Annotated in this window: 51 protein-coding genes; 34 read left to right on the top strand and 17 right to left on the bottom strand. The window is 51.2% G+C overall.

All coding sequences use genetic code 11. From position 1 onward, the window contains the following. The first annotated feature begins 140 nt into the window (after positions 1–140). Together parC and ypfJ are read left to right on the top strand one after the other, a co-directional pair. Positions 141–2,516 (top strand): DNA topoisomerase IV subunit A, encoded by a 2,376-nt coding sequence (parC, locus tag NFR90_RS05275; protein ID WP_370267717.1) that lies wholly within the window; start codon positions 141–143, stop codon positions 2,514–2,516. Between the two features lie 115 nt (positions 2,517–2,631). Then, positions 2,632–3,504 (top strand): KPN_02809 family neutral zinc metallopeptidase, encoded by an 873-nt coding sequence (gene ypfJ / locus NFR90_RS05270; protein ID WP_251451204.1) that lies wholly within the window; start codon positions 2,632–2,634, stop codon positions 3,502–3,504. Positions 3,505–3,561: 57 nt separating this feature from the next. Here ypfJ and NFR90_RS05265 read toward each other — a convergent pair whose 3' ends face one another. Beyond that, complete coding sequence (locus NFR90_RS05265) at positions 3,562–4,770, bottom strand: aminotransferase-like domain-containing protein (RefSeq protein WP_160335105.1); 1,209 nt, start codon at positions 4,768–4,770, stop codon at positions 3,562–3,564. Positions 4,771–5,000: 230 nt separating this feature from the next. Here NFR90_RS05265 and htpG point away from each other — a divergent pair, with 230 nt between their 5' ends. Then, entirely contained in the window at positions 5,001–6,908 is a 1,908-nt protein-coding gene (gene htpG, locus NFR90_RS05260; RefSeq protein ID WP_251451202.1) for a molecular chaperone HtpG, read from the top strand. 129 nt (positions 6,909–7,037) lie between these two features. Further along, on the top strand, positions 7,038–7,790 hold the full coding sequence (locus NFR90_RS05255) for a spermine/spermidine synthase domain-containing protein (protein ID WP_251451193.1): 753 nt from the start codon (positions 7,038–7,040) through the stop codon (positions 7,788–7,790). A 50-nt stretch (positions 7,791–7,840) separates the two neighbouring features. Here the strand turns inward: NFR90_RS05255 and nth are convergent, their stop codons facing one another. Genes nth through fdxA form a run of 4 tightly spaced genes read right to left on the bottom strand, consistent with a single transcriptional unit; the run spans position 7,841 to position 10,179 of the window. Then, positions 7,841–8,518 (bottom strand): endonuclease III, encoded by a 678-nt coding sequence (gene nth / locus NFR90_RS05250; protein ID WP_160335108.1) that lies wholly within the window; start codon positions 8,516–8,518, stop codon positions 7,841–7,843. Next, positions 8,515–9,081, bottom strand: a complete 567-nt coding sequence (locus tag NFR90_RS05245; RefSeq protein WP_251451191.1) for an RnfABCDGE type electron transport complex subunit B — start codon at positions 9,079–9,081, stop codon at positions 8,515–8,517. Before NFR90_RS05245 ends, nth begins: the two co-directional genes overlap by 4 nt. Next, positions 9,074–9,847: a ferredoxin--NADP reductase gene (locus NFR90_RS05240; protein ID WP_160335110.1), complete on the bottom strand. Its 774-nt coding sequence runs from the start codon at positions 9,845–9,847 to the stop codon at positions 9,074–9,076. Before NFR90_RS05240 ends, NFR90_RS05245 begins: the two co-directional genes overlap by 8 nt. Then, on the bottom strand, positions 9,844–10,179 hold the full coding sequence (fdxA, locus tag NFR90_RS05235; protein ID WP_160335111.1) for a ferredoxin FdxA: 336 nt from the start codon (positions 10,177–10,179) through the stop codon (positions 9,844–9,846). The genes NFR90_RS05240 and fdxA overlap by 4 nt, the downstream gene beginning before the upstream one ends. 184 nt (positions 10,180–10,363) lie before the next feature. On the opposite strand from fdxA, the gene pncB reads away from it, so the two are divergent. The 10 genes from pncB to alr all read left to right on the top strand — a co-directional run bounded on the left by pncB (position 10,364) and on the right by alr (position 21,382). Beyond that, positions 10,364–11,527, top strand: coding sequence for a nicotinate phosphoribosyltransferase (pncB, locus tag NFR90_RS05230; protein WP_160335112.1), 1,164 nt, complete (start codon positions 10,364–10,366; stop codon positions 11,525–11,527). Between the two features lie 194 nt (positions 11,528–11,721). Beyond that, the gene (locus NFR90_RS05225; RefSeq protein ID WP_251451189.1) at positions 11,722–13,140 is read left to right on the top strand and encodes a sodium:proton antiporter; all 1,419 of its coding nucleotides are present in this window, start codon (positions 11,722–11,724) and stop codon (positions 13,138–13,140) included. Between the two features lie 156 nt (positions 13,141–13,296). Further along, the gene (locus tag NFR90_RS05220; protein WP_160335114.1) at positions 13,297–13,992 is read left to right on the top strand and encodes a hypothetical protein; all 696 of its coding nucleotides are present in this window, start codon (positions 13,297–13,299) and stop codon (positions 13,990–13,992) included. Continuing rightward, positions 13,989–14,906, top strand: coding sequence for a cation diffusion facilitator family transporter (locus tag NFR90_RS05215; protein ID WP_160335115.1), 918 nt, complete (start codon positions 13,989–13,991; stop codon positions 14,904–14,906). Before NFR90_RS05220 ends, NFR90_RS05215 begins: the two co-directional genes overlap by 4 nt. A 165-nt stretch (positions 14,907–15,071) precedes the next feature. Next, complete coding sequence (gene pyrG, locus NFR90_RS05210; protein WP_160335116.1) at positions 15,072–16,721, top strand: CTP synthase; 1,650 nt, start codon at positions 15,072–15,074, stop codon at positions 16,719–16,721. A gap of 3 nt (positions 16,722–16,724) precedes the next feature. Further along, positions 16,725–17,582: a 3-deoxy-8-phosphooctulonate synthase gene (gene kdsA / locus NFR90_RS05205; RefSeq protein WP_251451187.1), complete on the top strand. Its 858-nt coding sequence runs from the start codon at positions 16,725–16,727 to the stop codon at positions 17,580–17,582. Between the two features lie 21 nt (positions 17,583–17,603). After that, positions 17,604–18,893 (top strand): phosphopyruvate hydratase, encoded by a 1,290-nt coding sequence (gene eno, locus NFR90_RS05200; protein WP_160335118.1) that lies wholly within the window; start codon positions 17,604–17,606, stop codon positions 18,891–18,893. A 5-nt stretch (positions 18,894–18,898) separates the two neighbouring features. Further along, positions 18,899–19,204 carry a septum formation initiator family protein gene (locus NFR90_RS05195; RefSeq protein WP_160335119.1) on the top strand — a complete coding sequence of 102 codons (306 nt, stop codon included), beginning with the start codon at positions 18,899–18,901 and terminating at the stop codon, positions 19,202–19,204. Between the two features lie 132 nt (positions 19,205–19,336). Then, the gene (locus NFR90_RS05190; RefSeq protein ID WP_251451185.1) at positions 19,337–20,239 is read left to right on the top strand and encodes a ZIP family metal transporter; all 903 of its coding nucleotides are present in this window, start codon (positions 19,337–19,339) and stop codon (positions 20,237–20,239) included. Between the two features lie 60 nt (positions 20,240–20,299). Then, positions 20,300–21,382, top strand: a complete 1,083-nt coding sequence (gene alr, locus NFR90_RS05185) for an alanine racemase (protein ID WP_251451183.1) — start codon at positions 20,300–20,302, stop codon at positions 21,380–21,382. 112 nt (positions 21,383–21,494) lie between these two features. Here alr and NFR90_RS05180 read toward each other — a convergent pair whose 3' ends face one another. Next, positions 21,495–22,256 carry a sulfite exporter TauE/SafE family protein gene (locus NFR90_RS05180; protein WP_160335122.1) on the bottom strand — a complete coding sequence of 254 codons (762 nt, stop codon included), beginning with the start codon at positions 22,254–22,256 and terminating at the stop codon, positions 21,495–21,497. A gap of 144 nt (positions 22,257–22,400) precedes the next feature. On the opposite strand from NFR90_RS05180, the gene NFR90_RS05175 reads away from it, so the two are divergent. From NFR90_RS05175 to NFR90_RS05160, 4 genes are all read left to right on the top strand, one after another. Beyond that, entirely contained in the window at positions 22,401–24,452 is a 2,052-nt protein-coding gene (locus tag NFR90_RS05175; protein ID WP_251451181.1) for a sensor histidine kinase, read from the top strand. Positions 24,453–24,470: 18 nt separating this feature from the next. Further along, positions 24,471–25,184: a response regulator transcription factor gene (locus NFR90_RS05170; RefSeq protein WP_160335124.1), complete on the top strand. Its 714-nt coding sequence runs from the start codon at positions 24,471–24,473 to the stop codon at positions 25,182–25,184. Between the two features lie 102 nt (positions 25,185–25,286). Continuing rightward, complete coding sequence (locus tag NFR90_RS05165; protein ID WP_251451179.1) at positions 25,287–26,810, top strand: FAD-dependent oxidoreductase; 1,524 nt, start codon at positions 25,287–25,289, stop codon at positions 26,808–26,810. A gap of 10 nt (positions 26,811–26,820) precedes the next feature. Further along, a complete protein-coding gene (locus NFR90_RS05160; protein WP_160335126.1) occupies positions 26,821–27,225 on the top strand; it encodes a cytochrome c3 family protein in 405 nt (134 codons plus the stop codon). Between the two features lie 66 nt (positions 27,226–27,291). On the opposite strand, the gene hslO is transcribed toward NFR90_RS05160, so the two are convergent. Beyond that, on the bottom strand, positions 27,292–28,242 hold the full coding sequence (gene hslO, locus NFR90_RS05155) for an Hsp33 family molecular chaperone HslO (protein WP_251451177.1): 951 nt from the start codon (positions 28,240–28,242) through the stop codon (positions 27,292–27,294). Positions 28,243–28,734: 492 nt separating this feature from the next. On the opposite strand from hslO, the gene NFR90_RS05150 reads away from it, so the two are divergent. The 8 genes from NFR90_RS05150 to NFR90_RS05115 all read left to right on the top strand — a co-directional run bounded on the left by NFR90_RS05150 (position 28,735) and on the right by NFR90_RS05115 (position 35,227). Further along, entirely contained in the window at positions 28,735–29,574 is an 840-nt protein-coding gene (locus tag NFR90_RS05150) for a PHP domain-containing protein (protein ID WP_251451175.1), read from the top strand. A 325-nt stretch (positions 29,575–29,899) separates the two neighbouring features. Further along, on the top strand, positions 29,900–30,523 hold the full coding sequence (locus tag NFR90_RS05145) for an L-threonylcarbamoyladenylate synthase (protein WP_251451173.1): 624 nt from the start codon (positions 29,900–29,902) through the stop codon (positions 30,521–30,523). Between the two features lie 92 nt (positions 30,524–30,615). Then, positions 30,616–31,269, top strand: a complete 654-nt coding sequence (locus NFR90_RS05140; RefSeq protein WP_202074556.1) for a site-2 protease family protein — start codon at positions 30,616–30,618, stop codon at positions 31,267–31,269. 10 nt (positions 31,270–31,279) lie between these two features. Continuing rightward, complete coding sequence (locus NFR90_RS05135; RefSeq protein WP_251451171.1) at positions 31,280–31,840, top strand: class I SAM-dependent methyltransferase; 561 nt, start codon at positions 31,280–31,282, stop codon at positions 31,838–31,840. A 94-nt stretch (positions 31,841–31,934) separates the two neighbouring features. Next, positions 31,935–32,816: a 4-hydroxy-tetrahydrodipicolinate synthase gene (dapA, locus tag NFR90_RS05130; RefSeq protein ID WP_160335131.1), complete on the top strand. Its 882-nt coding sequence runs from the start codon at positions 31,935–31,937 to the stop codon at positions 32,814–32,816. Between the two features lie 92 nt (positions 32,817–32,908). Further along, entirely contained in the window at positions 32,909–34,084 is a 1,176-nt protein-coding gene (gene bamC / locus NFR90_RS05125) for an NlpB/DapX family lipoprotein (RefSeq protein ID WP_251451169.1), read from the top strand. A 58-nt stretch (positions 34,085–34,142) separates the two neighbouring features. Then, on the top strand, positions 34,143–34,622 hold the full coding sequence (locus NFR90_RS05120) for a pyridoxamine 5'-phosphate oxidase family protein (RefSeq protein WP_251451167.1): 480 nt from the start codon (positions 34,143–34,145) through the stop codon (positions 34,620–34,622). Between the two features lie 83 nt (positions 34,623–34,705). Then, positions 34,706–35,227 carry an FKBP-type peptidyl-prolyl cis-trans isomerase gene (locus NFR90_RS05115; RefSeq protein ID WP_160335134.1) on the top strand — a complete coding sequence of 174 codons (522 nt, stop codon included), beginning with the start codon at positions 34,706–34,708 and terminating at the stop codon, positions 35,225–35,227. A 9-nt stretch (positions 35,228–35,236) separates the two neighbouring features. On the opposite strand, the gene mutS is transcribed toward NFR90_RS05115, so the two are convergent. Beyond that, the gene (gene mutS, locus NFR90_RS05110) at positions 35,237–37,867 is read right to left on the bottom strand and encodes a DNA mismatch repair protein MutS (RefSeq protein WP_251451165.1); all 2,631 of its coding nucleotides are present in this window, start codon (positions 37,865–37,867) and stop codon (positions 35,237–35,239) included. Between the two features lie 74 nt (positions 37,868–37,941). Then, on the bottom strand, positions 37,942–38,721 hold the full coding sequence (locus NFR90_RS05105; protein ID WP_202074560.1) for an inositol monophosphatase family protein: 780 nt from the start codon (positions 38,719–38,721) through the stop codon (positions 37,942–37,944). Positions 38,722–38,948: 227 nt separating this feature from the next. On the opposite strand from NFR90_RS05105, the gene NFR90_RS05100 reads away from it, so the two are divergent. Both NFR90_RS05100 and cysE read left to right on the top strand, forming a co-directional pair. After that, a complete protein-coding gene (locus NFR90_RS05100; RefSeq protein ID WP_160335137.1) occupies positions 38,949–39,740 on the top strand; it encodes an RNA methyltransferase in 792 nt (263 codons plus the stop codon). A gap of 8 nt (positions 39,741–39,748) precedes the next feature. After that, positions 39,749–40,438, top strand: a complete 690-nt coding sequence (gene cysE / locus NFR90_RS05095; RefSeq protein WP_160335138.1) for a serine O-acetyltransferase — start codon at positions 39,749–39,751, stop codon at positions 40,436–40,438. A 105-nt stretch (positions 40,439–40,543) separates the two neighbouring features. Here cysE and NFR90_RS05090 read toward each other — a convergent pair whose 3' ends face one another. The 4 genes from NFR90_RS05090 to NFR90_RS05075 form a co-directional block, all read right to left on the bottom strand. After that, positions 40,544–42,376 (bottom strand): AMP-dependent synthetase/ligase, encoded by a 1,833-nt coding sequence (locus tag NFR90_RS05090; protein WP_160335139.1) that lies wholly within the window; start codon positions 42,374–42,376, stop codon positions 40,544–40,546. Beyond that, positions 42,377–44,224, bottom strand: coding sequence for an AMP-dependent synthetase/ligase (locus NFR90_RS05085; protein WP_251451163.1), 1,848 nt, complete (start codon positions 44,222–44,224; stop codon positions 42,377–42,379). A 2-nt stretch (positions 44,225–44,226) separates the two neighbouring features. Next, the gene (locus tag NFR90_RS05080) at positions 44,227–44,517 is read right to left on the bottom strand and encodes an addiction module antidote protein (RefSeq protein ID WP_160335141.1); all 291 of its coding nucleotides are present in this window, start codon (positions 44,515–44,517) and stop codon (positions 44,227–44,229) included. A gap of 107 nt (positions 44,518–44,624) precedes the next feature. Continuing rightward, complete coding sequence (locus NFR90_RS05075) at positions 44,625–45,446, bottom strand: hypothetical protein (protein ID WP_160335142.1); 822 nt, start codon at positions 45,444–45,446, stop codon at positions 44,625–44,627. Positions 45,447–46,702: 1,256 nt separating this feature from the next. On the opposite strand from NFR90_RS05075, the gene NFR90_RS05070 reads away from it, so the two are divergent. From NFR90_RS05070 to NFR90_RS05055, 4 genes are all read left to right on the top strand, one after another. Continuing rightward, positions 46,703–48,709, top strand: a complete 2,007-nt coding sequence (locus tag NFR90_RS05070; protein ID WP_251451160.1) for a ribonucleoside triphosphate reductase — start codon at positions 46,703–46,705, stop codon at positions 48,707–48,709. 44 nt (positions 48,710–48,753) lie between these two features. Further along, the gene (nrdD, locus tag NFR90_RS05065; RefSeq protein WP_251451158.1) at positions 48,754–48,933 is read left to right on the top strand and encodes an anaerobic ribonucleoside-triphosphate reductase; all 180 of its coding nucleotides are present in this window, start codon (positions 48,754–48,756) and stop codon (positions 48,931–48,933) included. A 66-nt stretch (positions 48,934–48,999) separates the two neighbouring features. Beyond that, on the top strand, positions 49,000–49,773 hold the full coding sequence (locus NFR90_RS05060) for an anaerobic ribonucleoside-triphosphate reductase activating protein (protein WP_160335145.1): 774 nt from the start codon (positions 49,000–49,002) through the stop codon (positions 49,771–49,773). Between the two features lie 134 nt (positions 49,774–49,907). Continuing rightward, the gene (locus tag NFR90_RS05055) at positions 49,908–50,519 is read left to right on the top strand and encodes a thermonuclease family protein (RefSeq protein WP_251451156.1); all 612 of its coding nucleotides are present in this window, start codon (positions 49,908–49,910) and stop codon (positions 50,517–50,519) included. Between the two features lie 11 nt (positions 50,520–50,530). On the opposite strand, the gene NFR90_RS05050 is transcribed toward NFR90_RS05055, so the two are convergent. The 4 genes from NFR90_RS05050 to earP all read right to left on the bottom strand — a co-directional run bounded on the left by NFR90_RS05050 (position 50,531) and on the right by earP (position 54,485). Then, positions 50,531–50,968 carry a hypothetical protein gene (locus NFR90_RS05050; protein ID WP_160335147.1) on the bottom strand — a complete coding sequence of 146 codons (438 nt, stop codon included), beginning with the start codon at positions 50,966–50,968 and terminating at the stop codon, positions 50,531–50,533. A 93-nt stretch (positions 50,969–51,061) separates the two neighbouring features. Next, the gene (locus tag NFR90_RS05045) at positions 51,062–52,636 is read right to left on the bottom strand and encodes a Na+/H+ antiporter NhaC family protein (RefSeq protein ID WP_160335148.1); all 1,575 of its coding nucleotides are present in this window, start codon (positions 52,634–52,636) and stop codon (positions 51,062–51,064) included. Between the two features lie 122 nt (positions 52,637–52,758). Next, positions 52,759–53,316, bottom strand: a complete 558-nt coding sequence (gene efp, locus NFR90_RS05040) for an elongation factor P (protein ID WP_160335149.1) — start codon at positions 53,314–53,316, stop codon at positions 52,759–52,761. A 74-nt stretch (positions 53,317–53,390) separates the two neighbouring features. Further along, the gene (earP, locus tag NFR90_RS05035; protein ID WP_251451153.1) at positions 53,391–54,485 is read right to left on the bottom strand and encodes an elongation factor P maturation arginine rhamnosyltransferase EarP; all 1,095 of its coding nucleotides are present in this window, start codon (positions 54,483–54,485) and stop codon (positions 53,391–53,393) included. 178 nt (positions 54,486–54,663) lie between these two features. Between earP and uvrC the strand changes: the two genes are divergently transcribed. Together uvrC and pgsA are read left to right on the top strand one after the other, a co-directional pair. Beyond that, positions 54,664–56,565 (top strand): excinuclease ABC subunit UvrC, encoded by a 1,902-nt coding sequence (uvrC, locus tag NFR90_RS05030; RefSeq protein WP_160335150.1) that lies wholly within the window; start codon positions 54,664–54,666, stop codon positions 56,563–56,565. Next, positions 56,549–57,145 (top strand): CDP-diacylglycerol--glycerol-3-phosphate 3-phosphatidyltransferase, encoded by a 597-nt coding sequence (pgsA, locus tag NFR90_RS05025; protein ID WP_160335151.1) that lies wholly within the window; start codon positions 56,549–56,551, stop codon positions 57,143–57,145. Before uvrC ends, pgsA begins: the two co-directional genes overlap by 17 nt. Positions 57,146–57,671 lie beyond the last annotated feature (526 nt).

The following is a 57,671-nucleotide window of genomic DNA, read 5'->3' as shown; positions in this document are numbered from 1 at the left end:
CCGATTTGGCGGAGACTTTAGTCGCGCAGGCAGAAAGCGCCGCGGCTGAGCTGATTGAGCAGGACGCCAAAGACGAAGAAGCCGTAGTTGAAAAAGTTGAAGCGGAAATCGTTGACGCGGAAATGGTCCCTCAGCCTGCGATGCTCAGCGGAACAGACATCGTTGAAGAGGCGATGAAGAACGCCGAAACGGATGTTGATGAACTGACATTGGCTTATTTCGCAAGCCGCGCCTATCTGGAGTATGCGATTTCCGTCGTTAAGGGGCGCGCGCTTCCGGATGTCTGCGACGGCATGAAACCTGTTCAGCGCCGTATTCTCTACGCGATGAAGCGCTTGGGGCTGTCCCCGGACGCTAAAACCGTCAAGAGTGCGCGTGTCGTCGGTGACGTGCTCGGTAAATACCATCCGCACGGTGACTCGGCGGCCTATGACGCAATGGTGCGCTTGGCTCAGGACTTCACGATGCGCTACCCGCTGGTGCACGGTCAGGGCAACTTCGGTTCGGCCGACGGTGACGGCGCGGCCGCAATGCGTTATACCGAAGTAAAACTGTCTAAGTATTCGGAACTTCTGCTGAGCGAAATTGACGAAGGAACCGTTAAATTTGTCCCGAACTACGACGGCGCATTCAAAGAACCGACGCTTCTGCCGGCTCGCCTTCCGATGCTCCTTTTAAACGGCTCAAGCGGTATCGCGGTGGGTATGGCCACTGAGATTCCGTCTCATAACCTTAAAGAGGTCGCGGCCGCTACTGTCAAACTAATTGATCAGCCGGAAACGACAACGGAAGAACTTTTGGAAATTATTCCCGGTCCGGATTTTCCGGGCGGGGCCCAGATCATCTCGCCGCAGTCCGATATCCTTTCGGCTTATCAGTCCGGCTACGGTTCGCTTCAGCTTCGCGCGGTTTATCACTTCGAGGATTTGAGCCGAGGTCTCTGGCAGCTGGTGATTGATCAGCTTCCTTATAAAGTATCCGCGCAGAAAGTACTGTCGGAAATTGACTCTCTGACCAATCCGAAAGCATCATCCGGTAAAAAGACGCTGAGCGCCAAACAGCAGCAGGACAAGCAGCTTCTCATGAACGTGATCTCTTCTGTCAGAGACGAATCAAACGGAGAGGCCGCGATTCGAATTGTTATTGATCCGAAGAGCAAAACGGTTGACCGGGATGAACTGCTGAATGTTTTATTCAGCAAGACCAGCCTTGAAGTCAGCTGTAAATTTAATCTCGTTCTTATCGGTGTTGACGGCAAGCCGAAGCAGAAAGGGCTCAGAGAAATCCTGAACGAATGGATTTCTTTCCGAATCAGAACAGTTCTTGCGCGATGCGGCTTCCGCCGAGAGGAAATCCGCGCGCGTATTCATGTTTTGGAAGGTCGTCTCACGATCATTATCGATATTGATGAGGCAATCCGAATTATCCGTACAGCGGACGATCCTAAGGTCGGACTTATGGATCATTTCCATTTAACGGATAAACAGGCGGAAGACATTTTGGAAATCCGTCTGCGTCAGCTCTCCGGCATGGATCCGATCAAGATGCAGAAAGAGCTAGATAAGCTTCGCAAAGAAGAAGAGAGACTGACGGAGCTGATTGATAATGACCGCAAGCTCAGAAAACAGATTATTAAAGAGATTGAGGAAGATTCCGAAACGTTCGGAGATGAAAGAAGAACGTTAATTGAGGAAGCGCAGACCGCGGCTCTGACCAAGCGTGTTGTGGACGAACCCGTCACTGTCATTATCAGTGAAAAGGGTTTTGTGCGCAGCAGAGGCGGTCATTCTATCGACTGCAAATCGATGAACTATAAGCTCGGAGACGCCTATCGCATGTCGTTTGAGTGCCGCAGTGTCGACAACTTATATGTCCTCTCTGACAGCGGAAGAATTTACTGTGTTCCGGTTTCGCAGCTGCCGAGCGGACGCGGAGACGGAACACATATCAGCGCATTTGTTCAGCTTCAGGACGGCGACAGGCCGCTAGATTACTTTGCAGGTTCGGACGATACAAAGCTTTTATTCTCTTCGGACAGCGGTGTGGGCTTTTTCTGCAAGGCGGGCGACCTTGCGGTTCGTCAAAAAGCCGGTAAAGCATTCTTTACGTTGGAAAAAGGCGCGAAGCCGCTTCCGATCCGTACGGTTTCTCCGATTACCGGATGGATCGCCGCGCTCTCAAGTTCAGGCAGACTGGTTGTCTTCTCCGTCGACGAGCTGAGCGCACGATCGAGCGGAGGCAAAGGCGTTTCGCTGATGATGATCAGCGAGGGAGAAAAGCTTGTTTCTGCGATCCCGATTGCGCCCAACGGCGTTATTGTTGTCGGTAAGGGCAGAGGCGGAAAGATTCAGGAACTGGTGGTTGGTCCGCGTTCCGTTGAAGATTTCCGCACCAGAAGAGGCCGCAAAGGAAGATTTGTTGAAGCTCGCTGGACATTCCTGGAACTCAGACAGAACAAGCCTGAAAAAGAAATGTCGCCGGAAGAAAGAGCTCAGACAGAGTCAACCATTATTTAGCGAAATTCGGCAGCTGCAGCAACGCCCCGTTGATATCCTCAATTGGGGCGTTTCTTCTTTTGCCGCAGACGCTCAAATCTACAATGTAGACGTGCATTTTTATAAAGGTGCTGTGATGCTGTGGAAAGACAGAGAAGGCAGTCAGAACGTTGAAGACCGAAGAGGTCAGGGCGGCGGAATGCCGGGCGGAAGATTTCCTATGCCGCGAGGGAAATTCGGGCTTGCGGTCTTAGCGGTTGTGCTTGTCGCCGGTTATTACGGCATCGATCTCACACCGCTGCTGGGTCTGGACTCCTCGATGCAGACGCAGACCACTCAGTCCGTTCCCTACAAGCCGACGGCTCAGGAGGAAGAACTTGCGAAGTTCTCTTCTGTTGCGCTGAAATCCACAGAGGACACCTGGGGAAAAATTTTCAGAAATTCCGGAAAGGCGTATACGCCACCGAAGATGGTTCTTTATACCGGTTCCACAAAGACGGCCTGCGGTTACGGTCAGGCGGCTATGGGCCCGTTCTACTGTCCGCAGGATCAGAAGCTTTATGTGGATTTGTCCTTCTATAAGGATATGCAGAAGAGGCTTGGCGGCGGAGGAGATTTCGCGTTAGGTTATGTGCTGGCGCACGAAGTCGGACACCATGTCCAGAATTTGCTCGGCATCGCGCCTCAGGTTCAGAAACTGCAGTCGCAGGTGAGTCCGAAGGAAGCCAATCAGCTCTCTGTCCGTCTTGAACTTCAGGCCGACTGCCTCGCGGGTGTCTGGGGCCATCAAATGAATAAAGAAGGTATCCTTGAAAAGGGCGACTTGGAAGAAGCGCTTAAGACAGCGACTGCGATCGGAGATGACCGCCTGCAGAAACAAGCGCAGGGCAGAGTGGTTCCGGACAGTTTCACGCACGGCTCGTCCGAGCAGCGCTATTACTGGTTTAAGACCGGGTTTGACAGCGGAAATCCGGAAGCATGCAATACGTTTGCGGCGGGCGCTAAATAAAAAAAACGCTGCGGACAGCGGCTTTCGGCGGGGCGTCTTTCGGACGCCCTTAATTATTTATTTGGCCTCGCGGGCGTCGATTCTTTCTTTGACGAGCTGAGCGAGGATCTTAATACCGGCGTCAATCTTTTCCGGAGGAACGGTGACAAAAGACAGACGCATCTTATTGAGTTCCGGTTCATTAGCATAGAAAGCAGAACCCGGAACATAGGCGACCTTACGATCGAGTGCTTCTTTCATCATCTCATCGGTATTGATGTATTCGGGCAGAGTGACCCAAATAAACATTCCGCCGTCGGGTTTAGTCCAGCTTGTTCCCTGCGGGAAGTATTTCTCGAGCGCTTCGAGCATACAGCTGCACTGTGTTTTGTAGAGTTCGCGAACGGCCGGCATATGCGCATTCATCAGGCCGGTATCCAGGCAACGAGCGGAAATCAGCTGCGTGAATGTGGAAGTGTGCAGATCAACCGCCTGTTTGAGTACGATAAGCGGATCAAGAGCGGTTTTGGGGCCGACGACATAACCGAGTCGGAATCCGGGGGAGAGGACCTTTGAGAAGGTACCCAAAGTTAACGTTCTTTCCGGAGCGTAGCAGCGGATCGGTTTCGGCGGCTGATGATCATACCAGAGCTCACCGTAGGGGTTGTCTTCAATAATCCAGAAATCGTATTCGCGGGCTTTTTCCGCAAGTTTCTTTCTTCTTTCTTCGGAAAGCGTAATGCCGGTCGGATTCTGGAATGTCGGAATCACGTAGGCGAAGCGGATGCCGCGGAATTCCGGACCGATTTTATCGGGGTTGAGGCCGTATTCGTCAGTTGGGATGGTTAAGAAAGTCGGTCTCTGCAGTTTGAAAGCGGAGAGCGCGCCGAGGTAAGTCGGATTTTCCACCGCGATGACGGAACCCTCATCAACATAGGCCGAGCCGATGAGGTCCAGCGCCTGCTGAGAGCCGGAGACAATCTGAATATTGTCCGCTTCAACCGGAGCGCTCAATTCTGTTTCGCGTTCGGCGATTGCTTTTCTCAGAGCCGGTTCGCCTTCCGTGCTTGAGTACTGAAGCGCCTGAGCGCCGTGGTGTTCCAAAACCCAGTCAGTCGCTTTTTCAATGGCTTCAACCGGAAAGCTTTTCGGTGAAGGCAGACCACCCGCGAAAGAAATAACGTCCGGTTTGGAAGCGAGCTTTAAAAGCTCGCGAATAATAGATCGTTGAGACCCGCGCGTGCGAACGGATTTCGGCGGGGTCGCGGAAAGTTCAAATTCTGACATTGATAGGCCTTTAATTATTGAATGCCTCGACGAACGCGAGGATAACTGAAATTTTTTAGCTGCTTTTGACAGTTCTACGTACAGGCATTGAACCAAAACGGGTAAGGGAAGAGGGTGAGTTCCCCTATTTGCCTATGCGCAGAAGATATTACAACAAAAGGTGTTTGAAAATTAGAAAATTGACACCAAATAGAGTGTTAGATAGGTAATTAATTTCTGTGAGGTTATTAATGTCAGAAAACAAAAAAGAAACTTTGGGCTTCCAGACTGAAGTAAAACAAATGCTTCACCTGATGGTGCATTCGCTGTACTCCAATCGGGAGATTTTTCTGCGTGAATTGGTTTCTAACGCTTCGGATGCTATTGATAAGCTGCGTTTTGCGGCGTTGGACAATCCGGCCTTGTTAAAACAGGATCCGCACCCGTCCATTCGTATTGGAGTGGATGAACAAAAACAGTTAATTACGATTAGCGATGACGGCATTGGCATGACGCGCAGTGAAGTCATTGAACATCTTGGTACGATCGCCAAGAGCGGCACAAAAGAATTTTTTGCGCACCTTTCCGGTGATCAGCAGAAGGATGCTCAGCTGATCGGTCAGTTCGGCGTCGGTTTTTATTCTGCATTCATTGTCGCGGACAAAGTTACCGTGATTACGCGCAAAGCCGGTGATCCGGCTGACGCCGCAACCATGTGGGAGAGCAGCGGAGAGGGCGAGTTCACGGTCGAAAATACAACGCGTGACCACTTCGGCACGGATGTGATTCTTTCTATTAAGAGCGAAGACCGCGATCTGGTCAGCAAATACCGTATCCGCAATATTCTTCAGAAATACTCCGACCATATTTCCACGCCGATCCTGATGGGCAAAGACGAGTATAAGGAAGACAAATTAATTGAGACCGGTGAATGGGAAGCGGTTAACCAGGGCTCGGCCATCTGGGCTCGTCCGAAATCCGAGATTACGGAAGATCAGTACAAAGAATTCTTCCATCACCTTTCCCACGATTCGAGTGATCCGCTTTGCTGGACGCACAACAAGGTGGAGGGCCGCAACGAATATATTCAGCTGTTGTATGTTCCCTCGACCGTTCCCTATGATCTTTGGGACAGAGAGAGCGTGCACGGCTTAAAGCTCTACGTAAAGCGCGTCTTCATTATGGATGACTCGAGCAAGCTTCTGCCGAGATATCTGAGATTTATCCGCGGTGTTATTGATTCGGAAGACCTGCCGCTGAACGTCAGCCGTGAAATTCTTCAGCAGACCCGCGATCTGCGTGTGATCAGAGACGGCACAACAAAGCGTGTGCTTTCCATGCTCGAAGACTTGGCCGCAAACCGTGCCGCTGATTACGACAAGTTCTGGGCGATGTTCGGCAACGTTCTGAAAGAAGGCCTTGGCGAAGATCCGAGCAACAAGGACCGTATCGCCAAACTGCTGAGATTCGTTTCCACGTCAAGCGAAGGCAAACCCTCTGTCACGCTTGAGGGCTATATCAGCCGCATGAAGACCGGTCAGAACTCCGTTTACTACGTCACAGGAGAAACCACCGAAGCCGCTGCCAAGAGCCCGCTTCTGGAACTCTTCAGAAAGAAGGATATTGAAGTGCTTCTTCTGAGCGGCCCGATTGACGAATGGATGACTCAGTTTATGACTGAGTTTGACGGCAAGCAGCTCGTCAATATCGCCAAGGGGGATCTCGATCTTGGAGAGCTTAGCGACGCTGAAGAGAAAGAAGAGAAAGCCAAAGTTCAGACGGAATATCAGCCCTTGGTGGAACGCTTCAAAGAGTCTCTTGGCGACGAGGTTGAAGATGTCCGCATGACGCTTCGTCTGACGGATTCTCCGGCTTGCATCGTGACGGATCCGAACGCACTTAATCCGGCATTTGTTCGCATGATGCGCGCCGCGGGTCAGGATGTTCCCGATCCGAAACCGATTCTTGAGCTCAACCCGAACAATCCGCTGGTTTCCAGACTCAAGGAAAGCGGTGCCTTCTCCGGCGAGTGGGCAAAACTTCTGCTTGAGCAGGCTCAGCTGATGGCAGGCGAGCAGCTGAAGGATCCGGCCGGTTTCGTCAAGAGAATGAATCAGATGCTTCTTGACACGGCAAAGGACGGAGCGACCATCAATTAATGACTGATTGATCGCTGGTATTTATAAGGCGGACAGCTCAGGCGGCTGTCCGTTTTTCATTTATGCTCCTAAAAGAGATTAGGGGCGAGTACTGTTAACATAGCAGACTGTTTTGATGAGAGGTTCGATATGTCCAGACGCAAAAAAACACCGGTTGATTTTTCCGAACTTGGCGGTTTTCGATTCCTGCATTTCGGTACGGAGTGGATTCAGGGCGGCATGCGAATTAATCGTCCGTATCAGCTCGCGCTGGATTATCAGCAGTCGATGATGGCGCTGATGCTGTTTGTGCCGGAACCTAAAGAGATTCTGCAGCTTGGGCTGGGTGCCGGCGGTCTGGCCAAATACACATGGAAGTACTTTCCCGAGGCGAAGACGCGTGTGGTAGAGATCGCTGAAGAGGTCTACATGGCCTCGCGCATGTGGTTCAAGATGCCCGATGACGACGATCATCTGGAGACGATTTTTGAAGACTGCAAAAAGTATCTGGTCGGCGCGCAAAAGAGCGCGGACTGGCTGCTTACGGATATTTACGACGCAGAGGCGTGGGGGCCGGTTTACAACGACGTGCCCTTTTATCGGCTGTGCCGAAAGGCGCTTCGGGACGGAGGCGTTTCCAGCTACAACGTGTTCGGAGGAGAGGATTTCACGAAGAGTCTTGACGCGATCTCTGAAGCGTTTAACGGGCAAGTGCTGGTGATGCCGGAGGTCGCGGAGGGCAACCGCATTATTCTTGCAAAGAACGGTCCTAAAGAGACTTATCCCGCGGAGCTTCTGGATCAGAGGGCGGCTGAGCTGACCGCTTCGCGCAAGATCCCCGCAAAGAAACTTTTAAAGATGCTGCGCAAAGAGAACAATTTCAAAGGCGATATTGTTTTTTAGGGTACGAGACAAAAAAGCCGCCCGTTTAACGGCGGCTTACAGGAACTCATTTAGGTCCCGGGAATCATTTTTTTAACTTTCTTTTTCTCCGGCTTTACCAGAACTTTTTCTTTGTACTCGCAAAGATCATTGATGCAGCATTTCCAGCACTCCGGGCTTCTTGCCTTGCAGATGTAGCGGCCGAGAAGAATAAACCAGTGGTGCGCGTCGACGCGGTACGGCAGCGGGGTGTAGCGCTCCATTTTTTTCTGAATTTCTTCCGGTGTTTTTCCCTTTGCGTAACCGGTGCGGTTGGCGACTCGAAAAACGTGCGTGTCCACGGCGATGAGCGGATGATTAAATGCGACGTTCATCACGACACTGGCGGTTTTGCGGCCCACACCCGGCAGAGCGACCAAGGCTTCGAAGTCTTCCGGCACCCGGCTGTCGTATTTGTCGATCAGTTCCTGACACAGCTGCATGACGTTTTTGGTTTTGCTGCGGAAAAGTCCGATGTGACGGACGATTTCCAGAAAATTATCCGCGCCGAGTTCAAGAATTTTTTCCGGTGTGTTGGCAAGCGGAAACAGTACTCGGGTTGCTTCGTTGACGCTTTTATCGGTTGCCTGCGCGGAAAGAACAACCGCGATCAGCAGTTCAAAGGGAGACGAGTACTCGAGTTCGCTTTTCGGGTTTGGGTTGTCAGCCTGCAGGCGCTGCAGGATTTCCAGTCTTTTTTGCGGGTTCATTTGTTTCGTTTGCGCTTGAGAAGAGCCGCCAGAAAATCCTTTTTATCTTTTTGGCTCTTTGAGTTGAGGCGTTCCTCTTCAAGGCGACGGCGTTCTTCCTTGCGCGCTTTGCCCCTGAGGTAGTTGCTACGGGAGCGCTGAGCAAGATCTTCCGTCCACGCTCTTGGAACCTCAATCATGCGGATACAGTCGACAGGGCAGGCGAGCTGACAGAGGCAGCAACCGTTGCAGCGATCGGCGTCGACCATGTGCAGGTGCTTAGGCGCGCCGATAATCGCTTCGGTCGGGCATGCGGCCACGCACAGCGTGCAGCCGATGCAGCGCTTGAGATCGATCTCGGCGATTTCGGGAGGAACGTGTCGGCCGCAGGTTTCGTCGAGCGGGAGTACTTCCCGGCCGAGCAATTGGGAGAGACGATAAATGACGGCGTCTCCGCCCGCAGGGCAGCGGTTGTGTTTTTCTCCGCCGGCGATCGCGCGGGCGTAATCGGCGCAGTCTTTATAGCCGCACTGACGGCATTGCGTCTGCGGCAGGATCGCTTCGATATCGACAGGATTAGTCATTCCAGAGGTTTTCCGCGAGAAGGCTGCCGGGCTCGGTGCGACGGGGCGCTTTAAAGCCTTTGTCTTTCAGGATGGCTCGGGTTTCTTTGATCATATCGGGGTTGCCGCATAAAAGGACGCGGGCATTCTGAGGATCGAGTTTCAGCGCGGCGGCGTCTTCGAGCTCTCCGCCGACGATAAGTTTCGGGATGCGCTGAGAGAGGAACTGCGTTGCCTCACGCGTGACGATCGGGATATAGATAAGCTCACGCTCGTTAGCGCCGGCCAAAGAAGAGTCGGTCCGGATTTTTTCAATTAGCTGAGTGTAGGCAAGGTCTTCGCTGCAGCGGACTGAGTGCACCAGTACGGTTTTACGCCACTTGAGCCAAGTGCTTTCCTCGCGAAGGATACTGAGAAAAGGCGCCAGACCAGTACCTGAACTCAGGCACCACAGGCTTTCGCCCGCAGGCAGTCTCTCAGGGAGCATGCTCCCGAAGAGGTCGGGTTCAAGCCATACTGAGCTTCCCGCTTTAAGCGAAACAAGAAGCGGGGAGACAGTGCCGCCCTGAACTTCCACGATAAAGAATTCGAGGAAATTATCCTCGGGCAGAGAGACCATGGAATAAGCTCTGGCGCTGTATTGTCCGTCGGCTGTCGTTATGCCGAGGCGTACGAACTGACCGGGCTTAAATGTGAAGTCTCTCGGTTTTTCAAAGCGCAGGGACACAAGGCCCTTGCGCCATTCGCGTCTTTCCAGAAGGCGGATTTGGATGCGTTCTGCGCTCACTCGTCGAGTTCCTTCTTCAGGTACTGACGTTTATCGAGCACGTCTCTCCATTTTTCCGCTTCGTCGGTGTGCGGTTTCATACGAGTAATGGAAGGCCATACTCGGGCAAGTTCCGCGTTCAGGGCGATAAATTCCTGCTGATCTTCAGGAACATCCTCTTCAGCCATAATCGCGTTGGTCGGGCATTCCGGAATGCAGACCGCGCAGTCAATGCATTCATCCGGATCGATTACGAGGAAGTTCGGACCTTCGCGGAAGCAGTCAACCGGGCAGACGTCCACACAGTCGGTGTACTTGCAAAGGATGCAGGGTTCGGTCACAACATGTGCCATTCAGTAACTCCGTTTGTTCTTTGTTCATTAATAGTCAAACCTGGTATTTTAAAACTTTTGAGGGCGTCAAAATCGGAGTATTTCCAATAGTAGGCAACATCTCTTCAGTCAATTAGAAAAAGCCAAGCCTCAGTGTCCTATACTCACTTTAGAAGATTTCAATTCACCTGATTGGAGTGACCTCGTGGTTATTGATTCACTGTTGGACACAGACTTATACAAATTCACCATGATGCAGTGCGTGCTGCATCAGTTTCCTGCGGCTCAGGTTGAATATAAATTCAAATGCCGCAATGAAGGGACGGATCTGCAGGCCGTGATCGGTCCGATCAACGAAGAGCTTGATCATTTATGCGCGCTTCATTTCCGCCGCGAAGAACTGGATTATCTGAGAAGTCTGAGGTTCATCAAAAGTGATTTTGTCGATTTCCTCGAACTCTTTCATTTGAAGCGCAGCGCGGTAAGCGTGACACGCGCCGAGGGCAGCGATACTGATATTGAGATCCGAGTACGAGGCCCGTGGCTGCATACCATCATGTTTGAAATTCCGGTACTGGCGATTGTCTGCGAGTGCTACTACCGCAAATTCTATCCCGATACCGACTTCACGCTGGGTCGCGAGCGTCTTGCGCAGAAGATTGCGGATGTAAAAAAACATCCGGGTTTGGGCATTTCCGAGTACGGAACAAGACGGCGCTTTTCTAAAGAGTGGCAGAAAGAAGTGATCTGTACGATGCGTGATCAGATGGGGCTGCAGTTTACCGGCACAAGCAATGTGTATTTCGCGATGACCGAGGGGCTCACGCCGCTTGGCACGATGGCGCATGAATATTTACAGGCCTGTCAGGCGCTCGGTCCTCGTCTGAGAGACTCTCAGAAGTACGCCTTTGAAATGTGGGCTAAGGAGTACCGGGGAGACTTGGGTATCGCACTTTCCGATGTGTACGGCATTGACGCGTTCCTCTCGGATTTTGATATGTACTTCTGCAAGCTCTTTGACGGAGCGCGCCATGATTCGGGCGATCCTTATCAGTGGGGCGAGCGAATTATTGAGCACTATAAGAAAAATCGCTGTGACCCGCGTACAAAGACCCTGATCTTTTCCGACATGCTGAATATTCCTAAAACGATCAGTCTGTATGAACGCTTTAACGGAAGAATTCGGGTGGGTTTTGGTATTGGAACCAATCTTGTCAATGACGTCGGGGTGCCCGCGCTACAGAATGTGCTGAAACTTGTGCGCTGCAATGATCAGCCGGTGGCGAAAGTTTCAGATTCGCCCGGAAAGAGCATGTGCGAAGACGAGTCGTATTTGAACTATCTGAAAAGCGTTTTCAACATGCGATAAATTAATGCCGCAGAGTAAAATTTGATAGACTTCGTGCTTATTTCTTGAATAAGAAGATTTTTTCTCCCGCGTTTGTGCGACAGACGCGGGGGTTGTCCTTTTTTATTCGATCGTTAAGCTCGACGGGACTTTTCAGTTGGCAAAAGCACGGACCGACTGATGGGATCGTGGGCAGCATTTTTTAAAGGAAAATAATGATCAACAAATCGATAGGGGCTGTGCTCGCGGCTGCTCTGGGCGCGTTTTTGCCGATGACGGCGAATGCGGCGCTTCCGGGCAGTGAGCTTTCCCTTTGCTGGGCAATTCCTTTTGCGGGAATTCTTTTAAGTATCGCCCTCGGACCTTTGCTTTTTGCCCATTTCTGGCATAAGAACTACGGCAAGATCGCGCTTGGCTGGGCCATTCTTTCGGCGGTTCCGCTGTTTGTGTTTTACGGTTCCGACACCAGTATTCACGCATTAGCGCACGCACTGCTCGGCGATTACGTTCCCTTTATTATCTTTGTGGGCTCGCTCTACATTGTTGCGGGCGGTATTCATCTGAAGGGATCTTTTGTCGGCAAACCGAAGCTCAACACAACATTTCTTCTGACGGGCGCGGTTCTCGCAAACTTCATGGGCACAACCGGCGCCGCGATGCTTCTGATTCGTCCGCTGCTCTCTGCCAACCGCATGAGACGCTATCAGATGCATACCTATATTTTCTTTATTTTCATTGTCGCCAATATTGCCGGTTCTCTGACTCCGCTCGGCGATCCTCCGCTTTTCTTAGGCTTCCTGAGAGGCGTCACATTCTTCTGGACCGCTCAGCACTTATGGGAAGTGACCGGACTTGCGGTCGGTATGCTCCTGGTTATTTACTTCCTGCTTGACAGCTACCTGTACCGCAAAGAGCTCAAAGACAACGAAGAGCTGAAGAAGCCCGCCGGCAATATTCCGGTTGGTTTTGAAGGTGTTGTGAACTTTGTTCTTCTGGCTCTGATTATCGGCGCGGTCCTTCTTTCCGGTTTCTGGAAGAGCGGTGTCGAGTATGAATTTCTCGGCAACCACTTCAAGCTTGAGTCTTTAGTACGTGACGGCATTTTTGTGCTCGCCGCGATTCTTTCTCTGGTTTTGACGAAGAAAGAATACAGAGACGCGAACCAGTTCTCATGGGAGCCGATTTTGGAAGTCGGCAAGCTCTTCTTCGGCATTTTCGTGACGATTGTGCCGGTGCTTGAGATGCTGAGAGCGGGTTCTTCCGGCGCGTTTGCTCCGGTTGTTGCTCTAGTTTCCGACGCGAACGGACAGCCCATCAATGCGGCTTACTTCTGGCTCACCGGCATGCTTTCCAGCTTCCTTGATAACGCGCCGACCTATCTCGCGTTCTTCAATCTTGCCGGCAATGATCCGACTTTCCTGATGACCGGCGGAGCGCATACCCTGATGGCGATTTCCATGGGCGCGGTGTTTATGGGCGCGATGACCTACATCGGCAACGCTCCGAACTTCATGGTGGTCAGTATCGTTCAGAACCGGGGTGTCCGTATGCCGAGTTTCTTCGGCTTCGTGGCCTGGTCCTACGGTATTTTGGTACCGATCTTCCTGGTGCTGACTTACATTTTCCTAATGTAATTTCCGCCTGAATTCCAAACGGGTCTGATGCGCTTGTGTCAGACCTGTTTTTTTGCGTGCAAAACGGTGCGGCAAGTCACTGACGGCGCATTCGATTTGTTAAGATTCACGAAGATAAGTACTGCATATGCGGCACACTTCTGTTGACACGCGTTTATGACATACAACCATTATTATCAAGAGGATTCGGATGTCGGATTAAAGCTTGCTGCGCTTTTTCTGCAGCTGAGCCGCAATCCGTCGGCGCTCTCCAAAGCGGAGTGGGATTTTCTGAACATGATTCCGATCGGAACTCTGGTTCGGGAAGCTTCGATTTCCCGCAAAGAAGCGGTTCATGTCCTTAATCAGATTGACCGGCTAGAGGCTGACGTCAGCCGTATGGGTCGGTTTGAGCATTTGACAGACGCGTTTATGATGTGGATTGTGGGCGGAAGCTTTATTTTGGCGGCGGTTCTTCTGGCGGTTTTGTCGATCCCTGAATCGGTTGCGGGACGAGTTTCCATTCCGATCAGCATCGGCGTGGGCCTGTTTTTTATTTTCATTCCGCTGGTGAGCCGTAAGCGAGCGATGTCATACAAGATTGACTGTTTCAGAGAGACCATTATTAACATCTTAGGCACCGGTCTCATGAAACGAAGCGTGCTGACCACGGATGCGGTCATCCGTGAGCTTGACCGGCATGAGCCCGAAAAAACGCTTAAAAAAGTCATTGAGAAATTTTTAGCGGCAGAAGGGCGCCGGTATCCGAAATATGAAGAAAAGTGCCTGATGGAACAGCTCCTTGACGGCTATCGACTGAAACTTAGCGATCTGTCGCTGCTGCAGGCGGTCGGGAACAGTGAACAACCATGAATTTAGAGAGTCAGCTTACCAAGCATTTTCACGGTGACAGCAGCTATACCCATCAGGGCGGCGGAACATCCAAGAAAGTGCTTATTGCCGCGGTGTGTTTAACGCTTGGCTATGCGCTGGTTGAAGCGGTCGGCGGTTTTTTATCCAATTCTCTAGCGCTTATTTCAGACGCCGGTCACATGGTAACGGATTCGGCTTCGCTGCTTTTTGCGCTGGCGGCGAATCTCCTGGCGGCTCGTCCGGCAACTGGAAAGTATTCATTCGGTCTGGCCAAGGTCGAAGTACTGGCCGCGCTCATCAATGCGATTGTGATGTTCGGGGTAGTCGGCTGGATTGTTTTTGAAGCGGTTGAGCGATTTACCGATCCGCAGAGCGTAAACGGCGCGAGTGTGTTTATCGTGGCGACGGTTGGTCTGATTATCAACATTGTGGTCGCCAAGACACTTTCACACGATAAGGACAGTCTGAATACACGGGCGGCGCTTCTTCATGTGCTTGGAGATTTGCTCGGCTCGGTGGCTGCGATTATTGCGGGCGCTGTGATTTATTTCGGCGGTCCGACGGTTGTGGACCCGATTCTGTCGATATTTGTGAGTCTGCTGATTTTGAACTCTTCGTATCACGTGCTTCGTGATTCCGTACATTTGCTTTTAGACGGTGTTCCCGAGGGGATTCCTTACGCGGAGGTCGGATCAGATCTTGAACGGATTCCGAATGTGTATGCCGTGCATGACCTGCACATTTGGGATATGACGCCCAATGAAATAGCGTTGTCGGCGCACGTGCTGATTGAGGATATGAACACTTGGGCGGAAGTACTTGAGCAGTGCCGTCAAATGCTGGAAACGCGGTACGGTATTTCGCACATTACGCTTCAGCCGGAGCCTGCCTCTTCGAAGACTGAGACGCATTAAAGCGCTGAGTAGCTCCGTGTTTGCCCTTTTTGTGTCCGCGTACATGTATCAAACCGTCAGAACGAACCTCGAGCGGGTTACAAATTAGGACACTAAAGTTATAATTAGCGGGATTACGCCAACTCACTTGAAGCGCGTCTCTTTTTTTTTTCTGCTGAGAATAAGATGACGAAATATGTATTTGTTACAGGCGGTGTGGTTTCTTCACTGGGGAAAGGTATTGCAGCCGCTTCCTTAGCCGCCATCCTGGAGTCCAGAGGACTAACCGTCACCATCATTAAGATGGATCCTTATATTAACGTTGACCCGGGCACGATGAGCCCGTTTCAGCACGGCGAAGTCTTCGTAACGGAAGACGGCGCGGAAACCGACCTGGATTTAGGTCACTATGAGCGCTTCATTACTCCGAAGATGCACAAGGCCAATAACTTTACAACCGGTCAGATTTACAGCAACGTGCTGCGCAAGGAGCGCCGCGGAGAGTATTTGGGCAAGACCGTGCAGGTGATTCCGCACATTACAAACGAGATTCAGGACTTCATTGCGCGCGGCGCGCATGCCGCGGGCGACCCAGATATCGCGCTGGTTGAAATCGGCGGAACGGTGGGCGACATTGAATCTCTGCCGTTCCTTGAAGCGGTTCGTCAGCTGTCGCTGCGTGCCGGCAGAAACAATACCTGTTTCATTCATCTGACGCTCGTGCCCTATATCGCAAGCGCCGGAGAACTGAAGACAAAGCCGACTCAGCATTCTGTAGGTGAGCTGCGCAAGATCGGCATCATTCCGAACGTGCTGCTTTGTCGAGCCGATCGCAAGATTCCGGATGATGAGCGCGCCAAGATTTCTCTTTTTGCCAATGTTCCGATGGACGCCGTGATTTCCGTTTGGGACGTGGACACTATTTACAAAGTCCCGATGATGCTGCATGAGCAGGGACTTGACGACATCGTCTGCAAGACGCTTGACATCAACCCGAAGCCGGCGGATCTGTCCGCATGGGACAAGGTTGTAGACCGTCTGGAGCATCCTAAAGATCAAGTCAATCTTGCGATGATCGGAAAGTATGACCTGAAGGATTCCTACAAGTCTCTGAATGAGGCGCTGGTTCACGCCGGTATTCACACCGGTCATAAAGTCAACGTGACCTTTATTGAAGCGGAAATTCTTGAGAAAGACGGTACTGACTGCCTCAAGGGCATGGACGCAATTTTGGTTCCGGGCGGCTTCGGCAAGCGCGGCACTGAAGGCAAGATCAAAGCGATTGAGTATGCTCGTAAAAATGATATTCCGTATCTCGGCATTTGTCTGGGCATGCAGCTTGCTGTGATTGAATTCGCGCGCAATGTCTGCGGTTTAGGCAGGGCCAACTCCACCGAGCTTGACGCCGATACGCCGCATCCTGTGGTCGCGCTGATCACCGAATGGAAGGATCACACCGGTGTTATTGAACGCCGCAGCGAGGACAGCGACCTCGGCGGTACAATGCGTTTAGGCAAGCAGATCGTTCCGGTTAAGCCCGGCACACTGACCGCTTCTATTTACGGCAATGAAGTAGCCGAACGTCATCGTCATCGCTATGAGGTGAACAACGCCTACTGCGATCAGTTTGAAAAGGCCGGCATGGTGATTTCCGCCCGCACTCCGGGAGAAAATCTGCCTGAAATTATGGAACTGCCTGACCACTCTTTCTTTATGGGTGTTCAGTTCCATCCGGAATTTACCTCCACCCCGCGTTTTGGTCATCCGCTGTTTAACGCGTTCATTAACGCGGCAGCCAAGTACCACCACGAACACGAGAAGAAGGATCAGAAATAATTTATGAAGCTTTGCGGTTTTGAAGTCGGTCTGAATCATCCGTTTATTTTGCTGGCTGGCCCCTGTGTCATCGAGAGCGAGCAGTTGGTTCTTGATATTGCCGGCAAGATGAAGGAAGTCACCGATAAACTTGGGATTCCCTATATTTTTAAGGCGAGCTATGACAAAGCGAACCGTTCCTCGGATCTGAGTTTCCGAGGTCCGGGCATGCAGAACGGTCTGCGTATTTTGGAAGAAGTTCGCCGTCAGATTGGAGTTCCCGTCGTCACAGACGTGCATACGGCCGAAGAAGTGCCTGAAGCAGCCGCTGTTGTGGATTTGCTTCAGACTCCAGCGTTTTTATGCCGACAGACTGACTTTATCGTCGCGTGTGCAAGAAGCGGCAAGCCCGTCAATATTAAGAAGGGTCAGTTTCTTGCGCCGCAGGATATGAAGCAGGTTGTTCTGAAGGCGCGTCACGCTGCCAAAGAAGCCGGCCTGGATGAAGACCGTTTTATGGTTTGCGAAAGAGGCGCGAGTTTTGGCTACGGCAATTTAGTCGCGGACATGCGCAGTCTGGTGATTATGCGTGAGTGCAATGCGCCGGTGATTTTTGACGCGACGCATTCCGTGCAGCTTCCCGGCGGACAGGGAACTTCTTCGGGCGGCAAGCGCGAATTTGTTCCGCCGCTTGCGAGAGCGGCCGCCGCGGTCGGTGTTTCCGGTTTCTTTATGGAAACGCATCCGAATCCGTGCTGCGCCAAGAGCGACGGTCCGAACATGGTTCCGCTTGACAAGATGGAAGAGCTTCTGACCACGCTCAAGCAGATCGACACGCTGGTTAAGACCGGTGATCAGTTTTTAGAAAATCAATTACGTTAACCCAACATCAAAGAGGCATCAATGAGTGCAATTGTTGAAGTAATCGGCCGTGAAGTAATGGACTCCCGCGGCAATCCTACCGTTGAAGCGGAAGTTATTCTTGAATCCGGCGCCTTTGGCCGCGTAGCGGTTCCGAGCGGCGCATCCACCGGCAGCCGTGAAGCAATTGAGCTTCGCGACGGAGACAAATCCCGTTTCCTCGGCAAAGGTGTTTTAGCCGCGGTTGACCATGTCAACGGTGAGATTCGTGATGAAATTCTCGGTCTTGAAGTGACCGAGCAGGCGCTCATTGACAAGCTCATGGTTGAGCTTGACGGTACGCCCAACAAAGCCCGTCTCGGCGCCAACGCGATTCTGGCTGTTTCTCTGGCGGTCGCCAGAGCCGCGGCTGATGAGCTCGGCCTGCCGCTTTATCGCTATTTCGGCGGCATTAACGGCTGCAACCTTCCGGTTCCGATGATGAACGTGGTGAACGGCGGCGCGCACGCCAACAACAACCTGGACATCCAAGAATTCATGATTATTCCGGCCGGTCTGCCTTCTTTCCGTGAAGCCCTGCGCTGCGGCGCGGAGATTTTCCACGCGCTCAAGAAGATTATGAACGCCAAGGGCATGTCCACAGCGGTTGGTGACGAAGGCGGTTTTGCACCCAACATTGACAGCCACGAAGCCGCGATTGAATTTATTCTGGAAGCGATCGAAGCGGCCGGTTACAAGCCCGGCAAAGACGTATTCCTCGGCCTTGACTGCGCTTCGAGCGAGTTCTACCACGACGGTATTTATGACCAGAAGGGACAGGGCCTGAAGCTCACAGCTGATGAATGGATTCAGAAGATGACTGAGTGGTGCGACAAGTATCCGATCATCTCGATTGAAGACGGCATGGCTGAAGGCGATTGGGAAGGCTGGGCCAAGCTTACCGAAGCGCTCGGCGACAGAATCCAGCTCGTCGGTGACGATCTTTACGTGACCAACACCAAGATTCTGAAAGAGGGTATTGAACGCGGCATCGCCAACTCGATCCTGATCAAGATTAACCAGATCGGCACGCTGACCGAGACATTTGAAGCGATTGAGATGGCCAAACGCGCTCGCTACACCGCGGTTGTCTCTCATCGTTCCGGTGAAACCGAGGACTCCACGATTGCTGACATCGCCGTCGGCACCAACGCCGGCCAGATCAAGACCGGATCAATGTCCCGCAGCGACCGCATGGCCAAGTACAACCAGCTGCTTCGTATTGAAGAAGAGCTTGGCGAAGTTGCGGTTTATCCGGGCCTTGACGCCTTCTACAACATCAAACGCCGCTAGTATTTATGTCACGCTATAACCGCAAGGTCAATCTGACTGTTCCTCGTCTTCTCGCGATTCTGCTTCTCGGCTTAGTCGCCGCGATTCAGTATCCGCTTTGGAAAGGCAAGGGCAGTGTCGCGAATCTTGCGGAGTTGCGTGCCCAGGTTGATGAGCAGAAGCGCATCAACAAAGCGCTCGAAGAAGAGCTTGATCGACTCTCCGCGGAGGCCGAGAGCCTTCGCGGCGGCGAGCAGGCGATGGAGAGCCGGGCGCGCAGCAGGCTGAACATGATTAAGGAAAACGAAGTGCTGATTCGGTTAAAACCATAGCAGTGCTTTAATGACTCAGCGAGACGGACTGCCTTTGACGACAGTCCGTTTTTTTGTGTACTCAGATTAGCCGATTCGGGATCGAACGGACTCTGAGATTCAATATGCTTGAAGCAACTCGGAGGACAGATTTTGATTCAGTCGCTTACGATTGCAGATTACGCCCGCAGGCATAAACTTTGGGCGTGTTTCTGCGCTTTATTTTTTCTGATTGTTTTCTTTAGCTGCGCGAGTGCCGTCTATGACATTCTCGTTCTCAACGAGAAAGCGCCGCTCTATGCTTTAGGCGCGGGCATGGTCGGGTTTGCGGCCACCGCTGCGGGCTCGATTCCTGGGCTCTTCATGAACAAGCTTTCGGATCGAACTGAGGATCTGATGTTAGGAAGCGCGGCCGGAATGATGATCGCGGCAGCCTTCTTCTCTCTTTTGATGCCGGCGCTGGAAGCGAGCGATAAGCTTTTTGCCAATGAATGGCTTTCAATGGCGTGGGTCATATTCGGCATATTTCTCGGCATTGTGTTTTTGCTGGGCATCAACGCCATTACGCCGCATGAGCATTTTGAGAGCGGCGTGGAAGGGCCGGAAATCCAGGTTCGCGACGGGATTTGGCTGTTTGTGCTTGCAATTATTATTCACAACGTTCCTGAAGGCATGGCGATGGGTATTTCATTTGCCGCAGAAGATATGCAGATTGGCGTTCCGCTGACCGCGGCGATCGCTCTGCAGGATCTGCCTGAGGGGCTAGCGGTTGTTCTTGCGCTCTGTACAACGAGCATTTCACGTGTGAAAGCCGTCATGATCGGCGTGCTCTCCGGGCTCATGGAGCCGATTGGCGCCTTATTCGGAGTCAGTCTTACCGCGCAGCTCGGCTATGCCTACCCGCTCGGTTTAGCGCTGTCAGCGGGCGCGATGTTCTTTGTGGTCTTCCACGAAGTGATTCCGGAGACTCATCGCAGAGGCCATCAGACCGCCGCGACGATGGGTCTGATGTTTGGTTTTTGTCTGCTGATGGTATTGGATCGAGGGCTCGGTTAAATATTTCGTGACGGTAAGTCGCTAGAATGTAGGAATTGCTCAATCCTTGGATTTATCGTCATGACAAGACCTATTCGTGCCGTTATTGATTCTTCTGCGCTTTTAAGAAACATTGAATGTCTTCGAGAAAAAGCCGGAGCGCGTTTTTTTTGGGCGGTTGTTAAGGCGGACGCATACGGGCACGGACTTATCGGTCTTTTGCCGGTCTTTGACAAAGCGGTTGACGGTCTTGCGCTGCTCGATCCCTCCGAAGGCGTGCAGGCGCGCAAAGCGGGCTGGCGCAAGCCCATTCTTCTGATTGAAGGCGTTTTCAGTGAAGCGGATATTCAAACCGCATCCGAGTATGACTTTGAAACATTGATTCATCAGGAGCGGCAGATTGAGTGGCTTGAGCGCGCGCAGCTTAAAAAACCGCTTCGCGTGCATGTGAAATGCAACACCGGCATGAATCGTTTGGGTTTTAGGCCGGATCGGATTCAAGGCGTGCTTGAGCGGCTTCAGGCAATTCCCAATGTGGTAGTCGCGGATATTTTGGCGCATTTTGCGAACGCTGAATTGACCTATCCTCAGGATCGGCCGGTGACGGTTGAGAAGCAGCTTGCGGCCCTTCAGGCGCTCAGAGCGTATGGGAATATGTGTCTGTCCAATACCGGAGCCATTCTTTGGCATCCCGAGGCGCTGGATCATGCGGTGCGCGCAGGCATTGCAATGTACGGTGTAAGCCCTGATGGAAACATCACATCCGAAGCCCTTGGAGTTGAGCCTGTGATGAATTTCGAGAGTGAGATTATGGCGCTGCAGGATCTCGAAGTCGGAGAAGCGGTGGGCTACGGCTCCAAATTCATCGCGCAGCGGCCGACGCGTCTGGCGATTGTCGCCTGCGGCTATGCGGACGGCTATCCGAGGAAATCGGGCAAAGACCGCAAAGTTTTTGTTGAAGGGCGTTTTGCCCCGGTGGTTGGCAATGTTTCGATGGATATGCTGACGATTGATGTGACGGATGTGCCGCAGGCGGGCTTAGGCAGCAGAGTGGTCTTTTGGGGCAGGGAGCTTTCAGTGAACGAAGCGGCCGCGTCATTTGACACCATCGGTTATGAACTACTATGCGCGGTAGCCAAGCGCGTTCCCCGCGTTTTGAAGTAACCGCCCCCGGTATTTTCCCGTCGAACGCTCCTGCCGCTGTGACTTTATTGATATTCAATATTTTCTCAATATTGCGCTGTAACCGTTAGGTTCTGAAGCGCTGAGCATTCTCTTAGATAACAAATTTAACGACCAGCGATACGAGGAGCATGAAGAGCACGACATAAAGCATATTGCGTATCAGACGCGGGCCGACTTTTACCGCATAGGCGGCTCCGAGATGGTTGCCCAGAATGCTGGCAATGGCGCAGGGAACCGCAAGCGCGTATACAACGGTTCCGGCCGATGCAAAGGTTGTGACTGCGCCGAGATTGCCCGCGATATTGAACGCCTTGGCTGTGCCGGAAGATTTCACTAAACCTGCATGGAGCAGCAGATGGATTCCGATCAGAAAGAAACTTCCCGCGCCGGGCCCGAAAAACCCTTCGTAGAAGCCGACGGAAAGACCGATCGCGCTGACTCGCCACCAAAGTCCTTTCTTCGGAAGCGGCTGATCGTCCAGCTTTAGGGCTCCGCAAAAGAGCGAGATCAGAAGCCCGAGCGGCAGCATAAAAATCATGATGATCGTCATCAGTTCATTTGAGAGAAGAAGCGTGACGCCGGAAGCGCCCGCAGCGCCCAAGTAGGACGTGATAACGCCGAGTATGACGACTTCTTTTATGACGGCTCCTTTTCTCCAAAAGGTGATAAGCGCAGTCAGTGAACCGAGACAGGAAGAGAGTTTGGCTGTGCCGAGCGTGTAATGCGCGGGAAGTCCCAGCAGAAGAAGCACGGGCATTGTGATGAGACCGCCTCCGCCGGCGATAGAGTCGACGAATCCTGCAATAAAGAAGGCTGCGCAGCAGATCAGAATGATGGTTAAGGTGATTTCCATGGATTGAGCTTTTTTGTGGTTTACCAACATTATCCTCTTTGCTGTTTGATTTTATGAAAGTCCGTAGTATGGAAAACGCCAAGCGAACGGCCTGCGAAATTAGGAGATAATGAGTCGAGCTTCCTTCTTAAAAAGCGACTGTCCATGCGATTTCGTACGATCCTTTTCTGCATTTCTGCGGCCGCCGCGACCTTCCCGTGTGTTGTGCTCGGGCTGCTTCAGTATTCGTCAGCACAGAATGAGCTCGCAAAGGAAGAAACCAATCGAAAGCAGATTTCGCTGTATGTTTCCGATCGCCTTGATGCAAAGCTCGAGTCTTCTCTAAGACTGATCAGCGTTGCCGCCGAGTACTTTAAGGAGGAGCGTCATCAGCAGGAAAAACTCTCGAGGCATTTAGATGAACTCAGACGAAGCGCGCCCGAAATTCTGAACATCCATTTCGATGATGCTGAGGGCAGAAGCGTCGCCTTTTCTCCGCGGTTCAATGATCGAGGGGAGCCGAACTTCGGAATTTCACATAACGGTCGGGACCATTGGAAAGGAGCGGGAAGCTCCGATGTCACCGTGTCCGGGCTTGTCCATGCGGTTGGTGCGACCCGCAGCGATATTGTCAACATCACTAAGTCTGTGTACGAAGGATCGGAGTTTTTGGGTTTGGCGGTGGCGGCGCTCGATTTGAGGGAGCTTTCCGATTCGGTTTTGAAGGATTTGCCTGATGACAAGTTTCGAATCGCGATTTTTGACCGCAGGGGCAGAGAAATTTTTTCTTCATCCGCAAAAGGAACCGGTGCAGTGAACCTGACTTCTTCGGAACTGAAAGTGGTCACGAAGGGTGCCTCGGCCATATCGATCAACGGTTTTCTCGGCATACTTCAGCCGCTGAGCCGCTCAGACTGGCTGGTTGGCGTGTTCTCAAGCGAGACAGATCGAGCCGGTGTCTATAAGAAACTGCTTTTTAACAATCTAATCGTCTGGCTCTTTACCGCGTGTACGGCAATTTTGTTCGGATATGCCGCTTCCGTATCGGTGGCGCGTGCGGTGGAAAAGCTCTCAAAGCAGATGCAGGCGGGCAGAAGTCTTCCGGATAAATCCGAACGAGTACGCTCTCCTAAAGAAATCGTTCAGCTTCAGGTGCTTTACAGCCGTATGCAGAAGAAATTGAACGAAGCCACCGAGAGGCTCAGTCAGCTGAATCGATCCTTGGAAGATAAAGTGCAGGCTCAGGTGGATGTGATTCATAAACAGGAGTCGATGCTGCGCGTGGTCTTCTCGGATATTAGCGAGGGTGTCGTTCTTCTTAATAGAGAAGGCGGTATTTTGTTTTCCAATAAAGCGGCCCAGGCAGTGCTCTCTGATCGCTCCCTCAAGCTTGATGAGGTTATTGAAGCAGCCATCGCCAACCCGTTTGGGAAAATTTTCCGTGAACACGAGAAAGTTATTTATGAATTACGCGCTCTGAAGATCGATAAAGACGACTTAGTCGTTGTGTTGATGCGGGACGCCACATCCGAGGTTCAGGTCGATAAATTAAAGGATGAGCTGATCGGTGTTGCGGCGCACGAACTCAAAACGCCGCTTTCCTGTATTCGTCTCGAAGCGGAATATCTGCGCAACAACTCCGACCGTGACGCGCTGAAATCTTCAGCTCAGGCGCTGCTTGATGAAGCAGACGAAATGAAGTCTTTAATTTCCCGCTGGCTTGATGTGGCAAGACTTGAGTCCGGCTCCTATATGATTCATCGGGAGCTTTGTCTCATAAAACCGCTTATTTCAAAGGCGCTTAAACGTTTTCTTCGGCAGGATGACTTCAGCTGCGAGGTATCTATCAGCGAAGAGGCTAAAGCCGCGTTTATCGACAAACAGGCGTTTCTGCAAATACTCCTGAATTTGTTTTCCAACGCGGACCGTTACCGCTCGGCGGAAAGGCCTTGTCGGGTGTCACTGCATGCGGAGCGAAGAGAGGACCGTCTTGTCATTACAATTGCTGATAATGGAATCGGGATGGAACGCGCTGATTGCGAAAAGGTTTTTGATCGGTTCTATCAGTGCAGAATGGATTCTGCGCGCAGGATCAGCGGAACAGGGCTCGGGCTCTTTATTACCAAGCGGCTTGCAGAACTTCATGAGGGAACGATTTCGGTGCGAAGTACGCCCGGAGTCGGATCGGTTTTTACAATTGAATTACCCATTTTTTAAAACCCGGCGGAGATAATGATGAACAGCATCAGACCGACAGTCCTGATTATTGATGACGAAAGCAAGATCAGGCGCCTTCTCTCTCGTTCACTCGACGGTTTCGGATTTGATGTTCTCCTGTCTGCGTCGGCCGAAGAAGCAATGTTTCTGCTTGAGAAGAGCAAACCGGACATTATCATTCTTGACTATATGATGCCGGAGGTTGACGGACTGACATTTCTTAGTGAGATGCGTAAAAGGTACTCGATTCCGACGATATTCTTATCGGCTCGTGATGAAGTCCGCATTAAAACAAAGGCTTTGGAGCTCGGAGCCGATGACTACGTCGTCAAACCGTTTTCGATGGAAGAGCTGACGGCGCGTATCAAAGCGGTATTGAGAAGAAGCCGCGTTAATTCGGAAAAGGCACCCGAACAAACTGTGCACAACGGAGACTTGGTGATGTTCCCGGATCGAAGAATGTGCCGCTACAAAGATGCTGATATTAAGTTTGCGGATACCGAATTCCGTCTGCTGCTGGTTTTAAATAAACGTCCTGGAACAATCTTCACGCATGAGGATTTGCTTCGTCAGGTGTGGGGCGCGGAATATATCGGCGAGCTCAATTATCTTCGCGTGTCTTTTTCCCGCATTCGCAAAAAGCTGACGGAGGCGGGCTTGGCCGGAACGGCGATCGCATCCTACTCCGGCATCGGCTACTACATTGAAGATCTTTCGGAAGAAGTTTTGTAGCGTTTTTTTAATCTTTTTGAAAAATTCGTGGCGGCTTGGAAACATCTTTGCGCCACACTGAGGGTCATATAAAACCATTTCTCAACACTAGGAGAAAAATATATGACCTCATCTCTTTGCAGACGCAAGTTCCTTCAGACGGCAGCCGCGGCCGCGGCGGCCGCGGTCTCCGCAGGCGGCGCGCAGGCTCAGGACAAACCGTCCTTTGACGAGACATTCGACATTATTGTGGTTGGCAGCGGTATTGCCGGAACAATGGCCGCGCTGAGCGCAGCTGAGCAGGGCGCCAAAGTGCTCATGATTGAGAAGATGAGCCGTCTTGGGGGTACCTCCCGCATCAGCGGCCTGAATTTTGCCTGTGTCGGATCTCCCGCGCAAAAGGCCAAAGGCATCCAGGATTCTCCGGAGCAGCTTGCCTCTGACATGTACAAAGTGTCCGGCTCTATGGGCGACTATGAGAAAGCCCTGGAAATGGCGAAAAATACCGCCAGAGCAGAAGCGTTTATGACCGCAAGAGGCGTTAAGTGGGACGGACGGCTTCTGAAGCTCGGCGGTCACTCCCAGCCGCGCGTGCTGATTTCCGAGGGCGACGGCGCCGGTCTTCTGAACGCGCTGTGGAAGTACATGGAAGGTCTTAAGAACGTGACCGTTCGAGTGCACTGCAAAGCCGATGAAGTCCTCTTTGATGATAAGAAAGCGGTGGTCGGTCTGAAAGTCAGAGAGAATTATTACTTTGATACGCCTGAGAGCGACGATCTGACCAATCGTACGGGCGTGGAGAAAAAGATCCGCGCCAATCAGGGCGTCATCTTCGCGACCGGCGGTTACGCCAGAGACAAAGCATTTCGTTCTGCGGAAGTTCCGTTTCTTGCCGGCGTGGCGACAACGACAAATCCCGGCGCGACTTCCGGCGCGCTCAAGATTTTAGTGAAAGCGGGCGCTCAGCCGATACATTTGTCCTTATTCCGTTTCGCTTATCCGCTGCCGACTGAAGATATGATCTGGGGCGTTATGATCGATCCGGCGACAAGCCGCAGGTTCCTGAATGAGGGGCTCACGAGAAACGCGCTTGCGCAGTCGGTTCTTCTGAGAAGAATGACTAACGGCGATAAAAAGCCCTTCATTATTTACGACGAAAAAGCGCTCGGCAAATTCCACAACCTTAATCGTGTCCAGCGTTCTCTGAACGGCCTCAACGGTATTGACGGCACGATGTACAAGTACGATTCGCTGAAAGATTTGTGTGCGGCGTACGGCGCTGATCCCAAAGTTGTCGCTGATGAGCTTGAAAAGTACAACAAACTGATTGCAGCCGGCAAAGACTCCGATTTTGATAAGCAGATGGAGCGCTCCGGAAGGAAAGTGCAGACGCTCGACTTAAGCGGTCCGCTTTATGCGATGGTCATCAATCCGCGGTTAAATTACACGCCCGGCGGAATTCGTACGGACCTCAGGGGCCGCGCGATCGCGCTTGCCGACGGCAAACCGATTGAAGGACTTTATGTCGTCGGAGAGGCCTCCGGCGGTCTTCACGGACAGGAACGCATGACGGCCTGCTCAATGCCCGAATGCTGTGTATTTGCCATGCTTGCGGCGGAAAACGCGGCTCAGCGTAAGCGTCAATAGGAGAAAATCAATGAAGACAATACTCAAAACCTCAGTCCTGCTGTGTTCGCTCATTTTTGCCGCTGCCGCTTCCGCTCAGATGCCGCAGATGAGTAAGCATGCACAGAGAAATATTCAATGCACAGGCTGTCATCAGAACGGAACGTTTGCACCGGTACCGACCGCGCAGTGCGTCACCTGCCACAATCAGGATCAGCTTGCGAAAAGTACGGAACGTCTTAACTACACGTCCCGCATGAAAAATCCTAAGACGGGCGAAGTGAAGGAGCATATCGCTTTAGTGAATCCGCACGACAGCTATCATTTCGGCCGTACGGAGGACTGCACCGACTGCCACAGAGAGCATAGGGCAAGCGTTAATGACTGCGCGACGTGCCACGACGTTAAAGCGTGGAATATGAAAGATCCGAAGTAACACGCTATAAACAAAAAGGCCTTCGAGTCCTTGCGGAATCGAAGGCATTTATTTACCTAGAAGCGGTTACTGAGGACGCTTCGGATCAGCGCCCTTGGCGCCGGCGTCCGGATTGGCCTCGATAAAGAGCGCTTCAACTTCTTCAGGTGTGTACGTCTGTGTCTGGTTGCAGAAGCGGCAGGTGACATCGATCTTGCCTTCGGCTTTGATGATATCCATACATTCTTTATAGCCGAGCTGCTGCAGCATGGAAGAAGTTCTTTCGCGTGAGCAGTTGCAGCTGAAGCTGACGTCGTCCTCGGCGATCGGTTTCATTTTTTCCTGCCAGAAGAGGCGATGCAGAAGTTCCGGCGCGGCCAGCTCCAGAAGTTCTTCGTTCTTGACGGTATTGGCGACCTGAATGATTCTGCCCCAGGCGTCAGGGTCATTGGCTTCGGCGGCTGTTCCGCCGGTACCCGGCATCTTCTGAACCAGAAGTCCGCCGATCTTTTGGCCGTTTGCAGCAAGCCAGAGTTTGGTTTCGAGCTGTTCGCTTCGTACCATGTAGCCCTCGAGATTTTCCGCGACGGTGGCGCCGGACAGAGGCACGATGCCCTGATAGGGCTGGACGCCGGCTCTGCGGCCTTTAGGATCAAGAATAATGGCGCACTGGCCTTTGTTGTCCTGATTGATCAGCGCCTGCAGGTCCATATCCGGCGTGATTTCTGCACCCTCGCGAAGCTGAGCCATAGTGCGGACCGAAAGCGGTGTTCTGACTTCGACTACGATCAGCTGAATCGGACCGGAGCCTTTAACCTGAAGGATCAGAGCGCCGTCGAATTTGATAGTGCTTGATAAAAGAAGCGCACCGGCAGCAAACTGTCCGAGCAGCGAAGCGACATTTTCCGGGTATTTATGGAAACGAATCATGTTCTGCCATTCGTCAGAGGACTGAACGACGGCGCCGCGAACCGGAGCTCCTTCAAAGAGGAACTTAATCATGCGGTTCGAAAGGTTTTCTTGTTTATTTTCTGTCATATTCAATTTATCTACAACTAAGTCACTGACCGGTCGGTCATTTTATCGACTGCTCAAATTACTTAGTAACCAAAATGTCCAAAACGGTCTCAATCTTACCAGTCGTGTCCATAGTGCGAAGAAGGCGGAACATGCGGATCCCAGGCAGGTTCTTCGCTCGCAGTGTTTGTAAGCGATTGTTTAGCACGCTTAGTAAAGTCGGATCCGTCTTAAGACTAAGTGAGGCAAAATCGCGGAAGGAAATCTAAGATTCGCTTTCCAAAGAGACAGATCAGTTTTGCAGAAGCGGCCCTCCGCTGATAAAAAATCTAGCGCAGCGGACAGTTTTTTAAGACAAAAACGGTAATCTGTTCGATGAGATATGAAACTGCGCAGCTGCAGGAATCGTCTTTCAATTAACCTGATCTTCCTTCAGCGGCCGCGGAATACATTGATAAAGAGTGCGGCTGGTGTGTCGCTGAAGTCGCGGGCAGCTCAGCAAAAGAGGTAAGTGTGAAAGAGTACAAGAGAGCGGATTTGCATATGCATTCGATTTTTTCTGACGGAGTACTGACTCCGGAGGAATTGGCTAAAAAAGCGTATGACAATGGTGTGGAGCTGATTTCGCTTACCGATCACGACGAAACGGCAGGTTTGGAAAGAATGAAAGACGCGGCTTCAGAGCTTGGTATGGACTTTGTGACCGGCTGTGAAGTCAGTACGGATTTCGCTCACGTGCCGATCCACATTGTGGGTCTGAATTTCGACCAAAAAAATGAAGCACTGCAGAACCTTCTCAAAGATATTCGGGCAAAACGTTTTAATCGCGCCCTCAAAATGGCAGAGAAGTTTGAAGAACTCGGACTGCACGGAGCTCTGGAGGGTGCTCGGGAGCAGGCGGCAAATTCCATGCTGCTCGCACGGCCTCATTTTGCGGATTGGCTGGTAAAAATCGGGAAGGCCGAAGATCGACAGGACGCTTTTCGCAAATGGGTCGGCACCGGCAAACCGGCCTATGTGCCGAGAGAAACTACCCCGATCGCCGCGGCTGTCAGAGCAATATCGGATGCGGGCGGCATCCCTGTCTTAGCGCATCCCGGACGCTACCCGCTCAAGAGGTGGGCATTTGATGAGATGTTTGCGCAGTTCACAGCCGCAGGCGGGAAAGCTTTTGAGGTGACGACAGGAAGTCATAAGCCCGGCCAGGCTGAAATTTACGCCAAGATGGCTGAGAAGCTGGGATTCTGGGTCTCCACGGGAAGTGATTTTCATTTTGAAGGTTCGCCTGCGCAGCTGGGGCTTCAGGGCGATCTCCCGTCCAATCTTGATCCGGTTTGGCGCCATTTCTCGTAGCTTCGAACGGTCAGGGCTGCCTGAACTCGTCCATGCATCAAAAACATAAGATATCTCGGCACAGTCGGCGCCAGAAAGTCTGATCCTATTTCATCGGCTTCGTCTTTTTGTCTGTGAACTTTAGACGACGAAAATGTGCTGAAGAAATCCGCAAAGCAATGCGTCATAACAGGACCTAACGCTCTTGTCAGGGCAATATGAGAAATCTACAATGAACCCGCGTTTTGTCCGGCAGCAGACAAGGCAGGGCAATTATCAGGCAGGCCTCGAAGGATCGGGGATTTATACAAAGATTAATTAATAACGAATTCAATAGGAGTCAATCATGGGATATATTCTTCAGGTTATGCCTGACAGTCCTCAGCCGCACCGAATTAATCAGGCAGCGGAGCTCCTCAGCCGCGGTCAGGTCGCGGCAGTTCCGACAGATACCGGATTTTCTTTGGTGTGTCGTCTCGATGACAAAGAAGCACTGGATAAAATTAGAAAGATTCGTCAGCTTGGTGAAAAAAAACACTTTACGCTTCTGTGCGAATCTCTCTCTCAGATGAGTCATCTCGCCAGAGTCAACAATACCGGTTACCGTATGGCAAAAAGCGTGACGCCGGGACCTTATACATTCATTTTGGAAGCGACGCGCGAGGTGCCTCGCCGTCTCGCACATCCTTCAAAAAAAACAATCGGACTCAGAGTTCCATCAAATAAAGTACTTCATTCACTGCTGGAAAAAATCGGAGAGCCGCTTATCGGTACAACGGTGATCATGCCGGGGGAAGAAGAGGCGCTTTCCTCCGCTTGGGAAATTCAGGACCGTATCGGAGATCAGCTGGCATTTGTGCTTGACGATGGAAGCTCCGCAATCGGAGACACGACTGTAGTGGATCTTTCGGGCGACGCTCCGGAAATCGTTCGAGAGGGACTCGGAAGCGCCAAGGCGCTCGGTCTATAACCGCACATTTGCTAACAAAACAGAAGGCCGAGAGCGGACCGCAATTGATTAGAGTAAGAAATTACGAATAATTATTGGAATAAAGAAAAAACATGGATATTGCTTCAATCATTCAGACGATCACGGTGTACGCGATTCCTCTGATCTTTGCGATCACCATCCACGAGACGGCGCACGGCTATGTCGCCAGGATGTGCGGAGACCCAACTGCCTATATGCTCGGGCGTCTGACGCTCAATCCGATTAAACACATCGATCCGGTCGGCACCATTCTGGTTCCAGGCGCGCTTCTTATCATGAGCGCGGTCACCGGCATGAGCGGCATCATTTTCGGATGGGCAAAACCGGTTCCGATCAATTTCCGCAACCTGCGCAATCCGAAGACCGATATGATTTGGGTCGCGGCGGCCGGCCCCGGCGCAAATCTTGTTCAGGCGGTTATTTGGGCGATTATTTTGAAGATTCTTTTTATTGCCGGCATTGACAGCGACTTTCTCGCGCAAATGTGTCTTGCCGGCGTGAGCTGCAATATCGTTCTGATGGCGCTGAATCTGATTCCGATTCCTCCGCTGGACGGCGGACGAATCGTAACAGGTCTGCTGCCTCCCGGAATGGCCTGGCAGTATTCAAGAATTGAGCCCTACGGAATGTATATTCTTTTTGCGCTGATTCTTACCGGCACGCTTTCTTTCTTCATGAGACCGTTCATGCACTTGGGAAGCTCCATTGTCAGACTTTTCCTGTGAGTAAAAAAAGATGAAAGAGCCGTATATTCCGAGCGAACACTTGCTCAAAGGACTGAAGGGGGCCCCCTCCGAATGGGTGAAGCGTTTTATTCCGAAGCTGCCTAAAGGCGGCAGAGTTCTGGATCTGGCCTGCGGCTGCGGACGCAACACGCGTCTTTTGGCCTCCTGCGGTTTTGAAGTGGTGGGCGCCGATATTGATGAGCGCTGCCGCCCCTACATCGAAGCAATCCCCGGGGCCGTTTTTGTTCAGGCCGACTTTGAGGGCAGCCCTTGGCCTTTTGAACCGAAAAGTTTTGACGCGGTTCTGGTGAGTTTCTATCTGGAGCGTCGTTTGTATCAGAACCTCTTTGAGGTTTTGAAAGAAGACGGATTCCTGATCTACGAAACGTTCATGCTCCCTTATCCCGGATTTGACGGCAATCGCGCGAAGAACCCGGACTTTGTTCTGAAGCCGCTTGAGCTTATCGATGTGTACCGTGATCAGATGGAAATTCTTGCTTACGGACAGGAGTTAGGAGAAAAGGGGGACTGCTTCCAGCAGTTTTTAGCTCAAAAATCCCTCAGGTCCTAGTGTTTTGCTCGCATAATCATTTTTAAAACAACGGATAGGCGTTCTTATTCGTTAAAATGGAGCAACTCAATCTATCAAGTCTCAGGAGAGAAGAATGATTAAAGGAAGTATTGTTGCACTTGTGACGCCGATGTTCGAAGACGGATCGATTGATTACGATTCCTATCGAAATCTTATCGAGATGCACATTGCTGCCGGCACAAACGCGATTGTGGCGGTTGGTACCACCGGTGAGAGCCCGACGGTGGATTTTCCCGAACATAACGAGCTGATTCGCGTTGCGGTGGAAGCGGCGGCCGGTCGTATTCCTATTATCGCCGGTACCGGATCCAACTCCACGCGCGAAGCGATTGAATTAACCGAATATGCCGCAAGCGTCGGCGCGGCAGCCTCTCTTCAGGTTGTTCCTTATTACAACAAACCGACTCAGGAAGGTCTGTATCAGCATTTCAAAACAATCGCCGAAGCGGTTGATCTGCCGATGATTCTTTACAACGTACCGGGAAGAACCGTTGCGGATCTGAAAAACGACACCATCCTGCGTCTTGTCGAAGTTCCGGGCATTATTGGTGTCAAAGACGCGACCGGAGACTTGGCGCGTGCGGCAGATTTGATGAGCCGTCTTGCTAAAGACAAAGAATTTGCGATTTACAGCGGCAACGATGATTCCGCGCTTGCGCTGATGCTCATGGGCGGCAGCGGCGTGATTTCCGTCACCGCCAACGTCGCGCCTCGTCTGATGTCTGAGATGTGCGAGCTTGCTCTGCAGAATGATGTGATGGGTGCCCGTGCGATCAACGACCGTCTGATGGCGCTCCATAAGGAACTCTTCTGCGAACCTAACCCGGTTGCTCCGAAGTGGGCGCTTCAGCGCATGGGTCTGATCCCGGGCGGTATTCGCCTTCCGCTGGTGCCGCTTTCACCGAGTAAGAGAGAGCAGGTTGAACGTGCGCTGCAGATCGGCGGCTGTATTTAATCGGTAAGTTTTTAAATTAAGGCGGCATAGTCTAAAATGACCGCCTTAAATCAATTTTTGTATCCCGACCAAGGGAAGATTTGGAGTTCAGAATGGGCAGATTTCCTCTGCGAGCTTTAACCCTGGCTGTAGCGGCCGTATCGTTAACCGGCTGTCAGTATTTAGGTTCTAAATTTACTGACGAGAAGATTCAGTATGAAACCACTTCCAGCCGTGCGCCTTTAGAAGTTCCTCCGGATTTGTCTCAGATCCCGGTTGATGATCGCTTTACGGTTCCCGGCAAGCCTCAAGTTGTGACAGCGACACAGGTTGCGGATGTCGAGGAAGCCCGCAAGGCTGCTGCCGGAGTTCAGGCAGAAGTCGGCGCCGCTGTTCCGGTCCTGCCGAAGACAGTCATGACCAAGATCATTAAGGAAGACGGCCAGCGTTACCTGCAGGTCAATCTCCCGCCCGATCAGGTCTGGGAAAATGTTTTAGATTTCTGGCCTTCCGTCGGACTTCAGGTCGAACGTGAAGATCCGAGAGCAGGCGTGATGGAAACAAACTGGGCGGAAAACAAGGCTAATCTGCCGCAGGATATTATTCGTGCGACGCTTGGCAAGATCCTTGATACCGTGTATTCCACCGGCGAAAGAGATCGCTACCGCACCCGCTTGGAACGCAACGCCAACGGCGGAACTGATATTTATGTGACGAACCGCCGCATGATCGAGGTTTATACCAACAGTTCCGAAGAACACACCGCTTGGCAGCCTGCTCCCGCAGATAAAGAGCTGGAAGCCGAAATGCTGACGCGTCTCTCGCTGCGTTTGGAAAACGACTACAACCCGAAACAGAAGACACGTGAAGAAATCGAAAAACAGCCTGCACTTCAGAAGGCACAGCCGGTTTATATCAGCCGCGAAATCAGAGGCGCTGACGGCAAGACCGAGGCGCTTGAAGTTGATGAGCCGTTCGATCGCGCTTGGCGCAGAGTCGGTGTCGGTCTTGATCGAGTCGGTCTGACGATTGCCGACCGTGACAGAGCACAGGGCATTTACTTCATCCGCTACCTTGACCCGGATTACGAAGTTAAGAAGAGAAATGATGAAGGACTGTTTGCTCGCTGGTTCGGAAAAGAAAAACCGATCGATGCTCCGCTGTATCGCGTATGTCTGACTTCCGACGGAGATAAGACAAAGGTTACGGCAATGCCCGACAGCGATAAGACAGATCCGCTGAGTACCTCTTCGAGAATCCTGAATCTGCTCCAGGAACAGATTCGCTAGTCAGTTAATCAAAACACAAACCGGATAAATGCTATCCGGTTTTTTCTTAGGTGAAGCTATGAGAAGAACCGACCGAGAAGTTACGGATATTGGAATAATCAAAGATGTCCTTGATCACTGCCAGGCGGTGACTTACGGCCTCTATGACGGCAAAGAGCTTTACTCCGTACCGATGTCCTTCGGCTATGAAATGACTGAAGACGGAAAAATGCGTTTTTACAGTCACTGCGCTCATGAAGGCAGAAGACTCAGTATTCTGAGAAACGGACATGATCGTGCAGCTGTCAGCGCTTTCTGTGACGGCAAACTGTATCTCGATCCGGTGGTGGTCTGCCGCAGCGGATTTTCTTACCGCAGTTTCATGGGAAGCGGACGGCTCCGTATTGTAGAAGACGCTCAGGAAAAAGCGCACGGACTTAAAGTTGTCTTTAAGCATTATTCGGGTATTGAAGAAAACTTCACTGAAGAAATGACAGAGGCGGTTGAAGTTCTGTGCATGGAGCTTGAGAGTTTCTCCTGCAAAATTTGTGTGAAATAACCGATCTGAGCGGATTTTGCGCTGTCCTGCCGTTTTTAGGACGTAGGATAGGCCGATTGAAATACTGAGAAGAAGAGATAACTATGGAACAAACAACCATTGGTCCGGATACAGTTGCCTGGCTGCAGATCGATATGTTCGATCTCAAAGGCGAAGAAATTGAAAAAGGCCCCGCTGAAGGTATCCCGGTGCTTTTCGGACACGGCGATATTTTTCCGGCTCTGGAAAAAGCACTCCTGGGCAAGAAAGAAGGAGATGTTGTCAACGTTACGCTGGAGCCTGAAGACGCGTTTGGCGAGAGCGATCCGGAGCTGATTAAGGCGGTCCCGCTGAATCTTCTCGGTGACAACGTGGAAGAGGGGATGAGGCTTGAAGGTGTTCCCAACGACCCGACAGACGAACATATTTATACGGTAATCGGAAGCGACGAGAACCGCGTTTATCTTGACGGCAACCATCCGCTTGCCGGATGGTCGCTCAAGTTCATCATCAAGGTTTTGAAGGTTGAGAAAGCCACACCTGAGGAAGTCGAAGAAATGGAATCCTCGGAAATGATGCCGGACTTCCTTCAGGTCGCGGATGTGACGCGCAAAGATATCGAATAAGGTCTCGATTTATCGGAACTGTTTCGCGGTTTTCTGAAGCTCAGCAAGCGCTTCCCAAGCCTGACGCGGCGATAAATCATCCAGATCGATATCTTCGATCTTATCAAGGAGCTCATTGAGCTCCGTTTCTTTTTCCGCAGCCGGCTCGAACTGAGGTTCAGCCGGTGCGCAGAACAAGTCGAGCTGCCGATCATCGGTCTGAGCGGCCCTCTCTTCCAATTTTTCTAAAACTTTTGATGCGCCGCGAATGACATTTCTCGGAATTCCGGCAAGTTTTGCCACAGCGATGCCGTAGCTCTGGTTAGCGGCTCCTTCACGGATTTCGTGCAGAAATACGATGTCGCGGTTGGTTTCTGCAGCCGCGACGTGCATGTTGACAACGTTCGGCACGGTTTTTTCCAGCTGCGTCAGCTCGAAATAATGCGTCGCAAAAAGCGTGAAGCACTGACGATTGACGGCCAGATCCTCAGCAATGGCGGCGGCAAGCGACAAACCGTCAAAAGTCGATGTGCCTCGGCCCACTTCATCCATCAGCACTAGACTGCGATCCGTCGCCTGACGAAGAATAGAAGCGGTTTCGGTCATCTCCACCATGAATGTCGAGAGTCCGCGCACTAAGTCGTCGGCCGCGCCGATGCGTGTCAGAATCTTATCAATCAGTCCGATCTCCGCATAATCCGCAGGCACAAAGCTTCCGCTGTAGGCAAGCAGCACAATCAGCGCGATAGAGCGCATATAGGTTGATTTACCGCCCATGTTCGGACCGGTGATGATGTGCAGCTTTCTCTGTGCGGACAGCTCGCAGTCATTAGGCACGTAGTTCTCAATGGTGCGTTCCACCACTGGGTGTCTGGCGCCTTTGATATCGATGCCGGGATTGAGTGTGAATTCAGGCTTCACCCAGCGATAAAGGTCGGCGTGTGTCGCAAGCGACGAGAGCGCGTCAAGAACACTCACCGCGTGCGCGGACTCAAAGAGTTCGGTGACGTACTTTTTGCACTCTTCAACGACTTCATCGAAAAGCTGCTTTTCAAGCGCTTTTGAACGCTCTTCGGCGCTGACCGCTTTATCCTCAAATTCTTTTAATTCGGGCGTGATGTAGCGTTCAACGTTTTTCAGCGTCTGACGTCTTCGGTAGTTGTCGGGTACTTTATCGATCTGTGCCTTAGAGACTTCGATAAAGTAGCCGTGAACCGAGTTAAACTCCACACGCAGAGTAGGGATCCCGGTTCTTTCCTTTTCTTTGGCTTCATATTCGACAAGGAATTTGCCGCCGTGATCTTTGATTGCTCGAAGGTCGTCAAGCTCTGCGCTGTAGCCTTCGGCGATGACGCCCCCGTCCCGGATAAACGTATTGGGTTCTTTTTTGATTGACTTGTCGAGCAGATCGTAGAGACTCTGAGGAAGCGGCAGTTTCTCAGCGGTGTTCGCAAGCAGCGGCGCGGCAAGTTTCTGAATATTCTCCGTCAGGACATTTAGAGACGGGATGCAGTCTCTGAGAGAGGCGAGCTCACGCGGCTTGACGCTCGATAGCGCGATTCGTGTCGCGGTTCTTTCAAAATCCGGTATGGACTTTAAGAAGTCCTGAATATTTTCCAATTCAAGCATCGACTCAAGCAGAATTTCGATCGCGTCGCTTCGAGCCGATGCGGTTTTCTGAGCGCTTGCCGGTGATGTGAGCCATGAGAGCAGTCTTCTGCTGCCCATCGCGGTTTTGCAGTGATCCAGCGTCGAGAGCAGGGTATTGGTTTGTTCTCCCCGCAGCGTGCGGGAGATTTCCAGATTGCGGCGGCTTGCCGCATCCAAACCGAGGTGCTCGCTGTCTGTTTCACGGACGATGCCGGTGATGTGCGTGAGCTCAGTACCCTGCGTTCCGCGGGCATACTCGGCGACAACGCCCGCCGCAGTGATTAAGAGATCAGAGTCGCTGATGCCGAAAGGCTCCAGGGTCGATGTTCCGAACTGCGACAGCAGCGTTTTTTCTGCCCGCACCCGATCAAAGTGCCAGTCGGGAAGCGCCGTCACGCTTCTGTCCGGAAAGACTCTTTCCGCGGTGTCCCTCATGGAATCGGGAATCAGGATTTCCGAGGGATTGATGCGTTCGATCTCGCTCATCAGCGCGCTTTCGTCGGTTTCGATCGCTTTGAAAACGCCTGAAGAAATAATCATCCAGGACAGACCGATCTTGCCTTTTTTCCCGGAAGCATAGAGAGCCAGAAGACAGCTTTCGCTTCTCTCGCTCAGAAGGCTTTCATCGGTAAGGGTTCCGGGCGTAATCGTGCGGACCAGTTTCCGATCCATAGTGCCCTTGCCCGGTACGCCGATTTGTTCGCAGATGCCGACGCTGAAGCCCTGATTTACGAGGCGAAGCAGGTACTGATCAAGAGTTGTATACGGAATGCCCGCCATCGGAATGCGCGCTCCGCTCACGAGCGCGCTTCTTGAAGTCAGTGTCAGCCCGAGTGTGCGGTGCACGGTTTCCGCATCGTCAAAAAACGTTTCGTAAAAATCCCCCATGCGATAGAGAATGAGCAGTCCGGGGTTGGCCTGCTTAATTTCGACGAACTGTCTCATCGCCGGTGTGAAGCTGAGCAGCTGGTTTTCGTCAATATCTTCGAATCGGATGGACTGAGCGGACATATGAAACGTCTCTCTGAATAAACAAAGAACCTTCTAATACTGCAGAAGGTTCTTGATAAATGCAAATAAAAAAATTACTCGGACTGAGGTCTGATGACTTTCATCATATCGGCATAGACCTTCGGTGTCGCGGCAACGATTTCGCCCTTGGAGAGGTAATCGCCCTCGCCGGAGAAATCGGTCACGATGGCGCCGGCTTCACGAGCGATCAAAGCTCCTGCGGCGATATCCCAAATCTTGATTCCTTTTTCCCAGTAACCGTCGAAGCGGCCGCAGGCGGTCCAGCATAAATCCAGGGCAGCGGAGCCGCATCTTCTGAGGCCGCAGGTGTTTTCCATCATTTTCTTCATGGTTTCCATGTAGGCGCCGTAATCGTCACCTTCACGGAACGGGAAACCGGTTGCGACCAGCGCATCCTGAATAGAAGTCAGACTGGAAACGCGGATTCTGCGTTCGTCCAGGTAAGCGCCTTTGCCTTTCTCAGCGGTAAAGAGCTGGTTGCGGTTGGCATCATAAACGACGCCGCACTGAGGAACTCCGTCTTTGAGAAGCGCGATGGAAACGGCAAAAACGTCGATGCCGTGGATGAAATTAGTGGTTCCGTCAAGCGGATCGACAACCCAGAGATATTCAGCGCCGACAGTACCGCTTTCTCCGCTTTCCTCACCGAGGATCGCATGATTCGGGAAAGCCGTTTTAATGGTTTCGGTAATGACGCGTTCGCATTCCTTATCAACCTCGGTGACATAATCGCCTGCGGCCTTGTTCGTGATGTGCAGGCGGGTTCTGTCGCGGAAAGCCATCATCTGAATGCGGGCAGCTTCTCTTGCTGCTTTAATCGCGATGTTAAGCATGCCGCTGTTCTGCATCGGCATTGTCGGAGCAGGTCTGAACAATTTTTTTTCTGCGGACCGTTCTTTTGTCTTAGCGGAAGCGGAGCGCTTGCCCGCACCGGATTTCGCGCGCTGCGGCTTGGCTGCGGGCTTATTAGTAACTGCCATTTAAACCTCTGTAAGAATCGGATGCACCGAAATAGGTGCTTTAAACTAGTATGCGATTTTAACGCAACCACAGGCAATATATGGAATTTGTCACTCACGGCGGGCGGATCCGTTTCATCCTTGTTTCTCCGAGTCACCCGGGCAATATCGGAGCCGCCGCTCGGGCGATCAAGACCATGGGTTTTGATCGGCTTTATGTTGTCAATCCCCGTCATGAGGATTATCGGGAGAACGCAGACGCGCTCGCATTTTCAACGCACGCGGCCGACGTTCTGAAAAAGAGCGTGTCCGCTCCGACACTGCTTGAAGCGCTTGACGGTGTCTCTTTTGCCTGTGCGCTGTCCGGCTATGACCGTGAATACGGACCTCCGCTTAAAGATCTTCAGAGCAGCTGCGAGGAGGTTCGCGATCGTCTGGAGCGATTTGAGGACGCTGAGATCGCTTTTGTATTCGGCACTGAGAGAAGCGGTCTCACGAATGAGGAGATGGAGCTCTGTCAGCTCTGTACGGCGATACCCGCCAATCCCGAGTGCGATTCTCTTAATTTAGCTCAGGCTGTGCAGGTCACGGCGTATCAGCTTCAGCAGACGCTTCGCGGAAGGGCGCTTGACGCGCATGCGCATCGTTTTGAAGATGAAGAGCCCGCCAAAGTTGAAGCGATCGAAGGACTCTTTGAGCACTTGGAAAAAGCGATGATCAGCTGCGGGGCGCTTAATCCGCAGCAGCCCAAATTTATGATGCCGAAACTCAGAAGAATCTTGTCGAGATCGGGGCTTTCGTCCTCAGATGTCGATATGCTAAGAGGTATCTGCGGGGCAATTATCTGCCCGAGGGAAGAAAGAGCCGGCAGAAAAACTCAAAGAAACAAGTAAGGAAAAGCATGTTCAGCAGAATCAAGGGAGACGTAGACTCAATTTATGAACGAGACCCGGCGGCGCATTCCAAATGGGAAGTACTGCTGTGTTATCCGGGGCTTCATGCCGTGATGGCGCATCGCGTCTCTCATTGGCTGTGGCAGAAGAATTGGCGCGTCTGCGCCCGCTGGCTCTCGCAGGTCAGTCGGTTTTTAACCGGGATTGAGATTCATCCGGCAGCTAAGATCGGAGACAGAGTGCTGATCGACCACGGGATGGGCGTCGTGATCGGCGAGACCGCTGAAGTAGGTGATGACTGCACGATTTATCACAGTGTGACCCTCGGCGGTACGTCCCTTGAGAGTGGGACGAAGCGTCATCCGACGATCGGACGCAACTGTATTATCGGCGCGGGCGCCAAAGTGCTTGGCGGCTTCGAAGTCGGCGATAACTGCCGTATCGGCAGCAACGCTGTGGTGATTAAGCCGCTTCCGGCTAATTCAACCGCGGTTGGTAATCCGGCACGAATTGTCGATAAGAAAAAGAGCGCCGAGAAAAAAGCGGTCGAAGATGCAAAAGCTCAGGTTCGGCTTGCCGCCTACGGTATCGTCGCCAATGAGGAAGACCCGTATGTGCTGAAGCTCAAGCAAATGGAAGCAAAGCTTGCGGAACAGCAGGCAAGAATAGAAGCGCTGGAAAAGAGCTCAGCAAAATAAGACGATTAAGTCTTTGTATTACACGAGAAGTAAAAAAATAACGGCAGTCCGCGAGGCTGCCGTTATTTTTAGGGCGGCCTGACAGGACCGCACCGTTGGGTTAATTTAGGGTTTGTTTTGAGGAACCGTATAGAGTTCTTCAATTTCCGCCGCAAGACGCTCTTTAATGATGGGGCGGCGCAGCTTCATAGTGACTGTCAGCGCGCCGTTATCCACATTCCAGCCCTCACGAAGGAGGCGGACATTTCGCGGAATTCCGTACTGCGGGAAATTCGCGGCGGCTTTCTTCAGGCGCTTCAGGGCGGCCATTCGAATGTCTCGGCGCATCATTGCGCTGTCGTCCTTCGGATCAATACCGTGCTCTGCGGCAAAATGTTCCCATTCTTTTTCGTTTACGACAGCAAGAGCTGTAATAAAGGGACGGCCTTCACCGACGGCCATGACCTGTTCAAAGAGCGGGTCTGTCTGTATAGCGAGCTCCAAGTCAGTCGGCGAGATTTTTTCTCCGGTCGAAGTCACAATGATTTCCTTGATACGGCCCTTGATTCGGATGCGTCCGGCGTCCGAGAGCTCTGCCTGATCTCCGGTGCGGAACCAACCGTCTGAGGTAAAGGCCTCTGTGGTCGCTTCGGGACGTTTCCAGTAACCCTTCATGACCGAGGGTCCTCTCACCTGAAGCTCATCCATATCACCAAGGCGTACTTCGATTTTTTCAAGCGGTTCTCCGACGGTTGTCGGATTGTTAGCGCCCTGACGATTGACGGAAATCACAGGGGCGGTTTCTGTGAGACCGTACCCCTGTCTGATATCGATACCCATGCCGCAGAAGAAGTGGCCGATTGCGTTATTCAGCGCGGCGCCGCCCGCGACCGCGGTTCTCAGGCGGCCGCCAAAGAGCTTGAGAATCTGTTCGCTGAATTTGGGCAGGATGTAGGGCGCTAGGAATTTGTCCATCCAAGAGTAGGAGGAAGAGGGAATGGCCAGATCGTTTTCTTTGCAGAACTTTCTCCAGCCGATAATCTCGGCCTGATCAGCAAGAGAAGCAGTAAATCCGCCTTTGTTTCTTAACGAATGTTTGATCTTGTTGTAGAACTGTTCAAAGACTCGGGGAACCGCAACGAAGATCGTGGGGCGAATGATCTGAAGATCTTCCGGCAGCTTGAGCACGGAACGGGCGAATCCGACCTCTGCGCCAAGATTCAGCGCGTTATAGATGGTGACGGTTCTTTCGAAGGTGTGCGAGAACGGCAGGAAAGAAAGGAACACATCATCCGGCCCCATATCGAGTGCGTTGGAAATGCCGATCGTGTTGGCAAATATGTTGCCGTGCGTCAGCATGACGCCTTTGGGTTTGCCGGTGGTACCGGATGTGTACACAATGGCGGCAAGACTTTCGGAATCAATGTACGGGTCTTCGATCTCAGTGCCGCTGCCCGCGTTAAGCCAATCAGAGAGGTTATAGACCGGAACGGGAGAATCTTTATCAGCCGTATCGGCATCTTCTCCGGAAGTGATGACCGCTTTCAGATTAGGGTAGTCGCGCTCGGCGTTGAGCATCGCGTTCCAGCGCAGCGTGCGCGGGACAAAAAGGATTTTTGCTTCCGAGTTATTCAGAATGAATGCGCTTGACGCCGGGGTGTCGACCGCGTGCAGCGGCACCGGGACCAGGCCCGAGCTCAGAAGCGAGAGATCAGCGAGCGCGGCGGTGGTGGAATTGGGCATCAGTATAGCCGCATGATCGCCTTGCTTCAGGCCGGAAGCGGCAAGCGCTTTTCTCCAGCGCATCACACCGTCTCCAAACTCCTTCCAGGTCATTGTGACCCAAGCGTTGGTTTTGGCGTCAAATTCGCGGTAAGCGACTTTATCGGGACGAATTCGGATGTTTCTTCTGAGCAGGTCGGGAAGCACCCTGGGTTCTATGGAATTTTCGGCTGTCATTTATTTTCCAAAATTTTTATAAAGGTTGTCGATATCTGTCTGATTGTCCGCAACGATAACGCGGCGTTTGATTTTGAGCGTCGGAGTCAGGGCGCCGTTATCAATTGTCCACGGCTCAGAGAGGAGCTTAACCGCACGCGGTACGCCGTACTGAGGGAACTGTCGGCAGTCAGATTTCAAACGTTTGAGGACCGCGCGTATCACCGTGCTGTTGGTCATGATGTCCGGATCGTTCGGGTCCAAAGAGAGCTGCTTCACAAAATCCGCAAACTGATCTTGGTTCACTACGAGCAGCGCGCAGATAAACGGCCGATTGTCGCCGTAGATCATCGCCTGATCAAACAGCGGGTCAGTTTCAATCGCCTGTTCGATGTCAACGGGCGGAACTTTTTCGCCGGTCGACGTTACGATAATTTCCTTAATTCGGCCTTTGATTTTCAGGTATCGGCCTTCTCCGATTTCTGCCTGATCTCCGGTTGAGAGCCAGCCCTCAGGACTGATGGTTTTAGCGGTATCTTCCGGTCGCTTCCAGTAACCCTTCATGACTTGAGGACCTCTGACGAGAAGCTCGTCTTTGTCTCCGATTTTTGCTTCGATGCCGGGAAGGATTGGTCCGACCGTATCCGGATGGTTGGCGCCTATTTTATTGACAGAAATGATCGGCGAAGTTTCAGTCATGCCGTAGCCCTGATAGATTTCCACGCCAAGTCCGATCAGTGTGCGCGCGACATCCGTACTTAGGGCCGCACCTCCGGAGACGGCGACGCGCAGTCTGCCGCCGAATGAATTTCTGATCTGATTGCGGACGGTTTTGTTGTAGAAGGGATCAAGCAGATCGTCGAGCGTATTGATAAACGGATTGTGAGCGGCTAAGCCGTTGCGGCGCTCAAAACGGCGGTAGCCCGCATTGACGGCGCTGTTAAAAACAAACTGCGCGGCAGATCCCTTCGTTTTCAGGCGTTCTTTAATCTTGGCCGCGACTTTTTCGTACACACGCGGGACCGACATCATGATAGTGGGACGAGTATGTTTTAAATCATCAAGGATTCGGGTGACGCCGCGGCTGAACGTCACTTTATTTCCCATGCCGAGACCAATGTAGTAAGAGGTTGTGCGCTCAAACGTGTGTGAAAGCGGCAGGAATGAGAGCCACTCGTCTCCGCCGACCGGCGCAAGGTTGTAGAGCAGGGCGGATATGTCGCTCATGATATTTTTATGCGTCAGCATAACGCCTTTGGGTTTGCCGGTCGTGCCGGACGTGTAGACGAGAGCAGCAAGGTCCTCTTCGGTCGGGCGCTCGAAAGGGAGAGTGCTTTCCTGTCCCCTTGCGAGCCACTCGTTTAACCCGAGTGTTTCGACGCCGCTGCTGCTGATGCCTTCGCCTTCGTCATCGATAAAGACAACGGTTTTAAGGTGTGGCAGATCGATTCCGGCCTGTTCGATGGCATGCCAGCGGGCTCGATTCAGGATAACCAGAAGTTTGGTTTCTGAGTCGTTCAGAATATATGCGCAGTTTGCGGCGGTGTCGATGATATGAAGCGGAACCGGGACGCGTCCTCCGATGAGTGTGCCCTGGTCAAAGCAGACCGCATCGATGCTGTTGGGAAGCAGCATTGCCGCTTTGTCGCCTTTTTTAAGTCCGCTCGCGGTAATGGCTTTGTGCCACAGCTGAGCGCGCTCCCAAAGTTCTTTGAAAGAAAGCGTGACCCATTCCTGTTTTTTGGCATCATATTCGCTCAGCGCGGGATCGTCTCCCCGAATGCTGAGGTGGTGAGAAATGAGTTCGGGAATAATGGAAAGTTTTCTAATTTCAGCGGCTCTTTCCCGGCTGTCGTCAAACATTGTCATTGTTATCTCGCAGAAATCGGCTTATCCCGGACAACAAGGTCAAGGTCTAAGGCAGAAAGAATTTTAAGAATGGTCGCAAATTCCGGTGAACGCGTTCCCGAGAGCGACTTATAGAGGCTTTCTCGAGAAAGGCCGGTTTCTCTGGCAAGACGCGACATGCCGTAATTTTTGGCAAGAGCGCCGAGCGCGAGAATAATCTGCGCAGCATCGTCCTGGGTGCGGTCAAGGATGTCGTTGAGCGTTCTCGCTTCCGCCGACTCCGCCCGCACCGGGAAGTCTTGTATTTGTGACATGGTTATTTCCCGTTGTTTCACAAGTATCAGGGCTGAAGTGTAGCCTACAGGATACAGAAGCAGCGGAAGTTCGCGTAGAAGCGTAGATACGGGTTTGCCGCAATGATCTACTGGTTAAAGCTGTACGGGCTGACAGAGTAGACGTATTCAGGGATAGTCTCTCTTTTCTGAACTTCTGAGGGCGGCGTCATGTTCTGGCTGGCAAGGAAGTTCTTGACAGCGCCGACGGAGCGATCGATGAACTTTTCGGTCAGAAGTTCAATTAGGCGATAGGTGTTTCCGCTTTCGTCATGAAAGTTGGGATAGTCGGTGAAATCGTAATCGATCAGATCTTCAACGGAGAGGCGGCCGTCGGTGACGGTAAAGTACTGCTGCACCGAGGCGAATTTTTCGCCCTGAGGGTCGACAAGGTGTGCGGTCAGGCGGAAGTCGAGCGAATCGTCCATAAAGGAAAGATCGTCGGATTCTTCCGCGTCAAAGAGTTTTTCTCTTGACACGGAATCCACAAGAAGGTCGGCCTGACGGATACGCGCCCAAAGAGCGTGGCAGTCATATTTTTTAAGACGGTAGCTCTGAGCTTTGATACGGAAAGTCGCCTCGCCGTCTTCATCGTGACCGAAGTCAGCGGTGAAGTTGTTGATTAGATCATCGGCATGAGCGAGCGCCTCATCGGTCGGGAAAACGGCTCCGGCGTTATTCAGAATAGAAAGACAGCGCAGCAGTCTTCTTGTGTCATAGCCTTTACGGTCAAGTTTTACCTGTTCGAATGCATACTGGCCGGCAATCTGACCGGCAGTAAAACGAACGCCTTCTTCACGATAATCAGCAGGCAGGGCGCTGATGAACTCAGCGACGCGTTCGAGCTGTCCGCAGCCGTATACGGCGAGACAAATCGCGGGCAAAGTTCGATTCGGAGTAGTGAGGCGCATTGCAAAAAACTAAGTAAAAATTAAACGGGGAATACATTGTACCGATTCAAAAAATAGATTGTGCGCAACAAAGAGGACAGATACAAAAAAATAAAACAAAAGACGAAAAACTGCGCAGCGGTATGATTTTCAAACGCTACGAACAAATCAGCTGAAAAGTTGAATTTTGAAATCTTCGTATAGAAAGTAATTTACCCTTTTTAGCCTGGTTTGTGACTAGAAAATTCCATTTGAATACTTTTGAAAAACTAAATAGTGTCAATTTACTGAAATCAATCATGAAATAAAATTGAAAAAATCTTGATATATTTATTAATTATTTATCTAAAATTATTGAAATTTGATTAACAACTTGTTTCTTATTAAATTTTCTTGTTTCAATTTTGCAAAAAGAAATTTTTTTTATGTATTCTATTGGCACTGTCTTATTAAATGCGTTTCTCCTCTATTTAACGCGAGATACCTCCGGTTGGTCCCGGATGGTATGTCTAAGACCCAAAAACCGCCGGCAAGGCGGTTTTTTCTTGCTTTCGATATTTTGATCTCGCAATTGCTGAAGAAACATCGAGGCTGCATTGGAAACGCCAAGCGTCCGGGATGTTATAAATTCATCCAGCAGCGGTTCACTAAAGGGACCTTTTTGCGGTCCTTTGAACTAGAGAACAGTTCACCGGGCAGCTATTTGATAAAAATCTCATTAGAACTATCCCTAATTAGGACTATTCCTTATCTGTAAAGAAGTGAATTTAATTTAATTTGACACCAATAAAATATAAATCTAATGAAAAATTTAAGCGTATATCTAAAAAACAATAATTAAAAAACATACTCTCTTTTTTAGATTTGTTTCTCTTAAAAGACGGATTCTTCGTGCATACCGATAACTTCATGTTTTTATAAAAGAACTTTATTTGTTAGTTTTTATGCTCTCTAGCCTAAATTTTTAATCTGTCAGGACAATGAATCCGGGTCTGCTGAATTCAGTCCGAATATCTTGCCTTCAACATCTTGTGTTTTGTCTGAGCTGATCAAACTCCGATTGCTAAAAGTTATCCGTATGAAATGACGGAAAAAAATTGAAATGACGCACCCACAATCCTTAGCGGTTCTCCAATAACCCTTTATTTAGTTGCAATGATTTGCTAACCTACAATTGATTGTGTTCATAATGAGCGAGGCCGTTTGTATATTCAAAGTTTGCATAGTAGTATCGAGGCCATCAACTTTGAACCAGAATTTTCCAAACGGAGTGATTAATGAGCCTATCTATAGTGATGCCGCTTCACGTAATCAAGCGTGACGGTACCGTAAAAGACTTTGACATGAATAAGATTTCCGCGGCCCTGGCTAAAGCCGGCGCTGCGACCGGTGAATTTGATGACGCCACTGCCAACCGGATCACGCATGTTGAAGTGATGGAAAGGCTCAAACAGTACACAACACCGACCATTGAGCAGATTCAGGACGCGGTGGAAAACGCACTTTTTGATACGGGTTACCGTAAGACGCTGCGTGCTTATATTGTTTACCGCGAACAGCGTGCAAAAGCCCGCGACGCCCGCCGCAGTCTCGTTGATGTGGAAAGCTCCATGAACGAATATCTGCAGCAGCTTGACTGGCGCGTCAATGCGAACGCCAATCAGGGCTATTCTCTGGGCGGTCTGATTCTGAACGTTTCCGGTAAGGTTGTTGCCAACTATTGGCTCAGTTACGTTTATCCGAAAGAAGTCGGTCAGGCGCATCGTGAAGCTGATATTCATATTCATGATTTGGACATGCTTTCCGGCTACTGTGCCGGCTGGTCGCTAAAGACACTGCTCAACGAAGGTCTTAACGGTGTTCCCGGTAAAGTGGAAGCGGGCGCTCCGAAGCATTTGACCAGTGCGATCGGCCAGATCGTCAACTTCCTCGGCACAATGCAGAACGAATGGGCCGGAGCTCAGGCGTTCAGCTCCTTTGACACGTATCTTGCTCCGTTCGTCCGTGTGGACAACCTGAGCTACAAGGAAGTTCGTCAGTGCATTCAGGAACTCATTTACAACCTGAACGTTCCGAGCCGCTGGGGCACACAGACGCCGTTCACCAATCTCACATTCGACTGGGTCTGCCCGGAAGATTTGAGAGAACAGCACCCTCTCATCGGCGGAGAAGAAGCCGACTTCACATACGGTGAACTTCAGGAAGAAATGGCGATGATCAACCGCGCCTACATTGAAGTGATGCTTGAAGGCGACGCAAAGGGCCGCGTGTTCACATTCCCGATCCCGACTTACAACATGACGCCGGATTTTGATTGGGACAGCCCCAACGCGCGTCTGCTTTTCAGTATGACGGCCCGCTACGGTCTTCCGTACTTCCAGAACTTCATCAATTCGGAACTGAAGCCGAATATGATTCGTTCCATGTGCTGCCGTCTGCAGCTTGACCTCCGCGAACTTCTTAAACGCGGCAACGGCTTATTCGGTTCAGCCGAACAGACCGGCTCTCTCGGAGTTGTCACGATTAACTGCGCTCGTTTAGGTTACGTGTTCGCGCAGGACGAAGAAGGTCTTTTCAAGCGTCTTGATTTTCTTCTTGACTTAGCCCGCAACAGCCTTGAAATCAAGCGCAAGGTTATTCAGAGACACATGGATCAGGGGCTCTTCCCGTATACAAGACGTTATCTCGGAACGCTGCGCAATCATTTCTCGACGATCGGTGTCAACGGTATGAATGAAATGATCCGCAACTTCACACAGGATAAGGAAGACATCACAACGGAAGCGGGTCACGATTTTGCAGCGCGTGTACTTGACCATATCCGTGAAAAGATGGTCATGTTCCAGGAAGAAACCGGCCATATGTATAATCTTGAAGCAACACCGGCCGAGGGCACGACTTATCGTTTTGCCAAGGAAGACAAGAAGCGCTTCCCCAAGATCCTTCAGGCAGGCACGCCGGATCATCCCTACTATACCAACAGCTCTCAGCTGCCGGTAAGCTACACGGACGATCCGTTCGAAGCGCTCGAAATGCAGGAAGATTTGCAGAAGAAGTACACTGGCGGTACAGTGCTTCACCTTTACATGAACGAAGCGATTTCGAGTCCCGAGCTCTGCAGCGATATCGTTCGCCGCGCGCTGACGAATTTCCGTCTTCCGTACATTACGATTACGCCGACCTTCTCGGTATGTCCGAAACACGGCTATATCCCGGGCAACCATGAGTTCTGTCCGAAGTGCGACGCCGAACTGATCGCAAAGAAGAAGCAGGAAATGGCCTAGGCCTCTTAATACACAGATTTATTGACTTTGACAGGAGCAGCAAAATGGATGAAAAAGCAAAAGAACAGGAAATCACACTGAAAGACGAAGAACGCACAAAATGCGAAATCTGGACACGCGTGATGGGTTATCACCGTCCTACATCTTCCTTCAACATTGGCAAGCAGGGCGAATTCGCCGAACGCAAGTACTTTGTTGAAAGCAAGTGCGGCTGTGGTAAGTAATCCTTAACCACTTGTCGTTCAGTACGAAGCCTCCGCATGATCGGAGGCTTTTTTAAAGGCCAGAAGATGTCAGAAAAAAAGAGGGAAATCATCGAAATTGAGGAAGTCAGCAGCAAACCGGCTGAAGCGTTAGTCGTCGGCGGACTGGTCCGCTTCACAACGATTGATTTTCCCGGAAGCCTGGCGGCTGTCGCATTTATTCAGGGCTGTCCCTGGCGTTGCGTCTACTGTCAGAACAAAGAACTTCAAAGTCGTCGGCCGGACGCAGAGACCGATCAGGTGAGCTGGGCTTACATTGAGCGGTTTCTTTCGCGCCGAAAAGGGCTGATTGACGGTTTTGTGTTCAGCGGGGGAGAGCCCTGTGTTGATCCCGCGCTCGCTGACGCGGTGAAGAGGGTCAAAGCACTCGGCTATAAAGTCGGACTGCACACCGGTGGGATGTATCCGGCGCGCCTAGCAGAGATTCTCCCGTATTTGGACTGGGTCGGCCTTGACATCAAAGCGCCTCTGTCCGAAGAAGAGACCTATGACAGAGTTGTCGGAAGAAAAGGTTCGGCGCAGAAAGTCAGAAAATCACTTTCCCTGTTGCTTGCTTCCGGAGTCGCTCTGGAGACACGCACGACAGCGCATCCTGATTATCTCAGTGAAGCACAGATCGTCAAACTTGTGAAGGAATTGAAGGAGGCCGGCGTGCGCACATTTGCGCTTCAGATTTATCGCCAGCCGAGAGAGCTTCCCGAAGAGGAAGTGTTGGAGCGCGTCGGCGCGCACTATCCGAATCCGCAGGCTCTGGATGAGCTGAAGGCGCTTTATCCCGAATTTATTCTCAGGCGTCCGTAGCTTTGAACAAAACACATACCGGCACTTGGCAGGAAGAAGCTCAAAAACAGTCCTGTTCGTGTCGGTATTTTTTTGTTTTCGTTAAACTGAGCCGAGTATCACGTTAAACAGTATCAACGCATCGGAGAGGAACCATGCAGAAATTCAAGCCGGACAACTTTAAGCGCAGTGTTTATCTCGCTGTTGGTGTTTTTGCGGTTGTCGTCGCTCTCATCAAAGGCGTGTATGGTCCGGGAGAGACTCAGACGATCGAGCTGAATCGCCCGGGTGAGCAGGTTCAGCAAGTCGATAAGGAAGGCTTTAAGTTAATTCACGCGACCGTGACGCGTGTTCCGGATGGCGATACGGTTTACATCAAGACTTCCAACGGGCGCGAAGAGCGTGTGAGACTGCTTGGCATAGACGCTCCGGAGGGCAAGATGCCTTATGGAAACAAAAGCCGCGACAACCTCTACCGCATGCTGAAAATGAACGGATTTAAAGCAGAAGTTGCTTACCGCGAGAAAGATCAGTACGGACGCTTGGTCGGCAAGCTTATGACCGATGGGAACGATCTGAACTATGCCCAGGTTAGAGACGGATATGCTTGGGTTTATACGCCGTATGTGAAGGATATGATGAGTTCTGATCGGATGGCGTACCGAGATGCGGAATCTGCGGCGAGAAGAGAGAAGCTCGGTCTTTGGCAGGATCCTAATCCCGAACGACCCTGGGAGTGGCGCCGAGCTCACCCGAGAGCGAATTAGTCCGTACTTTTCTATTGAATCCGACAGGTTTCCGGTCCTTCCGGATTGAGTTCAAAGCAATCCGGGGAGAGAAGTACGGCAACGAAACCGGCTCCGTTAGGCGAGGCCGCAAAAATCGGAAGATCAAATCCTTGTCCGGTCTTAACGGCGACCTCTGCGAGCACCTCTGAAACTTCCGGAAGCGGCAGGAGAATTTCCGGTTTCACCCACATCTTTTCGACTTCTGTTGAGAAGAACGAGGTACCCATGCCAGTCTCGTGTTCGTGGATTTCATCGAGTTTTCTGCTTCCGAGATACTCAAGGTTAGCAATGATCTGCTGAGCTTTTTCATCCTTCAGATAGCTAAAGATTAGCACTCGGCATTTTTCTTTCAGACGATACGATGTGAACGGTTCTGACCTTTTGTCGGAAAAATCAATCGGTCTTCCTTTTACAGGCTGTTTGCTCATTTCTTCTCATTAAATTTATCTTTCCGACCATTGTAGCGGATCGGCTTATATAAAAAGTAAACGCCCTTGCGGGCGTTTACTTAGAGCAGGTAATCAGCTTACTCTGACATCGCTGTGAATTTGCGCTGCGTAGGCTTTGACATTAAAGCTTCGCTTCCACATAAAGGCGAGGAAGAGGACAAAGCATGCGGCCGTTGCGCCGAAACTGAGGACCCAGCTTCCCTTTGTAAAGCCTGCAACAATGTAGCCGACGAAACAGCAGCAGGCAATGAACCACGCGTAGGGCAGCTGCGTTGTGACGTGTGAAATATGACTGCAGCCGCTTCCCGCACTTGACAGAATCGTCGTATCGGAGATTGGAGAGCAGTGGTCGCCGAAAACGGAACCTGCCAGCGTAGCGGAGAGGCAGACGATCGTGAGCGAGGGATCGACAGCGGCAGCGACGGGAACCGCGATCGGAATCAGAATGCCGAAAGTGCCCCAAGCGGTTCCGGTGGAGAAGCTAAGGAAGGCAGCGATTAAGAAGATCGCAGCAGGCAGGAAGATATCGAAACCGGAGCCGCCGGCAACGAAAGCCTGTACGAAATTCTGAGTGAGGAGCAGATCGCGGCAGACACCCGAGAGTGTCCAGGCAAGAACGAGGATCACGTTTGCGGGCAGCATGAGCTTCATGCCTTCGATTGTGCCTTCCATGAAGTCATGGAACGTAACCACACGACGCGGGATGTACATTAAGAAAGCGACGGCAAGCGCGCCGAAAGAGGCCCAGACCAGCGCTTTGGAAGCGGTGCAGTTGCCGAGCGCTGCGATCATAGTGTGGTACTGCGGATCTTTGCCCCAGTAGCCGCCGTCATAAAGGAAAGCGAGTACGGCAAAAACGACAAGCGCAATAAGAGGAACCAGCATATCCCAAATCGTGCCTTTTTCGCTTTGGGCATGTTTGCTGCGGTCGATATTTACCTTCTGCTCTTCGGCCACGTTTTTGGAGAGCGCGTTTTCTTCTGCGAGCTTCATCGGGCCGAAATCTCTGTTGGTCCAGCAGAGGTAGATCACGAGCAGCAGGCAGAAGATCGCGTAGAAGTTGTATGGGATCGTGGAGACAAATGCCTGGAAATCGCTTTGGAAAGCACCGGTTGATTTCAAAGAGCTTCCGACGGCGGCCGCCCAGGATGAGACCGGAGCGATAATGCACATCGGCGCGGCGGTTGAGTCAATGATGTAGGCGAGCTTTTCTCTCGAGACCTTATAGGAATCGGTGAGCGGCTTCATGACGGTGCCGACTGTCAAGCAGTTGAAGTAGTCATCGATAAAAATAAAGAAACTCAGGGCGCACGTTGAGAGTACGGAGGTTTCTCTGCTTTTAATCTTTTTGCGTGCGATTTCTCCGTATTTCTTAGTGCCGCCCGACATGTTGAGAACATAGACAAGCGCACCGAGGAGCGTACAGAAAAGCAGGATCTGGAAATCGACTTTTTCGCCCATGAGGGAAAAGGTGACATCCAGCATTTTGATGAGGGGATCGGGAACGCCCGAACCGAACGTATAAATGCAGGCCCCCGAGAAAATGCCGATCAGAAGGGAAGAAAACACTTCCTTAGTGATCAGAGCCAGAATAATCGCGATAATTGGCGGCAATATGGAGAGCCAGCCTGCGGCAAAAGGTTCCATTAGTATTTTTTGAGAAGTTATAGAGACAAGTTAATAATTTTAGCCCAGCTCCGGCCCTGATATTCAAGAGAAAGAAAAGCCTCCGCACTGCGGAGGCCTGCTGATCGTACGATCAGAACAAATTACATAACGCGGCTGCGGTATTCGTCTGTTCTTGTATCGATTTCAATCTTGTCGCCGGTGTTCACGAAAGCCGGAACCTGGATGATGTGGCCGGTGGCGAGCTTAGCGGGCTTCATGACCTTGCCGGAAGTGTCACCCTTAACTGCGGGTTCTGTATAAACAACTTCGCGAACGAGGATTGTCGGCAGTTCGATGGAGATGGCGCGGCCGTTGTAAAGAACGACTTCAGCCTTCATGCCGTCTTCAAGATACTTGAGGACGTCTTCCATGACTTCTGCTTCAACTTCGTACTGGTTGTATTCTTCGTCCATCCAAACATACAGAGGATCACCGAAGTAGGAATAAGAAACTTCCTTCTTATCGAGGATGATGTCTTCGAAACGGTCATCAGCGCGATAAACAGTTTCTGTACCGCCGTTAGAGAGAAGGTTCTTCATTTTGAGCTTAACGGTGGAGGCACCGCGGCCGCCCTTGCTGTATTCGGACTTCAAAACAACCATCGGATTGTTGTTAATCATCACGACGTTGCCGACGCGAAGTTCTTGTGCTGTCTTCATAATTCTTTCACTAGATTAAAAGTTAACGTTCTCGCCGATGCAAACAGGGGCGAACAAAATTTTTTTCAAGTTGACTATTTTAGCTTTAATTCAATAAATTTGCACAGATTTTCACTAAGAGATCCAATTGCGAGGAGATCATTTCTCCAAGACTGTGAGCATATTGAAAGTTCTTCAGTACTGTTTCTCCATTGAGGCCACAGTCTTGGAATCTCCTCAGGTCTTTCGTTCCACGCAATATTCATCTCAAGCCACAGGGGCTGAAGCTCACCGTAGCTCGATGTCAGTCTTGAAGCAAATGCTTTCAATTTCTTGATATGTGTGGATTCCGTCTGAGGATAGATATTCCATATAAACGGCTTAGCCGCGAGCTGGGCTCTCACAAAGGAGTCTTCTCCTCGGATAATCAGACTGTCGGCGCACCAGAGCAGCTGATCGAAATTTTCCTGCGGGACCATCGGAAGGACTCTGGTATGTATGGTTTCAGAGAGATTGTCTTCGCAAAGTTTCAGCCACTTATCCGCTGCCGCGCTTTTAGGTATCAGGACATTGACTTCACGCGCGTCTTTGCTGAGCGCTTCATAAAAATGCTCAAGCGGCGCCTCCGGATAACAGAAAACGAATACCGTGAATACGGATTGCTGCAGCCCGAGATTTTGCAGGAATTCACTGCGATGCTGCTCAAAGGCATTCTGAGCGGTGAGAAGATCATTTTCAATCATAATGCCGCCGGTTTTTTTCGTGACGCCCGGGAAGAAGAAGTACTTCTGCACAGAAAGAGACGGATGAGGCGAAGGCAGACAGTGGCATCCTTCCACCCAATCTTCGGCCGAGAGGTATTCCAGGTTGATCCATAGCGGCTGAGGGCTTTTTGCCGCGATTTTCTTTTCGAATTCATCGGGCAGCCGGCAGCCGAACGTTTCGATCACGACGTCTCCCGGGGTGCACTTCAGACATTCATCCCAGTGCATGACGGCAATATTGCCGAGTGTCTGAGGAAGATTTGAGCTGTTTAGGTTTGGGGCAAGAGCCTGCAGTGTTTCAGGGCGATTGATAAAGAGTCGGACGCGGCCCCCTTTTTCTTTTGTCAGAAGACGAGCTAAGCGCCAGCAGACGCCCGCATCGCCGAAGTTATCAATGACGTCGCAGAAAAGATCAATATTCAGCATGGGTTTTAAAAAAAATTTGAATACAGGCATTGTAAGGACGTTCATCGGATTTTTTGACGCGGAGCGAAGAATGAGGTCGGCGCTTCAGAGTGCATATATCGGGTAACTCTTTGTAATTAAAGACGGCTGCTGACACAGGCTGTCTATAATTCTCAGACATATCAAACGAGACCGAACTATGGAGCAGCAGAACGAGAAGTCAGAACAGGCGGCAGAGGGCATTTCTACAAATGAGACGCCGAAAAAGTTTGACTCGGCTTCCTTTTTAAAAACCCTTCCGCATCTTCCCGGTGTTTATCGGTATTTTGACGCAGCCGGCAATCTTTTGTATGTCGGTAAAGCACGAGATTTAAAGAAGCGCGTGTCGAGTTACTTTCAGAAGACTTTGGCTCCCCGCACGGCTGTTATGGTCAGCCTGATTGCCGACGCGCAGATTACCGTGGTCAATAGCGAGGCGGAAGCGTTAATTCTCGAATCGAATCTGATCAAGACACAGGATCCGCGCTTCAACATTTTATTTAGGGATGACAAGAGTTATCCGTATTTGAAGCTCAGTGCTCAGGAATATCCGAGGCTTTCGTATTATCGGGGGATGCTGGATAAAAAGAATTCCTATTTCGGTCCGTACCCGAATGCGAATGCAGCGAAGGACACGATGGTTCTTCTGCAGAAGATTTTCCAGCTGAGAACCTGTGAGGATTCTGTCTTTAAGAACCGCTCTCGTCCGTGCCTTTTGTATCAGATCGGCCGCTGCAGCGGCGGCTGCACAAGAGAGATTTCGCCTCAGGACTACGCGCACTCTGTGCAGATTGCTAAAGAATTTCTCAGCGGAGATTCTGAAAAGGTGCAGAACGATCTCAGGCGCCGTATGAACGAGTACTCCGAAAAGCTTGAGTTTGAGAAAGCCGCTGTCATGCGGGATCATCTCGCGGCCATTTCGTCGGTTGTCCATCAGCAGTCCATGGAGGCTTCTCCGGATTCGAACGCGGACATCATTGCGGTCGTGATTTCGGAAGGGGAGGTCTGCGTCAATCTTGCGATGGTTCGCGGAGGCCGGCATCTCGGAGACAAAGCGTCTTTCCCGTCGCTTAACGGAAAGACGGAACTTCCTTCCAGAGAAGAAATTCTGGAGGCTTTCATCGTGCAGCACTATTCACACATGGAAGTTCCTCCGGTCATTATTGTCAATCTCGAGGAGAAGAACGAAGCCATTGAAGCAGAACTTGCGGCTTTAGCCGGAAGAAAAGTTACAGTGGTTCGCAAGCCGCAGAATGTCCGCAGAAAATGGCTCGAACTTGCGGTTAAGAATGCGAGAATGGCTGTGGTACGGAGATTAGTCCAAGAGGGCAGTCAGAAGAGACGGATTGACGCTCTGGTGCGGGAGCTTGATCTGAATATTCCGGAATCCGATTATGGAGACTTCCGTGTGGAGTGTTTTGACATCAGTCATACGTCCGGAGAGGCGACACAGGCCTCCTGCGTAGTGTTTGCCAACAATAAGATGGACAGTTCGCAGTATCGCCGCTTCAATATTCATGATGTAAAAGCCGGGGACGACTATGCAGCTATGAGGCAGGTCCTGACACGCCGCTATCAGAGGGTGGCCAACGGAGAGGCTCAGCTTCCGACGATTGTGCTGGTTGACGGCGGTCGAGGGCAAGTCAAAATGGCCTGTGAAGTGTTTGACGAGTTGGGCTTAGACAAGAGTGTGATTGTCGGCGTTGCCAAAGGCGAAGGCCGCAAAGTCGGTCTGGAGGAACTGGTTTTTCCCGATCCGGATCGAGAGCCGTTAAAGCTCGGACCGGAGTCCGCGGCCCTAATGCTTATTGCACAGATTCGCGATGAGGCACACCGTTTCGCGATCACAGGTATGCGTGCAAAACGTGCAAAGGTGAGAAATTATTCTAGAATCGAGGATTTGGAAGGCGTCGGGCCAAAGAGAAGGCAGAAGCTGTTGGAGCGGTTTGGAAGTTTGAAAGTGCTTTCAAATGCTTCGATAGAAGACATTGCATCTGTGGAAGGCATCTCCCGAACTATTGCAACTCAAATTTACGCTCAGCTTCATGAACACATCTCCTAAAAAAGTCAGAATCAACATTCCGATGGTCCTTACCTGGACCAGAATCGCGCTTATTCCGCTGATTGTCGGCGTGTTTATGGTTCCGACAACGATTTTATCTATTCAGCATCAAAATCTCATCGGCTGCATATTTTTTATCGTCGCAGCCATTACTGACGCACTTGACGGCTATATTGCCCGTAAATACGGGATGGGAACGCAGCTGGGCGCATTCTTGGATCCGGTCGCAGACAAACTGATGGTGAGCGCGGCGCTGATTGTTTTGCTGAACTTCGGGCGAGTAGACATGCTGGTCGCCCTGGTGATTATTGGCCGCGAAATTACTGTTTCAGCGCTCCGCGAGTGGATGGCGCGCGTCGGAGAATCGGGCAAAGTCAAGGTCAACTGGTTTGGCAAGATCAAAGCGATTGCCCAAATGGTCTCAATTCCGATGCTTTTATATTTCGATGACATCGCAGGAGTTGATATTTACTTTATCGGCACAGTGCTGATTTACATCGCAACGGTTCTCACGCTTTATTCGATGTTCGTTTATCTGAAGGCTGCAGCTCCGTTTTTTGGCAATGAGCCGAAAAATTAAGCCGCTGTCTGCAGCCTAGACAAAAGAACCTCCGGTCGCTGAAATGATTCGGAGGTTTTTCTTTTTACAAGCGATTTATATCGCTTTTTGAAAATAGACAGGAAGGGAAAGACTTTGCGGTCACCAAGCAACTCGGAAGAAATATTAAGGTTTGGATAACAGTAATAAAAATAAATAACCTTATGAATATATGCAGTTTTTATTAGGGTGATGCTATTAAGTTCTAAGAGCAATCTTGAATAGCTGCGGTTACTCAAACGCCGGTTGAATGTCCGAAAAAATAAAAAAGCGGATTTAATGGAGAGTTCGTAAAGAAAATAAGACTGAAATAAAAGTATACAACTGATATAACTATTTGATTATCTGTAATAAATTAAATATACCGGATCTGAAAAGAAAATTTTTTTCGCTTGAAGATTTGACAACCCAAAAAATCATCTTCATAATTCGCATCCTCGCTGATCAACACGACAGCGAAAACAAAGTTCTTTAAAAATTTATCGACGACCGATAAGAGCGGGCGCTG

The sequence above is a fragment of the Parasutterella muris genome, from assembly GCF_943193095.1.
Taxonomy (GTDB): domain Bacteria; phylum Pseudomonadota; class Gammaproteobacteria; order Burkholderiales; family Burkholderiaceae_F; genus Parasutterella; species Parasutterella muris.
The sequence above is the reverse complement of the archived record's forward strand: the minus strand, read 5'-3'. Positions and strand labels throughout refer to the sequence as shown.

Excerpts from the sequence above, each read along its gene's own strand:
- parC (WP_370267717.1), top strand. The coding sequence starts at position 141 with ATGCTCAGCGGAACAGACATCGTTGAAGAGGCGATGAAGAACGCCGAA.
- ypfJ (WP_251451204.1), top strand. The coding sequence starts at position 2,632 with ATGCTGTGGAAAGACAGAGAAGGCAGTCAGAACGTTGAAGACCGAAGA.
- NFR90_RS05265 (WP_160335105.1), bottom strand. The coding sequence starts at position 4,770 with ATGTCAGAATTTGAACTTTCCGCGACCCCGCCGAAATCCGTTCGCACG.
- htpG (WP_251451202.1), top strand. The coding sequence starts at position 5,001 with ATGTCAGAAAACAAAAAAGAAACTTTGGGCTTCCAGACTGAAGTAAAA.
- NFR90_RS05255 (WP_251451193.1), top strand. The coding sequence starts at position 7,038 with ATGTCCAGACGCAAAAAAACACCGGTTGATTTTTCCGAACTTGGCGGT.
- nth (WP_160335108.1), bottom strand. The coding sequence starts at position 8,518 with ATGAACCCGCAAAAAAGACTGGAAATCCTGCAGCGCCTGCAGGCTGAC.
- NFR90_RS05245 (WP_251451191.1), bottom strand. The coding sequence starts at position 9,081 with ATGACTAATCCTGTCGATATCGAAGCGATCCTGCCGCAGACGCAATGC.
- fdxA (WP_160335111.1), bottom strand. The coding sequence starts at position 10,179 with ATGGCACATGTTGTGACCGAACCCTGCATCCTTTGCAAGTACACCGAC.
- NFR90_RS05225 (WP_251451189.1), top strand. The coding sequence starts at position 11,722 with ATGATCAACAAATCGATAGGGGCTGTGCTCGCGGCTGCTCTGGGCGCG.
- NFR90_RS05220 (WP_160335114.1), top strand. The coding sequence starts at position 13,297 with ATGACATACAACCATTATTATCAAGAGGATTCGGATGTCGGATTAAAG.
- NFR90_RS05215 (WP_160335115.1), top strand. The coding sequence starts at position 13,989 with ATGAATTTAGAGAGTCAGCTTACCAAGCATTTTCACGGTGACAGCAGC.
- pyrG (WP_160335116.1), top strand. The coding sequence starts at position 15,072 with ATGACGAAATATGTATTTGTTACAGGCGGTGTGGTTTCTTCACTGGGG.
- kdsA (WP_251451187.1), top strand. The coding sequence starts at position 16,725 with ATGAAGCTTTGCGGTTTTGAAGTCGGTCTGAATCATCCGTTTATTTTG.
- eno (WP_160335118.1), top strand. The coding sequence starts at position 17,604 with ATGAGTGCAATTGTTGAAGTAATCGGCCGTGAAGTAATGGACTCCCGC.
- NFR90_RS05195 (WP_160335119.1), top strand. The coding sequence starts at position 18,899 with ATGTCACGCTATAACCGCAAGGTCAATCTGACTGTTCCTCGTCTTCTC.
- alr (WP_251451183.1), top strand. The coding sequence starts at position 20,300 with ATGACAAGACCTATTCGTGCCGTTATTGATTCTTCTGCGCTTTTAAGA.
- NFR90_RS05180 (WP_160335122.1), bottom strand. The coding sequence starts at position 22,256 with ATGGAAATCACCTTAACCATCATTCTGATCTGCTGCGCAGCCTTCTTT.
- NFR90_RS05175 (WP_251451181.1), top strand. The coding sequence starts at position 22,401 with ATGCGATTTCGTACGATCCTTTTCTGCATTTCTGCGGCCGCCGCGACC.
- NFR90_RS05170 (WP_160335124.1), top strand. The coding sequence starts at position 24,471 with ATGAACAGCATCAGACCGACAGTCCTGATTATTGATGACGAAAGCAAG.
- NFR90_RS05165 (WP_251451179.1), top strand. The coding sequence starts at position 25,287 with ATGACCTCATCTCTTTGCAGACGCAAGTTCCTTCAGACGGCAGCCGCG.
- NFR90_RS05160 (WP_160335126.1), top strand. The coding sequence starts at position 26,821 with ATGAAGACAATACTCAAAACCTCAGTCCTGCTGTGTTCGCTCATTTTT.
- hslO (WP_251451177.1), bottom strand. The coding sequence starts at position 28,242 with ATGACAGAAAATAAACAAGAAAACCTTTCGAACCGCATGATTAAGTTC.
- NFR90_RS05145 (WP_251451173.1), top strand. The coding sequence starts at position 29,900 with ATGGGATATATTCTTCAGGTTATGCCTGACAGTCCTCAGCCGCACCGA.
- NFR90_RS05140 (WP_202074556.1), top strand. The coding sequence starts at position 30,616 with ATGGATATTGCTTCAATCATTCAGACGATCACGGTGTACGCGATTCCT.
- NFR90_RS05135 (WP_251451171.1), top strand. The coding sequence starts at position 31,280 with ATGAAAGAGCCGTATATTCCGAGCGAACACTTGCTCAAAGGACTGAAG.
- dapA (WP_160335131.1), top strand. The coding sequence starts at position 31,935 with ATGATTAAAGGAAGTATTGTTGCACTTGTGACGCCGATGTTCGAAGAC.
- bamC (WP_251451169.1), top strand. The coding sequence starts at position 32,909 with ATGGGCAGATTTCCTCTGCGAGCTTTAACCCTGGCTGTAGCGGCCGTA.
- NFR90_RS05120 (WP_251451167.1), top strand. The coding sequence starts at position 34,143 with ATGAGAAGAACCGACCGAGAAGTTACGGATATTGGAATAATCAAAGAT.
- NFR90_RS05115 (WP_160335134.1), top strand. The coding sequence starts at position 34,706 with ATGGAACAAACAACCATTGGTCCGGATACAGTTGCCTGGCTGCAGATC.
- mutS (WP_251451165.1), bottom strand. The coding sequence starts at position 37,867 with ATGTCCGCTCAGTCCATCCGATTCGAAGATATTGACGAAAACCAGCTG.
- NFR90_RS05105 (WP_202074560.1), bottom strand. The coding sequence starts at position 38,721 with ATGCTTAACATCGCGATTAAAGCAGCAAGAGAAGCTGCCCGCATTCAG.
- NFR90_RS05100 (WP_160335137.1), top strand. The coding sequence starts at position 38,949 with ATGGAATTTGTCACTCACGGCGGGCGGATCCGTTTCATCCTTGTTTCT.
- cysE (WP_160335138.1), top strand. The coding sequence starts at position 39,749 with ATGTTCAGCAGAATCAAGGGAGACGTAGACTCAATTTATGAACGAGAC.
- NFR90_RS05090 (WP_160335139.1), bottom strand. The coding sequence starts at position 42,376 with ATGACAGCCGAAAATTCCATAGAACCCAGGGTGCTTCCCGACCTGCTC.
- NFR90_RS05085 (WP_251451163.1), bottom strand. The coding sequence starts at position 44,224 with ATGACAATGTTTGACGACAGCCGGGAAAGAGCCGCTGAAATTAGAAAA.
- NFR90_RS05080 (WP_160335141.1), bottom strand. The coding sequence starts at position 44,517 with ATGTCACAAATACAAGACTTCCCGGTGCGGGCGGAGTCGGCGGAAGCG.
- NFR90_RS05075 (WP_160335142.1), bottom strand. The coding sequence starts at position 45,446 with ATGCGCCTCACTACTCCGAATCGAACTTTGCCCGCGATTTGTCTCGCC.
- NFR90_RS05070 (WP_251451160.1), top strand. The coding sequence starts at position 46,703 with ATGAGCCTATCTATAGTGATGCCGCTTCACGTAATCAAGCGTGACGGT.
- nrdD (WP_251451158.1), top strand. The coding sequence starts at position 48,754 with ATGGATGAAAAAGCAAAAGAACAGGAAATCACACTGAAAGACGAAGAA.
- NFR90_RS05060 (WP_160335145.1), top strand. The coding sequence starts at position 49,000 with ATGTCAGAAAAAAAGAGGGAAATCATCGAAATTGAGGAAGTCAGCAGC.
- NFR90_RS05055 (WP_251451156.1), top strand. The coding sequence starts at position 49,908 with ATGCAGAAATTCAAGCCGGACAACTTTAAGCGCAGTGTTTATCTCGCT.
- NFR90_RS05050 (WP_160335147.1), bottom strand. The coding sequence starts at position 50,968 with ATGAGCAAACAGCCTGTAAAAGGAAGACCGATTGATTTTTCCGACAAA.
- NFR90_RS05045 (WP_160335148.1), bottom strand. The coding sequence starts at position 52,636 with ATGGAACCTTTTGCCGCAGGCTGGCTCTCCATATTGCCGCCAATTATC.
- efp (WP_160335149.1), bottom strand. The coding sequence starts at position 53,316 with ATGAAGACAGCACAAGAACTTCGCGTCGGCAACGTCGTGATGATTAAC.
- earP (WP_251451153.1), bottom strand. The coding sequence starts at position 54,485 with ATGCTGAATATTGATCTTTTCTGCGACGTCATTGATAACTTCGGCGAT.
- uvrC (WP_160335150.1), top strand. The coding sequence starts at position 54,664 with ATGGAGCAGCAGAACGAGAAGTCAGAACAGGCGGCAGAGGGCATTTCT.
- pgsA (WP_160335151.1), top strand. The coding sequence starts at position 56,549 with ATGAACACATCTCCTAAAAAAGTCAGAATCAACATTCCGATGGTCCTT.